Raw genomic sequence first — 50,247 nt, 5'->3', positions numbered from 1 at the left:
GTCCTCGGCCGCGTCGCGGACCCCGGCCTGGGGGGGGGGGGGGGGCCCCCCCCCCCCCCGCCCCCCCCCGCGGGGCGGGGGCCCCCCCCCCCCCCCCCCCCCCCCCCGCGGGTGATCAGTAGTGGCGTACGCAGTCGCGCAGGGCGAGCGCGGTCTCCATCGCCGCGGCGGCGGCCTCGTAGCCCTTGTCCTCGCTGGACCCTTCGAGCCCGGCTCGGTCGAGCGCCTGCTGCTCGTCGTCACAGGTCAGGAGGCCGAAACCGACCGGAACCACATGGTCGATGGCGACCCGGTTCAGGCCGTCGGTGGCGGCCGAGCAGACGTAGTCGAAGTGCGGGGTGCCGCCACGGATCACGACGCCCAGCGCGACGATGGCGTCGTAGCCCGACTTGGCGAGCGCGGCGGCCGCGACCGGGAGCTCGAAGGCACCCGGGACCCGGACGACCGTCAGACCACCGACGGCGGCATCCTTCAGCGCCCGCTCGGCGCCGTTCAGCAGACCGGTCATCACCTGGTCGTGCCAGCGTGCGGCCACCACGGCGACGCGCAGGTCGCTCGCGTCGACGACCTCGGGGGTAGGGGCTCCCTTGCCACTCATCGGTTCTCCTCAGACAGATCGGGCAGTGCGTGACCCATCCGGTCACGCTTGGTCAGCAGGTAGGCGAGATTGTGCTCGTTGGGCCGCGGGGTGAGCGGCACCCGCTCGGCGACCTCGACGCCGTACGCCTCCAGGTTGCTCACCTTCTCAGGATTGTTGGTCAGCAGCCGCACCGAGTCGATCTTGAGATCGCGCAGGATCTGCGAGGCGGAGCCGTAGTGGCGCGCGTCGGCCGGCAGGCCGAGGTCGAGGTTGGCGTCGACGGTGTCGCGGCCGCCGTCCTGCAGCTGGTAGGCCTGCAGCTTGGCGAGCAGCCCGATCCCACGGCCCTCGTGGCCGCGCAGGTAGACCACGACGCCGCAACCGGCCTCCACGATCCGCTCCAGCGCCTCGCGCAGCTGCGGCCCGCAGTCGCAGCGCTGCGACCCGAACACGTCCCCGGTCAGGCACTCCGAGTGCACCCGAGCCAGGACCGGATCGCATCCCGACACGTCGCCGTGGACGAGCGCGACGTGCTCGACGTCGTCATCGGTGGTGCGGTAGCCGTAGGCAGTGAACTCACCGTACTCGGTGGGCAGCCGGGTCACCGCGCGACGCTCGACCAGCACCTCCGTACGCCGCCGGTAGGTGACCAGGTCGGCGATCGAGATCATCGCGAGACCGTGCTCGTCGGCGAACTCCCGCAGCTGCGGGGCGCGCTGCATGGTGCCGTCGTCGTTGACCAGCTCGACCAGGGCACCGGCCGGCTCCAGACCGGCCAGCCGGGTCAGGTCGACCGCGGCCTCGGTGTGGCCGACCCGCACCAGCACTCCCCCGTCGCGGGCGCGCAGCGGGAAGACGTGACCCGGGCGGGTCAGGTCGCCGGCGACCGAGGACGGACCGGCGAGCAGCCGGGTCGTGAGCGCCCGGTCGGCCGCCGAGATGCCGGTCGAGACACCCTCGCGGGCGTCGACGGAGACGGCGTAGGCGGTCTGCTTGCGATCCTCGTTGACACGAGTCATCGGGGGTAGCTCGAGGGCGTCGAGCCGCTCCCCCGGCAGCGCCACGCAGATCACGCCGGAGGACCAGCGGATCGCGAACGCCATCACCTCCGGGGTCGCCAACTCGGCGGAGAAGATCAGGTCGCCCTCGTTCTCCCGGTCCTCGTCGTCGACGACCACGACCGGCTTGCCGGCCGCGAGGTCGGCGATCGCGTTCTCGACCGGATCGAGCCGGACCCCGGCGTACTGGTCGGTGCTGTTCTCCATACTGCTGTGCTCGATCTTCACGGCCGAACCCCTCCCAGAAGCTTCTCGACATGCTTGGCGATGATGTCGGTCTCGAGGTTGACCTCGTCGCCGACGGCCCGGAACCCCAGCGACGTACGCGCCAGGGTCTCGGGGATGAGGCTGACCGTGAACGCGTCGTCGGTCACGGAGACGACGGTGAGGCTGATCCCGTCGACCGCGATCGAGCCCTTCTCGACGACGTAGCGCACCAGTTCCTCGGGCAGTGAGATCGTGACGACCTCCCAGTGCTCGCTGGGCTCGCGGGAGACGACCCGGCCGACGCCGTCGACGTGCCCCTGGACGATGTGACCGCCCAGCCGGGTGGTCGGCGTCACCGCGCGCTCCAGGTTGACCTGGTCGCCGACCGAGATCGCGTGCAGGCTGGTCCGCTTGAGCGTCTCCAGCATCACGTCCGCGGTCCACTCGCTCTCCCCCAGCGTCGCGACGGTCAGGCAGCAGCCGTTGACCGCGATCGACGCGCCCAGCTCGGCGTCCGACAGCACCGTGTCGGCGGAGATGGTCAGGCGTACCGCGTCGCCCTGGTCCTCGATCCCGGCGACGGTGCCGAGCTCCTCAACAATCCCGGTGAACATCACTGCTCCCCTTTCTGTGGTTCCAAGATGAGTCGTACGTTCGGCTCCTCGCCCTCGGCTGCGGGAGCGAGAACGTCGATGGAGCGCACCCGTGGCCGGAAGGCATCGGCGATGGTGGTGATCCCGAGGTCGGCGACGGCCGAGCGGCCGGCGCCGAGCAGGAACGGGGCGACGTAGACGACGATCTCGTCCACGAGGCCCGCCTCCAGGAAGGCCGCGGCCAGCGTCGGCCCGCCCTCGAGAAAGACATGGCGCCGCTCGCGCGCCCACAGCTCGGCCAGCGCCGCGTGCGGGTCGCGGGTGCGCAGGTGCAGCGAAGGCGCCTGCGCGTCGAAGATCCGGCGGTCCTCGGGGAGGTCGCGCTCCCCCATGACGACCCGCAGCGGCTGTACGCCCACCAGCCGGTCCTCCAGGTCGCGGACCGTCAGCGCGGGGTCGTCGACCTCGACCGTGTTGGTCCCGACCAGCATCGTGTCCGAGAGCGCGCGCAGCTTGTGGGTGTCGAGCCGCGCGGCACGCGAGGAGACCCAGCGCGAGGTGCCGTCGGCGGCGGCGCTGCGACCGTCGAGCGTGGTGGCGAACTTCCAGGTGACGTAGGGGCGCTGGAGCTCGGCCGCACGCGTCCAGACCCGGTTGAGCTCACGGGACTCGGCGGCGTAGAGGCCCTGCTCGACCTCGATCCCCGCCTCCTTCAGCCGCTCCGCTCCCCCGGCGGCGACCGGGTTCGGGTCGGCCTGGGCGAAGACGACGCGAGCGACGCCGGCCTCGATCAGCGCCTGCGAGCAGGGTCCGGTGCGGCCGGTGTGGTTGCACGGCTCGAGGGTGACCACGGCGGTCGCTCCGCGGGCGTCTTCTCCGGCTTTGGCCAGCGCGTCGACCTCGGCGTGCGGGGTGCCGGGCCCGCGGTGGAATCCCTCGGCGATCATCGACCCGTCGGGTCCCAGGAGTACGCAGCCCACCCGCGGGTTCGGGTAGGTGGCAGGTCCCGGGGCGCCGATCGCAGCGGCCAGGTCCAGGGCGCGACGCATCGCCCCCGGCTCCGGGTCACGCTGGTCCAAGCACTTCATCTGATCCCCTCTGGTCCGTCTCACGGACTCCGGGGTCAGGCCGAGACATCGCGCCGCGCCCTGGTCTCAGGGCGGTCACGACGAATCGGGCTGCGTGCGTCTTCCCATCCGGACTTTAACCGTCGGTGCAGGACTGAGAAGTTTCCTTCTGGCACCTGCTCAACCGATGACTGGCTGTCATCGGGTCGCGGACTTCTGGACCTGGATCCAGTCACCGCCGGCTCGGAATTTCACCGACCCCAGAGCACGCGAGCACAAGCTCGTCTGACAACCAGTGTGCCACACCGGTGGCACCGGGCCCGATCAGGCGTCAGAGGCTGAGACGGCCTTGTCGCGCAGCGCGTTGACCATCGCGTCCGGGTCCTCGGCCGAGTAGACCGCCGAGCCGGCGACGAAGACGTCGGCCCCGGCCTCGGCGCAGCGCTCGATCGTCTCCAGGGACACCCCGCCGTCGACCTGCAGCCAGGTCTCGACACCGGCCTTGTCCATCATCGCCCGCGCCCGGCGGATCTTGGGCAGCACCAGGTCGAGGAACTTCTGCCCGCCGAAGCCGGGCTCGACCGTCATCAGCAGCACCATGTCGAGCTCGGCGAGCATGTCCTCGTAGGGCTCGATCGGGGTCGCCGGCTTGAGCGCCATCGAGGCGCGAGCGCCCTTAGCCCGGATCTCCCGGGCCAGCCGCACCGGGGCCTTGGTGGCCTCGACGTGGAACGTCACCGACCCGCAGCCGGCCTCGACGTAGGCCAGCGCTTCCCGGTCGGTGTTCTCGATCATCAGGTGGGCGTCGAGCGGCGTGTCCGTCGACCGCGCCAGAGCCTCGACCATCGTCGGCCCGAAGGTCAGGTTGGGCACGAAGTGGTTGTCCATCACATCGACATGGATCCAGTCGGCGCTGGGGATCCTGGCCACCTCCGCCCCCAGGGCGGCGAAGTCGGCGTTGAGGATGGACGGAGTGATCTGGATGTGACCCACGAGAGGCACCCTAGATGACCCCGAGGGCTCAGAGGGCAGCCAGGTCGGCGTACGTCATGCCCTCGAGCGTGTCGCGGAATACCCGGCGCTCGCCGGGGGCGACGGGGACGTGGTTCTCGACGACCAGGACGGTGCAGCCGGCGGCCTCGGCGGAGCGGGCTCCGGTGTTGGAGTCCTCGACCGCGATGGTGTCCTCGGCCGCGACACCGAGGGCGGCGGCCGCGGTCAGGTAGGGCTCGGGGTGGGGCTTGCCGTTGCGCACCATGTCACCGGTGACGATCACCTTGAAGGTGCCCTCGGGCAGCTCCTGGAGGATCGGGCCGACGAAGCGGGCGTACGACATCGTCACCAGGGCGCACGGCACGCCCTGCTCGAAGAGGTCTGTGAGCAGCTCGCGGGCTCCGGGGCGCCACGGGACCTCGCGCTCGACCTGCTCGACCACGCCGTCCAGGAGCATCTCGACGATCTCCTCGGGCTCGTGGGGAAGGCCCATGCCCACCTTGACCAGCCGGGCCGACTCGATCAGCGCGTTGCCGACCAGCTCCATCGCCTGCTCCTCGGACCAGGTCGCCCCGAAGCGCTCGGCGATCGCGTACTCCGCGGCGATCCAGTAGGGCTCGGTGTCGACCAGGGTGCCGTCCATGTCCATCAGGATCGCTGCCGGGAAGTGCCTGGACGGACTGCCAGGTGCCTGGTTGGTGTTCAGCGGAGCCTCCGGTGGAACGAGATCGGGTCGCGAGTGCGGGACCAACCTTAGGGCCTGTCGGCGCGGGGATCAGAGAAGGTCGGCGACCAGAGCGGCGGCACGGCGGGCGCCGTCGGTCTCGACCGGTCGGGTGCGGGGCTCGCGGCCGATCTCGTCGGCGATCGCTCGTGCGAGCGTCTCCGGGGTGAGGTCGTCGTACTCGAGACAGCGGCCGGCGCCGTACTGCTCGAGCCGGTGCCGGACGTGGATGTTCTGCTCGAAGTGGTGGCGCAGCGGCACGTAGACGAAGGGCGTGCCGGCGGCGGTCAGCTCCATCGTCGTGGTCAGCCCGCCCTGGACCACGGCGAGGTCGCAGGCGCCGAGGAGCCGGTAGAGGTCGGGGACGAAGCCGAGCACCTCGAGGCCGGGCCGCGCCCGGACGACGCCGGTGTCCAGGCGCGGGCCCGTCACGACGATCATCCGAACGTCGGGCACGGCCGCGCGGGCGGCGTCGTAGGCGTCGTCCGCCCGGCGCAGCAGGTGGCTGCCGACCCCGGACCCGCCGACGGTGACCACGCAGACCCGCTCGTCCGGCCGCCAGCCGAGCTCCTGCCGCAGCCGTGCCCTGTCGGCGACGGAGCCCGGGTCGATGCCGGTGACGTAGCCGCTGAAGTCGTAGTGCTGCCGCGTCCAGGCCGAGATCTCGGGCAGGCCGTCGCCGAAGCGCCCGGGCACGACGTCCGCGGGGTTTCCGACGAAGATCGCCCGGTCACGAAGGCGCGGGTTGCGCTCGACGTGCTCGAGCATCTCGGCGTTGTGATCGGCGGTGACGAACCGTGCCCGCTCGTCGTCGTCGGGCATCGGGAGGAAGCCGACGAAGTCGGTCAGCCACACGTAGCCGAAGCGCTTCAGCTCGGGGTTCTCGTGCAGGAAGTGGTCGACGTCCCAGGCCTCGTCGCCGACGACGAGGTCGTAGTGCTCGTCGCGGACGACGTCGTCGAAGACCATGAAGTTGTTGACGAGCACCTCGTCCATGCGCCGGATCGCGTCGAAGACGTGCAGGTCGTGCTCGCCCGACTCCTCCTCGATGTGGCGCGACTCGTTGGCTAGCCACCCGCTGGCGGGATGGACCCGTTCGCCGGCCGCGTCGAGGACGCTCGTCACCGGATGCTGGGCGAGCCAGTCGACCCGTACGTCCTCGTGGCGTTCCCGGAGCGCCCGCGCGACGGCCAGGTCGCGGCGGGCGTGGCCGAGGCCGATGGGCGAGGAGAGATAGAGGACCTTCTTCGGCCGGCGCGACGCCCGTGGCCGGACGTGGTTCACCGGCGCCGGCGGCCGGACCGCGTGCGCGAAGTCCTTGATCAGGTGGTTGATCTTCACCGGGTCGCGGCCGACCACGCCGTGCCCGCTGCCCTCGAGCAGCACGAGCGATCCTCCGGTGAGCTCGACGAGGCGCTCGCTGATCGCGACCGGCCGGATCCGGTCCTCGGTCCCGTGGATCGCGAGGACTGGGCACCGGACCCGGGCGCAGATCTCCTCCGTCGAGGCGCAGACCACCCCGTCGTGCCCGAGCCGCGCCGCGGTGGCATCGGCGACGACCTGGGGCGTCGTCTCGTGCGCCCAGGCGATGCAGTCCTCGATCTGCTTGGTCGAGTGCGGCTCGGGAAACATCGCGGTGAAGAAGAACTCCACGAAGTCGTCGTAGCCGCCCTCGAGCCAGTGGTTCCGGTTGTACTTCGCCCAGCCCTCGGTGGTGTCGAGTCGGGCGCCCCAGACCGCGGCGTCGCGCTGCTGGATGCTCGGGAAGCCGCAAGCCGCACCGATCGCGACCAGTCCGGCCACCCGGTCCGGGTGATCGGCAGCCAGGTGCAGGCTCCAGGTCACTCCGGACGACATCCCCACGACGACCGCACGGTCGGTGCCGGTGGCATCGAGGACGGCGAGCGCGTCCGCGGCGTAGGCCTCGCTCGTGTAGGCCGCCGCACCCTCCGGTCGGTCGGACCGGCCGTTGCCGCGACCGTCGAAGGTCACGACTCTGAAGTGCCGCGCCAGGTAGCCGATCTGCGCCTTCCAGAACCGGGAGTGGATGATCGTCCAGGTCGGCATCAGCAGGATGGTGCGGTCGCTCGGCCCGGCAGTCTCCGCGCCGTAGACCTCGTAATGGACCTTGACGCCGTCGGTCTCCACGTAGCCGTCGGCGTCGGGCTCGCGTGCCCTCATGGCCCCAGTGTGACTCGGCCGGGCCCGGACGCGCCGGGCTTCGACCGAGCGACGAGCCGCGGGAGCCTCCCCCTCACGGCCGGACCTCGTAGACACGGTTGAACGGCGTCTCGGACACGCCCTCGAACCGGGTGAACCCGGCCGCGATGGTCACGTCGCGGATCCGGGCCGGACCGGCCTGGGTCCCCAGCGCGAGCCCGACGTCCTGGGCGAGCGAGCTGGGCGTGCAGAGCAGGGTGGAGAAGCCGTAGTAGGCGCGACCCACCGCGTGCAGGTTGTCCTCGACGTGGTCCCCGGCGATCGGCTCGACGACCATCCAGGTGCCGTCGTCGGCGAGGGACTCCCGGACGTGCCGCGCCGCACCGACCGGGTCGCCCATGTCGTGCAGGCAGTCGAACATGGTGACCAGGTCGTAGTCGCTGCCGCCGAAGGCGGCTGCCGGGGCGACCTCGAACCTGACCCGGTCCGCGACGCCCGCGGCCGCGGCACGCTCGCGCGCGGTCGCGATCGACGCCTCGTGATAGTCCCACCCGACGAAGCGGGAGTCGGGGAACGCCTGCGCCATCAGGATCGTCGAGGCGCCGTGGCCGCAGCCCACGTCGGCGACCGTCGCTCCGCGCCGGAGCTTCTCCACGACGCCGTCGAGGGCGGGCAGCCACTCGGGGATCAGGTGGGCGTTGTAGCTCGGGCGGAAGAACCGCTCGCAGCCGACGTGGACGTCGGCGTCGTGCTCGTGCCATCCGTAGCCGCCGCCGTTGCGGGCGGCCTCGAGGATGTGCGAGGCGTCGTGGACGGTGCCGAGCGCGATCTGGAACATGCCGGGCAGGAAGGCCGGGCTGTCCTCGACGGTCAACGCCACCGCGTGCTCCGGCGGCAGCGTGAACCGGCCGGTCGCCGGGTCGTAGGTGACGTACGAGCCGGCGGCCTGGGCGTTGAGCCACTCGCGGGCGTACGGCTCGCCGGTGGCGGTCCGCGCGGCGAGCTCGGCCGGGTTGCTCGGCCCGTTGGCCGCGAGGTCGCGGTAGTAGCCGAGCTTGTCGCCCATCACCACCAGAGCGGCGTTGAGCGTCGCGCCGACCTCGTCCACCGCGCGGAAGACGAAGGCCATCAGCTTGTCCATGTCGATCTCGACCTCGTTCGTGCCCGAGGTCAGGGCGTCATCAGTGGTAGTCATGACCGGAACGCTAGGAACGCTCGCCCTGTCACCGCGTCAGGTGCCCCACCTGGTCCTGAGGTACCCAGGACCAGGTAGGACGCTGTTCGACCGCGGAGCCGGCACCGGAGCCGGCTCCTAGACTCACCACGTGCTCATCGGACGAGAGGCCGAGCAGCGGATCGTGGACCGGCTGTTCGCCGGCGCGAGGATCGGCCGCGGTGGCGCTCTCGCGGTCACCGGCGAGCCGGGGGTCGGCAAGACGGCACTGCTCGAGGATGCGCTCGGGCGTCTGGAGGGCGTCCACGTCCTGCGCGCGACCGGCACGGAGGCGGAGGAGGACCTTGCGTTCGCCGGGCTCCACCTGCTGCTGCGCCCGGCGCTCCACCTCCTCGATGCGCTGCCCGATCCGCAGGCAGCAGCGCTGGGCAGCGCGCTCGCTCTGCAGACCGCGACCCCCGGTGACCGGTTCGCCATCGGCGCTGCCACCCTGGCGCTGTTGTGCCGGTACGCCGAGCAGGCGCCGATCGCCGTCGTCGTCGACGACCTGCAGTGGCTCGACCGGCCATCAGCCGAGGCCCTCGCCTTCGCCGCCCGCCGGATCGACGCGGACCCGGCCGCCGTCCTGCTCGCCGGCCGATCCGGGGTGTGCGACGGACTCGTCGACGGCCTCGATGTGCTCGAGCTGTCCGGTCTCGACGCGGCGGCGTCCGGTGACCTCGTGCGTGCGTTGGAGATCGCGCCACCGACCGAGGACCAGGTGGCCCGGCTGTTCGCCGCGACCGGCGGCAACCCGCTCGCCCTCCTCGAGCTGGGTCGCCACCTCGAGCTTCTCGACGACCGGGCCCCGGGGCTCCCGCCGGCGCTGCCCGCCGCCCTCGCGGCCGCGTTCTCCCGGCGGCTGGCGGAGCTCGACCCGGCATCCCGGACCACCCTGCTCGCTGCCGTGGTCGCCAACGGCGACCTCCAGCACACGGGCGAGGTCTGCAGGCGGCTCGGCCTCGACGTCTCCGGCCTCGGTGCCGCCGAGCGGGCCGGGCTGGTCGTCGTGACGAGCAGCCGCATCGACGTACGACACCCGCTCGTGCGCGCGGCCGTCTACGCCGAGGCCGACGAGGCTCTCCGCCGGGCCGTCCATCTCGCCGTGGCCGACCTGCTGCCGGACGACGCGGAGCGTCGGGCGTGGCACCTGGCGGAGGCGACCTGGGGTCCCGACCCGGAGGTGTCGCGGCTGCTCGAAGCCGCCGCCGACAGCGCGAACGCCCGTACGGCGTACACCGTCGCGAGCACCGGCTACGAGCGCGCGGCGCGGCTGAGCACGGACACCGACCGGTGGCACCTCCTGCTGTGCGAGGCGGCCGAGGCAGCGTGGACCGGAGGGCGTCACGACCGGGCGGTCGCCCTGCTCGACGAGATCGAGACCCGGCCCGTCCCGAACCACATCCGCTCGCGCACCCTCCGGATCCGGGCGCAGATCGCGGCGCGGAGCGGGTCGGTCGCCGACGCCGTGCGCATCCTCGAGCGTGCGGCTCCCGACGCGCCCGCTCCCGATGACACCGTGCTGCTCCTCGCCGAGGCGCTGCACGCTGCCTTCTACCTGGCCGACGCGGCGGTGTCGACGCGCCTGGCCACGTCGCTGCTGGACGCGGTCGCAGCCGCCGAGTCGCCCCGCGCTCGCGCCATCGGGCTCGCCGCGGCGGGGATGGCGAAGGTGCTCAGCGGCGAGGGCGGGCTGGCGCAGATCGAGGCGTCGGTCCCGCTGCTGGCTGCGCACGCCGATCCGGTCGAGCATCCCGAGACGCTGCCGTGGCTGCTGACGACGCCGTTGTTCCTCCGCGACGCGGAGACCGGTGCCGACCTGCGCCGGATCGTCGACGACGTACGGTCCCGGATGGGCGTCGGCCTGCTGCCCAACGTGCTGTTCCACGTCGCCCGGGACCAGGCGACGTCCACCGCGTGGTCCCGGGCCGCAGCCAACTACGAGGAGGCGATCCGGCTCGCCCGGGAGACGGGCCAGGGCACGGACCTCGCCATGTCCCTCGCCGGGCTCGCGTGGCTCGAGTCCCGGCAGGGTCGGGGTGACGCCTGTCGCGAGCACGCGACCGAGGCCGTCCGGCTGTGCACCCGCCGGGGAATCCGGATGGGCGAGGCCTGGTGCCTCTACGCCGTCGGAGACCTCGAGCTCGCCGAGGGCGATCCCCGGGCCGCCACGCAGTCGTTCCTCGACCTCTCGCGGCGGCTGGAGGAGTGGGGCATCGCCGACCCCGACCCCTCCCCCGGCGCGGAGCTGGTGGATGCCCTGCTCCGCCTCGGCCGCCCCGCCGAGGCGGAGACCGAGGCCCGGCGGTACGCGGCCGTGGCGGGTGCGAAGGGTCGACCCTGGTCGGTCGCGCGGGCCCACCGGGCGTTGGGAACCGTGGCCGACCATCGTTCCTTCGACGCGCACTTCGAGGCGGCCATCGAACATCACGCGGACACCCGTGACCTCTTCGAGGCGGCACGGACCCACCTCGCCTACGGTGGTCGGCTCCGGCGGGCGGGACGCCGCGTCGATGCCCGCGCACACCTGCGCGCCGGCCTCGAGTCCTTCGACGACCTCGGTGCCGAGCCGTGGGCCCGGACCACCGCGGCCGAGCTGGAGGCGACGGGCGAGAAGGTGGCGCGACGGGAGGCGTCGGGAACGGCGTCCCTGACCCCGCAGGAGCTGCAGGTCTCGCTGCTCCTCGCCGAGGGCCGCACCACACGTGAGACGGCGGCGGCGCTCTTCCTCAGCCCGAAGACCGTCGAGTACCACCTGCGGAAGGTCTACACGAAGCTGGACATCCACTCCCGCGCCGAGCTCGCCGAGCAGCTCCTCGGTTCGTGAAGGTCACATCGTGCCCTTCGGGGCCTCACGTCCACCTCACAGCCTGTCCGCGTCGAGGACCGCGCGGGCGAAGTCGGCCGGCGCCTCCTGGGGAACGTTGTGCCCGATCCCCGAGAAGGTGCGGTGCTCGTACGGTCCGGTGAAGTGGTCGCGGTAGCCCGCTCCGTCGCCGGGCGGCGTGAAGGGATCGGCCGCCGGGTCGATGGTGATCGTCGGCACCGCGATCGGCGGGGCCGACGCGAGCTTGCGCTCGAGGGCGTCGTAGCGGCGCGCGCCGTCGGCCAGGCCGAGGCGCCAGCGGTAGTTGTGGAGCACGACGTCCACGTAGTCGGGGTTCTCGAACGCCGCGGTCGTGCGCGCGAAGGTGGGTTCGTCGAACGCCCAGGTCGGGGAGTTGAACCGCCACACCAGTCTCGCCAGGTCGGTGCCGATCCTCGGGTCGGCGAGGCCCTTGGCTCCGCGCTCGGTGGAGAAGTAGTACTGGTACCACCAGGCCCACTCCGAGGCCGCGGCGATCGGGGCGCGCTGAGCCTCGCGGTTGGTGATCAGGTAGCCGGTCACCGACACCAGCGCTTTCACGCGGCGGGGCCAGATCGCGGCGATGATGTCGCCGGTCCGCGAACCCCAGTCGTAGCCCGCGATCACGGCCCTGTCGATCCCCAGGGCGTCCATGAAGTCCGTGATGTCGAGGGCGATCCTGGACTGCTGCGCGTTGCGGAAGGTGTCGGGTGAGCGGAAGGTCGTCGTACCGAAGCCGCGGAAGTACGGCACCAGGGCTCGATAGCCCTGGCCGGCCAGGATCGGCGCGACCTCGGCATAGCTGTGGATGTCGTAGGGCCAGCCGTGCAGCAGGATCACCGGCTGGCCGTCGCGCGGCCCGAGGTCGACGTACCCGACGTCGAGCTCGCCGGCGTCGACCTGGAGGACGTCGGCGAACGACGTGCTCGCTCGTCCGGGGTGTACCGGTCGGGCAGCAGTCCCTTCCCCTGTCGCCGCCAGCCCGGCGGTCGTCGTCGCGGCCAGGCCGACCGCCTTGGCAAAGGTCCTGCGGTTCATCATCGTCATCTCGCCTTTCGCTCGGGGTCCGGGGGCGACCCCGGAAACGGGTTCGGGCCGTCGAAGAAGCCCAGAGCTGCGTACGCATCGCGGAGGAGTGCCTGGGCGGCCCGAGCGAGCGCGTCGCTCGGCTCGGGCCGCCGCTCGGCCTCAGGCGACACGGGCGAAGAAGTCCACGTCGACATTGCCGGTGATCGCCTTCGAGTACGGGCAGATCTGGTGGGCGCGCTTGGCCAGCGTGCCGATGGTCTCCTCGTCGAGCCCGCCGACGACGATCTCGAGCTCGGCGCTGAGGAAGAACTCCTCGGTCGGGTCGGTCGTCTCGGCGTGGTTGAGGGTGACGTTCGCGGTCACCTCGATGCTGTCGAAACGGATCCGCTCCTCGGCGGCCGCACGGCGGAACGCACCCATGAAGCACGCCGACCAGCCCGCGGCGAAGAGCTGCTCGGGGTTGGTGGCGCCGCCGGCGCCGCCGAGCTCCTCGGGGATGGCCAGGCCCAGGTCGATGAGGCCGTCCGGCGACGCGAGGTGGCCGCCGTTGCGGCCCTCGCCGGTCGCGGTCACGGTGCCGGTGTAGTTCGCCATGTCACTTCTCCTTGTGGTTCCGGGTGGGTGTTGCTCGGTGATGTGACGACCTTCGCCGGGGACCCACGGGCGCGGCGCCAGGGATACCCACTGGTCGACCCCCTGGGGGACCCGGGAGAATGAAGAGGCTTACTGGTGATGACCGACTCGAGGTGTCGATTGAAGATGGGGATGCCCGCTCTCACGGGGCGGCAGGCCGAGCAGGAGGCGTTGGATCGGCTGATCCGCGACGTACGGGCCGGCGAGAGCCGAGTGCTCGTCCTGCGTGGTGAGGCCGGCAGCGGCAAGACGGCGCTGCTCGACCATCTCGCCGACCGCACCGACCGCACCGGCGGCCGGGTGATCCGGGCCGCGGGCGTCGAGCCCGAGTCGGAGATCGCCTACGCAGGCCTCCAGCAGGTCTGCGCTCCCCTGCTGGACCACCTCGACCGGCTCGCCGAGCCGCAGCGTCAGGCGCTCTCCACCGCCTTCGGGCTCAGCGCGGGCGATGCCCCCGAGGCGCTCGTGGTCGGGCTCGCGGTGCTCGGGCTGCTGGCGGAGGCCGCGACCGATCAGCCGCTGGTCTGCGTCGTGGACGATGTGCAGTGGCTGGACCGGATGTCGGAGGTGATCCTCACCTTCGTCGCCCGTAGGCTCGATGCGGAGTCAGTCGCGCTCGTCTTCGGTGTCCGCAGCCCTGACGACGAACAGCTGCTGCCGGACCTTCCGGAGCTGCGGATCGAGGGTCTGGCGGACGCCGATGCCCGGTTCCTGCTCGAATCGGTGCTGCCCGGACCGGTCGATGCCCGGGTCCGTGACCAGATCGTCTCGGAGACCCGCGGCAACCCGCTCGCGCTGCTCGAGCTGCCCCGTGGGCTCACCTCCGCGGAGCTGGCGTTCGGCTTCGACGGCCAGAGCGCCAAGCCGTTGGCCAGCCGCGTCGAGCAGGGCTTCCAGCGGCGGATCGCCGCCCTCCCCGACCAGACCCGTACGCTGCTGCTCGCCGCGGCTGTCGAGCCGGTCGGCGACGTGACCCTGCTGTGGCGCGCGGCCGAGCGACTCGGTCTCGACCTGGACGCCGCTGCGCCGGCCGAGGCCGCCGACCTGATCTCGATCGGGAGCCGGGTCCGGTTCCGTCATCCACTGGTCCGTTCGGCCGTCCGGCGCTCGGCCGGGCCCGCCGCCATCCGAGCGGTGCACCACGCGCTCGCGGCGGTGACCGATCCGGCGCAGGACCCCGACCGCCGGGCCTGGCACCGCGCGCACGCGGCGATCGGCCCGGACGAGGCCGTCGCCGCCGAGCTGGAGGAATCCGCGGACCGGGCGTTGGCGCGCGGCGGACGCGCCGCCGCGGCGGCCTTCCTCGAGCGGGCGGTCGAGCTCACCACCGACCCGGCGACACGAGCCGGGCGCGCCCTGGCCGCGGCCGAGGCGCGATTCGCCGCCGGCGCGATCGCGGAGGCCGCGCAGCTGCTCGACACCACCGAGATCGGGCCGCTCGACCCTGCCCAGCTCGCCCAGGTGCAGCGTCTGCGCGCCCGGCTGGCGTTCGCGCTCAACTCCGGGCGGTCCGTGGTGACACCGCTACTCGAGGCGGCCGGTCGGCTCGAGCAGCTCGACGAAGGACTCTCCCGCGAGACGTACCTGGCCGCGATCGCCGCCGGGATCAACACCGGGCGGCTGGGCGGCGACGACCTGCGCCGGGCCGCGCTGGCCGGCCGTGACGCCCCTCGTGGCGAGGATGTGACCGGTCGTCTGCTGACCGGAGTGAGCACCTGGGTGCTCGACGGTCACGCCACCTCGGTGTCGTTGCTCGCCGACGTCGTCGAGGACATCGGGATCGAGGACGACCTCGAACTGGCGTGGCTCTCCAGCGCGGTGACCCATGAGGTCTGGGACGCCGGGGCCTACTTCGAGCGGTCCGCGGACCTGCTGGGTCACGCCCGCGCCAGCGGTCGGCTGTCGTTGCTGGGGGCCGCGTTGAGCTTCCGTGCCACGGCCCTCACCCACGCCGGGCGCTTCGAGGAGGCCGCAGCGATCCTCGACGAGGCCGAGGCCCTCGGCGCCATGGTCGGCGCGCCGCCCCATCCTGCGAGCGCGGTGATCCTGGCCGCCTACCGCGGACGTGAGGAGGAGGCGACCGCGGTCATCGGCGGCTGCGTCAGCTACGCGCGAGCGTCCGGGGTCGGCTGGAACCTGGGCGTGGCGGCCTACAGCCGGGCGGTGCTGGGCAACGGTCTCGGTCGCTACGACGACGCCCTCGCGGCGGCGCAGGAGGCCATCGAGTTCGAGGACCTCGCGGTGATGCAGTGGGCTCTGGCGGAGGTCGTCGAGGCGGCGGCCCGTAGCGGAGCGGGCGAGGTCGCATCGGCCGCCCGCGACCGGCTCGTCGCACGCACCTCTGTCGTCGACTCGCCGTGGGCACGCGGCATGGCGGCCTATGCCGACGCGCTGACCGACACCTCCGGGGAGGCCGAGAAGCACTTCCGTACGGCGATCGACGAGCTCGCCTCGGCCGGCATGAGGCTTCACGCGGCTCGGGCGCAGCTCCTCATGGGCGAGTGGCTGCGACGGGAGAACCGTCGCGCCGAGGGACGTCAGCAGCTCCAGGCGGCCCACGAGCTGTTCGCGAGCATCGGCGCGGAGGCGTTCGCCACCCGTGCGGCCCGGGAGCTCGCGGCCACGGGCGGCGTCGCCCGGACACGTACGCGTGGAGCCGAGGTCGACCTCACCGCACAGGAGGCCCAGATCGCGCGGCTCGCCGCCGCCGGAAGGACCAACCCCGAGATCGGTGCCGTGCTGTTCCTCAGCCCACGGACGGTCGAGTGGCACCTGCGCAAGATCTTCACCAAGCTCGACATCTCCTCGAGGCGGGAGCTGGCCGCGGCCCTGCGCGACCAGTGACCCGGGCACCGGCCAGGGTGCACCCCAGGGCGTCACCCTGGCGCCGGTCGGGCACCTGTTCCGGGAGTCTCCTCGTGTGCCCGAACCGAGCGGGCCCCGAGACGAGGAGAGACGATGAAGAGACTGCTGCTGGTCGCCGCCGGACTGCCGCTGGCCGCCGCGCTGACGGCGGTGCACCCCGGCGCCGCCGCTGCCGAGAGGCCCCCGGCCGCGGCCGACAGCGCGACGCCCCGGAGCGCCGACGGCTGCGAGGCCCCCGACCTCGTGGCGCCGCCGGGTGCGCGGATCGTGTCGGTCAGCGCCGCCCCGAAGCCGGGCGGCACCTTGACCTATCCACCCCAGCCCGGAGCGTCCGAGCCGCCCCCACCGGTCACCGGCGTACCGGCCTACTGTCAGGTGGATGTGACCCTCACCCACGGGTCTGCCGGTGACCGGGAGCTGATCCAGGTCTGGCTGCCCGAGACCGGCTGGAACGGCCGCTTCCAGGCCCTCGGCGGCAGCGGCTACCTCGGCGGTGACTTCGGTCCGAGCCTGCCTACCGCGGTCAAGGCCGGATACGCCGTCGGCACGACCGACGCCGGTGCGACCCCGACCACCGGCTTCACTGCCGACTGGGCCCTCACCGCCGACGGCCACGTCAACAAGACGGTGCTGAAGAACTTCGCCGAGCGCGGGCCGCACGAGCTCGCCGTGCTCGGCAAGGCGATCACGAAGGACTTCTACGGCCGCACGGCACACCACGCGTACTGGAACGGCTGCTCGACCGGAGGGCGCCAGGGCTATCTGGAGGCCCAGCGGCACCCGGGCGACTTCGACGGGATCCTCGCCGCCGCCCCGGCGATCTCCTGGGACCGCTTCGCCGTCGGCGACCTGTGGCCGTACGTCGTGATGAACGAGGAGGACAACCACCTCGCACCCTGCGAGCTCAACGCCTTCACCGCCGCTGCCAGGACGGCCTGCGACGGTGACGACGGAGCCGTCGACGGAATCGTCGGCAACGCCATCGCCTGCGACTTCGACGCGGCGTCCCTGGTCGGTGAGAAAGTGCTGTGCGACGGCCAGGAGCTGACCATCACCGCTCGGGACGCGGCCGTGGTGGAGAAGATCTGGGACGGCCCTCGGGCTGCCGACGGGAAGCGGCTCTGGTTCGGCCTGACCCCCAGCGCCGACCTCGGTTACCTAGCCGGCCCGGCACCGTTCCCGGTGGCGTCGTCGTGGGTGCAGAACCTGCTCGTGAAGGACCCGTCCTTCGACGTCTCCACGATCACCTACGCCGACTACGAGCGGCTGTTCGCGCAGTCGGTCGACGAGTACCACCAGGTCATCGGCAGCGACGACACCGATCTGTCCGGCCTGCGTAGCGCCGGCACCAAGCTGCTGACCTGGCACGGCGGCGACGACCAGCTCGTCCCGCTGGCGGGCACGCTGAGCTACCGCAACAAGGTCGCGCGGCGCTTCGGTGACATCGACGACTTCTACCGCGTCTTCGTCGCACCCGGCGCCTCGCACTGCCAGGCCGGGGTCGGCCCTGCGCCGACGGACCCGCTGGGTGCCCTCGTCGAGTGGGTCGAGGACGGGCGCGCCCCGCGCACCCTGGCCGCGACCTCGGTGGCCGCCGACGGGACGAGGATCGAGCGTGACATCTGCCTCTACCCGAGGACGAGCCATCTCCGTGGAGACTCGTTTACCTGCCGCTGAACCCGAACCCGCCTGCGGACGGAGCGTTCTGCTCCGTCCGCAGGCGGTTGTCGTAGGACTGTCAGCGGACGTACTCGTCGAAGGTGCGCTGGCCGAGGAACGGGGCGACGTGCTGGGCGAGGATCCCGACGGGGACGGTCTCGCGCTTGAGCACGCCGTACTCCTCGGGCCAGCTGCCGTCGCGGGGCAGCTTGAAGGAGCCCATCAGCATGTCGATCACCGGCAGGTGGATGGCGTAGTTGCGGTCCCAGTAGTCGAGGTGCCGGGCGTGGTGCCAGTGGTGGTAGCGGGGCAGGACGATCAGGTACTCGAGGAAGCCGAACCGGACGCCGATGTTGGCGTGGGCCACGACCGCCTGGATGCCGACCAGCACCGCGTACGCGTTGACGACCGAGGTCGAGAAGCCGAGGAACAGCAGCGGCAGCAGCACGATGCTGCGGGTCAGCACGGTCTCGACGAAGTGCACCCGGGAGCCGGCCAGCCAGTCGAGCTCGGGGCTGGAGTGGTGCACGGCGTGGAAGCGCCACAGCACCATGATCCGGTGGTAGCAGCGGTGCAGCACCGCCTGGGCGAGGTCGGCGAGGAAGACGGCGAGCAGGAAGGCCACCACGAAAGGCAGCTCCTGGATCCACGCCTGCACGCCCGGCACCTTCACCGTCGCGACCACCAGCGAGGTCGAGGTGGTCACCAGGATCAGGATCAGCTGGACGAGCACGTGGCTCATGAAGAAGTAGCAGGCGTCGGTGCGCCAGCCCGGCCGGAAGACCGGCACCGGGCGGCGGGCGAAGGCATGCTCGAGGGGGATGAAGACCAGCGCGGAGAAGAACAGGGCGAGCACGAACCAGTCGAGGCCCAGCGAGAACGGCGTGTCCTTCACCGGGCCGTCGAACGGGACCTCGGTGCCGCCGAGCAGCACGGCGGCGGTGGCCGTGCCGACACCGACGAACGCCATCCGCCTGTGCTGGTCGCGCAGCACCGCGATCGTGCCCGCGAAGAAGGCGGCCGCCAGGCCGACGAGCAGCAGCGTACGCGCGAAGTCCTCGGTGTAGATCGCCCGGAACTCGCGGCTGGTCAGCAGCTCCGGGAAGTGGAAGCAGAGCACCGTGGCCAGGCTCAGGACACCCAGGAAGCAGGAGGCGGCCGGAGCGAGCAGGTGGTGGCGCAGCAGGGTCGTGGACATGACAGAGATTCTGGGCGCCGGCACTCCCTCGCCGCCTGAGTCCACGTACTCAACTCACCCGAGCAGCTCATTCCAGCAGGCGACGCTTGACCATCTTCCCGGTGGGTGTCCGCGGCAGCGAGTCCCGGAAGTGGATCTCGCGCGGGACCTTGTAGCGGGCGATCCGGTCACGGGCGTACGCGCTCAGCTCCTCGGCGAGCCCGGGGCCGGTCTCGACGCCGGGAGCCGGCTGGACGAAGGCGGCGACCCGCTCCCCCATCTCCTCGTCCGGCACCCCGATGACGGCGATGTCGGCGACGGCCGGATGGAGGCTGAAGAGGTCCTCGATCTCCTGCGGGTAGATGTTCACGCCACCGCTGATGATGGTGAACGCCACCCGGTCGGTGAGATAGAGGAAACCGTCCTCGTCGAGGTATCCGACGTCGCCGACCGTCGTCCAGGAGTCGTGATCGGGGTGCCTGGCGGCGGCGGTCTTGGTGGTGTCGCCGAGGTAGGCGAAGCTGCGATCGTTGCGCTCGAAGTAGATCGCCCCGACCTCTCCGGGACCGACCTCGCGCCCGTCCTCACCCACGATGTGCGGCACGCCGATGATCGGGCGCCCGACGGAGCCGGGGTGCTCGAGCCAGGTCACGGAGTCGATGGCGGTCGCGCCCATGCCCTCGGTGGAGGCGTAGTACTCCTCGATGATCGGGCCGAACCACTCGATCATCCGTCGCTTGACCTCGACCGGGCACGGCGCCGCCGCGTGCACGACGCACTGCAGCGAGGCGACGTCGTAGGAGCGGCGTACGTCCTCGGGCAGCTTGAGCATCCGCACGAACATCGTCGGCACCATCTGGGTGTGGGTCACGCCGTAGCGCTCGATCGTCGCCAGCGCCTGCTCGGCCTCGAAGCGCTCCATCATCACCAGCGTGCCGCCGTAGGCGTGCACGACACCGCCGAACCGCAGCGGCGCCGCGTGGTAGACCGGCGCCGGGGAGAGATAGACCGAGGAGTCGTCGAAGCCGTACGTCGTCCCGAAGACGAGCGGGTAGACGTAGCCCGGCTCGCCGACCGTGATCTCCGGCAACGGTGCCTTGATCCCCTTCGGGCGCCCGGTGGTGCCCGAGGAGTAGAGCAGGTCGTCGCCGTGGGACTCGGTGAAGGGTCCCTCGCCCGCGTCCGCCAGCGCGGCCTCGTAGGAGGCATGGCCGTCGACCTCGCCGCCGTAGGCCAGCCGGTGCGCCACCTCGACCTCCAGGGTCGCCACGGAGGGGACGTCCGCCGAGACCACCAGCGCCTTCGCGCCGCAGTCGGTCACGATGTAGGCGACCTCCTCGGCGGAGAGGTGGCTGTTGACCGCGGTGACGTAGAGCCCCGAGCGCAGCGCCGCCCAGTAGACCTCATAGGCCTCGGGCCGGTTGTCGCTCAGCAGCGCGACCACGTCGCCGCGGCGCAGCCCGCCGGCATGCAGGTGTCGCGCGAGCCGGAGGCTGCGCTCCTCCAGCTCCTGGTAGGTGAGCACCCGACCCGAGCCCGCCATCACGATGGCGGGCTTCTCGGGGGTGCGTGCGGCCCAGACCCCGGGGAACACGGCCTGCCTCAGCCCTGGGTGCGCAGCTCGGTCTTGCGCACCTTCCCGCCGGCGTTGCGCGGCAGCACCTCGAGCACGACCAGGTCCTTGGGGAGCTTGAACCGGGCCAGCCGGGTGGTCAGGAAATCGTTGAGGCCCTCGAGGTCGACCGACTCTCCCGGTTTCGGCACGACGTACGCCACCGGGACCTCGCCCCAGCGCTCGTCGCTGCGGCCGACGACGGCCGCCTCGAGCACCGCCGGGTGAGCGTGGATGGCGTTCTCGACCTCGGCGCTGTAGATGTTCTCGCCGCCGCTGATGATCATGTCCTTGGCGCGGTCCACGACCCAGACGAAGCCCTCCTCGTCCTGGCGGACCAGGTCTCCGGAGTGGAACCAGCCGCCGGCGTACGCCTTCTCGGTGGCCTCGATGTTGTTCCAGTAGCCCTGGGTGACCGAGGGGCCGCGGTAGACGATCTCGCCGACCTCGCCGACGGGCACGTCGTTCATCTCGCCGTCGACGATCCGGTACTGGATGGTCGGGATCGGTCGGCCGACCGAGCCGAGCTTGCGCAACGACTCCTCGCCGCGCAGGACGCAGGTGATGGGTGAGGTCTCGGTCTGCCCGAAGACCGCGACGTTGAGCGCCTTCGGGAAGGTGTCGGCCATCGCCTTGAGCAGAGTCTCGGAGGCCGGGGCGGCGCCCCAGGAGATGATCCGCAGCTTCAGGTCGCGCTCCTTGATGCCCGGCAGCGCGCAGATGGCCTGCCACTGCTGGGGCACGTTGAAGACGACGGTGGCGCCCTCCCGCTCCCAGGCGTCGACGACCTCGCCGGCGTCGAACGCACCCAGCGGGTGGATCACGCTCGGGATGCCGAGCAGGAAGTTGGCGGCCAGCGAGCCCAGGCCGGCGATGTGGAAGAACGGCGCGGTCATGAACGCGACGTCGGACTCGTCGCCGACGTCGTTGGCGCGGATGCAGGTCAGCGCCTGCATCTGCATGTTGTGATGCGTCAACATCGCGCCCTTGGGCTTCCCGGTGGTGCCCGAGGTGTACATGATCAGTGCGACCGAGTCCTCGGCGATGTCGCCGAGCTCGATCGGGTCGCCGGCCTCGACCAGGCTCTCGTATGCCTCCATCCCCTCCGCCTCGCCGATGACGACCTGGGTCTTCAGCCCGGGCGCGAGACCCGCGGTGGCCGCGGCCAGCGGGGCGAGGAGCTGCTCGGTCACGATGACGGTGGCACCGCTGTCCTCGACCAGGCCGGCGATCTCCGGCGGGGCCAGGCGGGCGTTGACCGGCACCGCGATCGCGCCGAGGCTGTTGATCCCGAAGACCGCCTCGACGAACTCGGGCCGGTTGAGCGTCAGCAGGATCACCCGGTCGCCCTGCCGGACACCGCGCTCGCGCAGCGCACCGGCGAAACGCAGCGAGCGCTCGTGGAGCTGTCTCCAGGTGGTGTCCACCCCGAGGAAGCGCAGCGCCGTCGCGTCCGGTCGCATCACCGCGTGCCCGGCGGTCTGGCTCATCCAGTGGCTGCGGAACGTCCAGGCCGGGGCCTGCGCAACGTGGTCGCTCATCGATCTCCCTCTCCCAGTCGGAACCATGTGGTTTCCGTCACAGCATTTTTTAATACAGATTCATATTCGAGCGCAAGGGCCATCTCGAACAAGGAGCTCGCGTCGAGTCGGCTCGTCTTGACGACACAGACCGCCGAGTCGGCTCGTCTTGACGACAAAGACCGCCGAGTCGGCTCGTCATGACGACAAAGACCGCCGAGTCGGCTCGTCATGACGAGCCGACTCGGCGCGAATTTCGGTCAGAACGAGCCGACTCGGCGCGAATTTCGGTCAGAACGAGCCGACTCGGCGCGAATTTCGGTCAGAACGGGCCGACTCGTCGGCTTCAGGCCGGGGCGGACTCCTCCGTCAACGCCGGTACGGTGACGCGGACGAGGCTGACCAGCGTGTCGCCGAGGAGCCGCTCCAGGTGCTCACGAGGAGCGGGCGCGCCGAGCAGCCAGCGACGGGTGACGGTGGTCGCGAACGCGGAGTAGCCGTGTAGGGCGGTCCGGACGGCAGGGTGCGCGCGGACGGCGTGCAGCCCGGCGAGCTCGCAGATCTGGTCGACCATCCGCTCGATGTAGTCCTCCAGGATCGCCGAGATCTCCTCGTCGCGAGACTCACCGAGGAAGCCGGAGACGGCCAGCCAGGCGTCCTTGCGAGCGACGACCATGTCGACCCACTCGGCCACGCTGCGGCCGATGCGGTCCTCGACGGTCGCGCCCTCGACGTACGCCGGCATCGGGAGGCGCGGCACATCGACCAGGCGGCCGATGACGGCGAGATAGAGGTCGCGCTTGGTCGGGAAGTAGTGGCTCAGCAGGCCGCGGCTCACCCCGCAGGCCCGGGCGAGCTCCGTGGTCGAGACGTCGTCGTAGCGCCGCTCGGCGAAGACGTGTGCCGCCGCCACGACAATCAGGTCCCGCCGGCGATCGGCCTGCATGCGTACTCGCGGAGTTGCCATGGCCCCATCCTTCCTCACCCGACCGGCTCGCGCAGGCCCTGAACACACTTTATCGGCAATCTGCCAATTACTACTGGCAGATTGCCGATAGTGCCTCTACGCTATCAGGGCCGAAGTGACGCGGATCACTTCGAGGACTCGATGATGAGGAGTGGTGACAGTGGCAGACCTCAGCAGACGAAAGCTCTTGATCGCGGGCGGAGCGGTAGGCGCCGCCGCCTTGACCACACCGCTGTGGTCCTGGCCGGCGTCGGCATCGATCGCCCGAGCCGGGGCAGGCGCGGACCCCGCGACGGTGTGGGACCAGGAGGCCGACCAGGTGGTCGCCGACCTGATCCAGCACGGTGACGTGGACGCCGTCAACGACGCTCTGCGGGGCTGGACGCGCAACGACCAGCCGACCCCGACCGCCCTGCCCAGCGACCTGTACGCCTTCATCGAACAGGCGCGTCAGCTGCCGTCATGGGCGAACGAGGCCAAGCTCGCCGACGCCTTCGAGTTCACCCAGCGCTGGGGCCTCTACCTCGGCGTCCTCTACGGGATGAACAGCGGCATGATGTCGACCGCGATCCCCCGCGAGGCCCGGGCGGTCTACTACTCCTACGGCGGCAGCGACATGCGCGACCGGATCAAGAAGACCGCCAAGCTCGGCTACGACATCGGCGTGAACGGCGCCTTCAGCCCCTCCGGCGAGATGATCGTGACCTGTGTGAAGACGCGCCTGATCCACGCCGCCGTACGCCACCTCCTCCCCCAGTCGCCGCACTGGGTGGCCGCCGCCGACGAGGAGATCCCGATCAGCCAGCGCGACATCATGGTGACCTGGCACAGCCTGGCCTCCTCGGTGTGGCAGAAGCTCGACGAGTGGGACGTCGAGCGGCCCGCCGATCTCAGCGAGGGCTACCTGCACGTATGGCAGGTGACCGCCCACATGCTCGGTGTCCGCGACGAGTACATCCCCGCGACCTGGGCCGACGCGCTCAGCCAGCGCGAGCAGGTGCTCGTGCCGCTGCTCGACCACACCGAGGAGGGTGTCGCGCTCGCCGACATCCTCCTCGACTTCGGCGCCGAGATCGACGGCACCCTCTTCACCCGGCCGGCCCTGGAGTCGATGAGCCGGTTCATGCTCGGCGACCAGGTCGCCAAGTGGCTCGAGCTGCCTCGCCACCCCGCTCTCGATACGACCATCGAGGTCGGCTGGCCCGTGTTCGTCGCCTTCCGCGAGTCCGGCCAGCCCCTCTCGCTCGCGCCTCCCACCTACTGGATGTTCGACGAGTTCCTCCGCAAGGCCGTGCTGCTGTTCCTCGCCCGTGGGGAGCAGATCAGCATCGAGATACCCACCGGCAACAACCCCAACCACCCCAGCTGACCGAGGATCGACATGCACGAGCTCAGCAGACGTAAGTTCCTGATCGCCTCCAGCATCGCCGCCGGCACGGTCGCCTCTCTGGGCGGCCCGATGGCGGCGGCGCGGGCCGCCGTCCCCTGGACCTGGGACTCCGCCCTGTCCGTGGCCGGGAGCGGCACCGGCATCGACCCGCAGTGGCTGTGGGACGACGAGATCGACCACCTCATGGGAGCGGTCCTCGACCGCGGCGACGTGCCCGCCGTCAACGCCGCCATCCTCGACTGGAACCACAACGACCAGCCGCTCCCCCACGGGCTGCCCGGTGACGTACGTGACTGGATGGCGCGCGCTCTGCGTCTGCCCGAGTGGGCGGACATGGCCAAGCTGCGGACCGCGGCGGAGTTCAACACCGCCAACGGTCTGCTCCTCAACCTCTGCAACGGCCCCGGCGGCGGAATGCTCTCGACGGCCATCCCGCGCGAGGCCAGGGCCGTCTACTACTCCAAGGGCGGCGCGGACATGGAGGACCGGGTCGCCAAGACCAGCATGCTCGGCTTCGCGGTCGGCGACCCCAACGCCTACGAACCCGACGGCAAGGCACAGGCGCAGGCGGTCAAGACGCGGATGGTCCACGCGGCCGTACGCAACCTGCTGCCGGAGTCGCCGCACTGGGTCGAGACCAGCGGCGGCCAGCAGATCCCGATCGCCATCGGCGACATCCTGATCACCTGGCACAGCCTGGCGACCTGGACGATGCGCAAGCTCACCGAGTGGGACCTGGACATGACGACCGCGGAGAAGGAGGGCTACCTGCACAACTGGCAGGTCAACGCCTACATGCTCGGCGTGCCCGCCGAGTACATTCCGGCAACCTGGGCGGCCGCGAACCAGCAGTCCGACCAGCTGCTCGACCCGATCCTGGGCCCGACCGCGGAGGGCGTGGTCCTCACCGAAGTCCTGCTCGGTCAGCTCGCCGAGCAGACCAGCCCCGGCTCGTTCTCGCGGCCTGCCGTCGATGCGCTGGCCAGGTATCTGGTCGGTGACCAGGTGGCCGACTGGGACGGCATCACGCCACGTCCGTTCTGGGAGTCGGCGATCCGGGCCGCCTGGCCGTGGTTCATCAAGATCCGCCAGGGCGCGGTCAGCCTGCCGCTGGCACCGGCGCTGGCCTGGACCATCGACGAGGTCGCCCGGCAGTACCTGATGTTCTACCTGACCAAGGGCCGGGGCACCGCGATCACCATCCCCGACGGCAACCGCACCTTCTGACGTGGAACCGCTGCGCAGACGTACGTTCCTCGGCTACGTGCTCGCCGGGCCGACCCTGGTCGCGGCCGCCGAGCTCGGCCTCACCGATCCGGCGCGGGCGGCCGACGGCATCCCCTGGCCCGAGCCGACCGAGATCATCGACCTCAACGACATGATGACGGTCGCCGCGATCCCGACGGCGAGCCTGATCACCGTCGAGGTCGGGACCGACGGCACGGTGAGCTTCGCGCTCCCCCGTGCCGAGGTGGGCCAGGGGATCACGACCTCCTCGGCGATGCTGATCGCCGAGGAGCTCGGCGTGCCGCTCGACCGGGTCCACGTCACCCTGGCCGACGCCCGTCCCGAGCTGCTCTTCAACCAGCTCACCGGTGCGTCGAACACGACCATCGCCACCTACAACCCGATCCGGGTCGCCGCCGGGATCGCCCGTGCCCGGCTGCTGGCAGCCGCCGCGGCCGAGCTCGGCTCCCGCGTGGAGGCGCTGACCATCGCCGACGGCCTGGTCGTGGGCGGCGGCCGGCTGATCGCGATCGGCGACCTGGCGGCGCGGGCCGCGAGCGTACGCACCGAGCAGGTGAGCGTGACCCTGAAGCCGGACGCCGACTTCACCGTGATCGGCACCCCGCGCACCCGGGTCGACGCCCGCGCCGCCGTCACGGGGCGCAAGCAGTTCACGATGGATCTCCAGGTGACCGGCGCGCTGCCGACGATGGTCTGCCGCCCGCCGACCATCAACGGAAAGGTCCGTTCGGTGGCCAACGCCGAGGACGTACGCGGCATGCCGGGTGTCACCGACGTCGTCACGATCTCGACCGGGGTGGCGGTGCGGGCACGCACCTTCGGCCAGTGCATCGACGCGGTGCGTGCGCTGGAGGTGACCTGGGGCCCGGGCACCGCCGCGGGCAAGGACGACGAGGACGTGCTCGACGAGCTGCGGCGCGCCGAGGCGCCGCTGGGCCTGCCACCGCCGGTACCCACCGTCGAGGCGACCTTCACGTTCCGCTTCCGCAGCAACAGCGCCCTGGAGACCAACTGCGCCATCGCCGACGTACGCCGCGACCGGGCCGAGATCTGGTCGTCGCTGAAGTCGCCGATCGTCGCCCAGGAGACCATCGCGGCCCGGCTCGGGCTGCCGATCCCGGCGGTGACGGTGCACGTCACCGAGGGTGGCGGCTCCTTCGGCCGCCGGCTCTTCTTCGACGCCGCCCTGGAGGCGGCCGAGGTATCCCAGAAGCTGGGCAAGCCGGTGAAGCTGATGTGGCACCGCGCCGACGACTCCCGTCAGGGCCGCGCGCACCCGATGGCGAGGTCACGGGTCCGAGCGGCGTACGTCGGGGGCACCGTGCTCGGCTACCAGCAGTCGCACACCAGCGTCTCGACCGACCTCGGCCACGGTCTCGGCGAGATCATCACGGCGCTGGCCGCGCAGATCCCGGTCGGCGACAAGGCCTTCTCCCAGGTCTTCTTCCAGCTATCCCAGGCCATGCCCTACAACTTCGGGCCTGCCACGCGGGTGCTCAGGGAGACCGACAAGGGCTTCAACACCGGCTCGATGCGCAACGTCTACTCCCCCGACATGACCTGCGCGCGTGAGCTGATCGTGGACCGGCTGGCCGCGAAGACCGGCACGGACGCCTACCGGTTCCGCCGCGATCACCTGCGCAACGCCCGCGACCGCGCGGTCCTCGACCGGGTCGCCGAGGCCGGCGAGTGGGGACGTACGCTCCCGGCCGGGGTCGCCCAGGGCATCGCCTTCCACGGCGAGTACCACTCCGCCAGCGCCGTGCTGGTCGAGATCGACACGCGCCCGGAGACCGTCGGGCGCCAGGTCCGCGACGCCGTCACCGGACCCCGCGTGACCAGAGCGGTCCTGGCCGTCGACGTCGGCACGGTGGTCAACCCGCGCGGCCTGGAGGCGCAGATGATGGGCTGCCTCATGGACGGGATCGCCCAGACGCTCACCGCCGGCCTGCACCTGCGCGACGGGCACTTCCTGGAGGCGAGCTGGGACAACTACTTCTACACCCGGCAGTGGAACACCCCGCCGGACGTACGCGTCGTCATCGTGCCCGGCTCCGGTGAGCCCGGTGGCGCCGGGGAGCTCGGCGTGGCCGCCTCCATGGCCGCGGTCGCCTGTGCGTACGGCCGGGCGACCGGGACGATGCCGACCGACTTCCCGATCAACCACGGCACGCTCTCCTTCGAGCCCAAGCCGACCATTCCGCCGGTGCCGGCCTCGCCGACCGACGGCCTGACCTTCCTCCGTTGAAGGTCCCGACCAGCAAGGGAGCCCCGTGCCCACCCACACCTTCCGGGTCAACGGCGAGCAGATCAGTGTCGAGGCCGAGGATGACGTACGCCTGCTCTGGGTGCTCCGCGACCTGCTCGGCGTCACCGGCCCGAAGTACGGCTGCGGGATCAACGTCTGCAAGGCCTGCACGTCCCATCTCAACGGTCGTGCGTTCAACCCGTGCGCCGTCCCGGTCGCCGACCTGGGGCCGGACGACGAGGTCACCACGATCGAAGGGCTTCCCGCCACCGCCGGCGAGGGCCCGGACGGGCTGCACCCGATGCAGCAGGCGTGGCTCGGGCACGACGTCGCCCAGTGCGGCTACTGTCAGCCCGGCCAGATCATGGCCGCGGTCGACCTGGTGCGACGCGTCTCAGCGGAGGGACGCACCGTCACCGACGCCGACCTGGACACGATCCGCAACATCTGCCGCTGCGGTACCTACCCGCGGATCCGACAGGCGATCATCGACGGGGCGGCACGGATGCCGCAAAACTGAATCTGTATTAGAATTCAGCCGTGGCATCGAAGTCGGAGAAGACCCGCAGACGGATCCTGGACGCGGCGGCGACCGTGCTCTCGCAGAGAGGATACGCCGGGATGCGCCTGGGCGAGGTCGCGGAGGTGGCCGGGGTGCAGGCGCCGGCGATCTACTACTACTTCGCCTCCCGCGACGAGCTGGTCGAGGAGGTCATGTGGTCGGGGGCGCACGACGTGCGCGTCCACGTCGAGGAGGCCGTCGCGGCGCTTCCCGACGGCACCGGTCCCGTGGACCGGATCATGACCGCGGTCGACGCCCATCTCCGCTACGAGCTGGAGATCTCCGACTACGCGACCGCCTCGATCCGCAACGCCCGCCATGTGCCCGAGGCGCTGCGGGACCGGCCGGCCGCCGAGGAGTCGCTCTACAGCCACTTCTGGCGTGACCTCTTCGAGGCGGCGAAGAAGGAGGGCGCGATCCGGGACGACCTCGATGCCACCACCTTCCGGATGCTCCTGCTCGGTGCGATGAACTGGGTCGTGGAGTGGTGGCGGCCCGAGACCCGCCGTCTGGAGGAGGTGATCGCCGTCGCCCAGGACATGGTGCGACGGACGGTCACCGCCTCCTGACCAGCGGGGTCAGCCGAAACGCCCCACCGCCCGGGTCAGCACCTCGTCCGCCTCGGCGACGGTCCGGGTGACGATCTCGCCCGCGGGCGGGATGTCGCGGATGAGGCCCTGGCACAGGCCCGTCGACCAGATCCCGGCCTCCAGGTCGCCGTCCTCGAAGACCAGGCGCCCGCGGGCGCCGGCGACGAGGGACTGGACGTCGGGGAACGTCCCGCCCGCCTCGAGGATGCGTACGACCTCGTCGCTGACCGCGTTCTTCGCGACCCGCGCGGTGTTGCGCAGCGGCCGGAAGATCAGGTTGGTGTCGAGCTCGCTGTTGGCGACGATCTGCTGCTTGACCGACTCCGCGACCGGCGACTCCTCCGAGCACAGGAACCGCGTGCCCATGTTGACGCCGTCGGCGCCGAGCACCAGCGCCGCGGCCAGGCCACGACCGTCGGCGAAGCCACCCGAGGCGATGAACGGGATGGTCAGCGCGTCGGCGGCCGCCGGCACCAGCACCAGGCCGGGGACGTCGTCCTCGCCAGGGTGACCGGCGCACTCGAAGCCATCGATCGAGACCGCCGCGACGCCGACCTTCTCGGCCTTCACCGCGTGCCGGACGCTGGTGCACTTGTGGATCACGCTCACCCCGTGCTCGGCGAAGAACTCCATGTGCGGCTCGGGGCTGGACCCCGCCGTCTCCACGATGGTGACGCCGGAGTCGACGATCGCGCGCCGGTACTCGTCATAGGGCGGCGGGTCGATGGAGGGCAGGATGGTCAGGTTGACGCCGAACGGCTTGTCGGTGAGCTTGCGGGTGCGTTCGATCTCCTGGGCCAGGTCGGCCGGCGTGGGCTGGGTCAGCGCGGTGATGATCCCCAGCCCGCCGGCCTCGGAGACGGCCGCGGCCAGCTCGGCGCGACCGACCCACATCATCCCGCCCTGCACCACCGGGTGGTCGATGCCGACCAGCTCGGTGAACCGGGTGCGGAGGGGCCGGACCTCACTCATAGAGCTCTCCCCTCTCGGCCCGCTCGACCAGCGAGGCCGGCGGCAGGAACCGGTCGCCGTACGCCGCGGCCAGCTCGCGGCAGCGGGCGACGAAGCCGCTCAGGCCACCGTCGTACTGGTTGGCGTACTGCAGTACGCCACCGGTCCAGGCGGGGAAGCCGATGCCGAGGATCGAGCCCACGTTGGCGTCGGCGACGCTGGTCAGCACGCCGGCGTCGAGGCAGGCGATGGTGTCGAGGGTCTCGGCGAAGAGCATCCGCTCCTGCAGGTCCTTCAGCGGCAGCGAGGTGCGGCCGGAACCGTAGTGCTCGCGTACGCCCGGCCAGATGCCGGCGCGCTTGCCGTCGGCGTAGTCGTACCAGCCGACGCCGTCCTTGCGGCCGGTGCGGCCCTGCTCGACCATCCAGTCCGAGACGGCCTCGGCCGGATGCTCGACCCACACCCCGCCCTCGGCCTCGGTGGCGGCGCGGGTCTCGAGCCGGATCTTGCGCGGCAGGGTCAGGGTGAGCTCGTCGAGCAGCTGCAGCGCCCCGGCCGGGTAGCCGGCCTGGAGCGCGGCCTGCTCGACGCTGACCGGCTCGACGCCCTCGCCGACCGCGGCGACCGCCTCGTCGATGAACCGGCCGATCACCCGGGAGGTGAAGAAGCCGCGGGAGTCGTTGACCACGATCGGGGTCTTGCGGATCTGCAGGACGAAGTCGAAGACCTTGGCCAGGGTCGCATCCGAGGTCTGCTCGCCACGGACGATCTCCACCAGCGGCATCTTGTCGACGGGCGAGAAGAGGTGGATGCCGATGAAGTCCTCGGAGCGCTTGACGCCCTCCGCGATCACGGTGATCGGCAGCGTCGAGGTGTTGGAGCCGAGCACAGCATCGGGCTCGACGACCTCCTGGATCTCCTGGAAGACCCCCTGCTTCACCTCGACGGACTCGAAGACCGCCTCGACGACGAAGTCGACACCCTCGAAGTCGGCGGGGTCACCGGTGGCGATGATTCGGGCGAGCAGGGTGTCCGACTTCTCCCGGGTCGTACGTCCCTTGGCGAGCGCCTTGGCCTCCAGGGAGCGGGCGTAGTCCTTGCCCTTCTCGGCCGCCTCGGCGCTGACGTCCTTGAGCACCACGTCGATGCCCACCTTGGCGCAGACGTAGGCGATCGCGGCGCCCATCATCCCAGCGCCGATGACCCCGACCTTGGTCGCCTGGAAGCGCTCGTAGCCCTCCGGGCGGCTGGCCCCGTCGGTGATGTGCTGCTGGTCGAAGAAGAACGCCTTGATCATGTTCTTGGCGACCTGGCCGTTGGTCAGGCTGACCAGGTAGCGGGTCTCGATCTTCGAGGAGGTGTCGAAGTCGACGTACGCACCCTCGACAGCGGCCGCGAGAGCGGCCCGGGGCGCGGGCATGGGGGCGCCCTTGAGCTGCTTGCGCAGCAGCGCGGGCAGGGCCGGGAGCATGCCGGAGACGCCGGGGCTGCGTACGTCTCCCCCGGGCAGACGGAAGCCCTTGACGTCCCACGGCTTGACCGGAGCGGGGTTCTCGGCGATCCACTGACGCGCCCGGGTCTCCATCTGGGCGGCGTCTGCGACGACCTCGTCGATGATGCCGACCTCGAGGGCCTGGTGAACGGTGAACCTGGTCGCGGGCAGGATCACCTCCTGCAGGGCCTTGGCCAGGCCGAACATGCGGACCATGCGAGAGATGCCGCCGCCACCGGGCAGCAGCCCGAGGCTCACCTCCGGCACGCCGAACCGGCTGGAGCGGTCCTCGAGGGCGATGCGGTGGTGGGCGCACAGGGCGACCTCGAGCCCACCGCCCAGCGCGGTGCCGCCCAGCAGAGCGACGACCGGGCGACCGTTGGTCTCCAGGCGGCGCATCCAGTCCTTCATCCGGTCGATGTAGGCGGTCTCCTCGGCGGCGCGCGAGGCGTCGCCGGCGCGGAGCCGGTTGAGGTCGCCACCGGCGAAGAAGGACTTCTTGGCGCTGGTCAGCAGCACGCCGGTGACGTCGTCGTGCTCGGCCTCCAGGCGGGTGACGACCTCCTCGAGGCCGATCATGAACGCGTCGTTCATGGTGTTGACCGACGACTCGGGGTCGTCGAGGGTCAGGGTGACGATGCCGTCGGTGCCGCGCTCGTAGCGGATCCCGGACTTGGTCATGGGGGGTCTCTCCGTTCTCAGACGCGTTCGATGATGGTGGCGATGCCCATGCCGGCGCCGACGCACAGCGTGGCCAGGCCGCGGCGGCCGCCGGTGCGCTCGAGCTCGTCGAGCACGGTGCCGAGGATCATGGCGCCGGTGGCGCCCAGCGGGTGGCCCAGCGCGATGGCGCCACCGTTGACGTTGACGCGTTCGTCGGGGATCTTCAGGTCGCTCTGCCACTTCATGACCACCGCGGCGAAGGCCTCGTTGAGCTCGAACAGGTCGATGTCGTCGACGGTGAGGTTCGCCTTCGCGAGCGCCTTCTCGGTCGCCGGCGTCGGGCCGGTGAGCATGATGGTCGGGTCGGAGCCGGTCACGGCGGTGGCCACGATCCGCGCCCGCGGGGTGAGCCCGAGCCGCTCCCCCACCTCCTGGGTGCCGATCAGCACCAGCGCCGCGCCGTCGACGATGCCGGAGCTGTTGCCGGCGTGGTGGACGTGGTCGATCCGCTCGACCCAGTGGTACTTCTGCAGCGCCACCGCGTCGAACCCCGCCTGCTCGCCGGGGACCGCGAAGGAGGGCTTCAGGGAGCCGAGCGACTCGACCGTGGTGCCGGGCCGGCGGTGCTCGTCGGTGTCGAGCAAGGTGACCCCGTTGATGTCCGTGACCGGCACGATCGACTTCCCGAAGCGACCCTCCGCCCACGCAATCTCGGCACGCTCCTGGGAGCGGGCGGCATAGGCGTCGACGTCCTCACGGGAGAAGCCCTCGATCGTGGCGATCAGGTCGGCGCCGATGCCCTGCGGCACGAAGTAGGCGTCGTACGCCGTGGTCGGGTCCTGCGCGTAGGGGCCGCCGTCGGAGCCGATCGGCACCCGGGACATCGACTCGACGCCGCCGGCGAGGACGAGGGTCTCGAACCCGGAGGCGACCTTCTGGGCGGCCAGGTTGACGGCCTCCAGCCCGGAGGCGCAGAACCGGTTGACCTGCACACCGGCGACGGTCTCGGGCAGACCTGCGACCATGGCGGCGGTGCGGGCGATGTCACCGCCCTGCTCGCCGACCGGGGAGACGACACCGAGCACGATGTCGTCGACCACGCTCGGGTCGAGGCCGGGGTTGCGCTCCTGGATCGCGTCGATCAGGCCGACCACCAGGTCGACCGGCTTGGTGCCGTGCAGTGCGCCACCGCGGTTCTTGCCGCGTGGCGTACGGACGGCGTCGTAGATGTAGGCGTCGGACACGAGTGCCCCTTTCGGTGTTGTTCGGTGGGGAGGTCAGAGACCGAGGTCGCGGCCGACGATCTCTTTCATGATCTCGGTCGTGCCGCCGTAGATGGTGGTGATGCGGGAGTCGAGGTAGTCCTGCGCGATCCGGTACTCGAGCATGTAGCCGTAGCCGCCGTGCAGCTGGACGCAGCGGCCGACGACCTGGACGTACTGCTCGGTGGTCCAGAACTTCGCGGCAGCCGCGTCGACGGCGCTCAGCTCGCCGCGCGAGTGCCGGGCGAGGAGGTCGTCGATGTAGGAGCGGCTGACCCGCACCGCGGTGACCATGTCGGCCAGCTCGAACCTGGTGTTCTGGAAGGAGCCGATCGCCTTGCCGAAGGCCTGGCGCTCCTTGACGTAGGTCAGGGTGCGCTCGAGCACGCCCTCGGCCGCGGCGACCGCGTTGGCGGCGATCGAGATCCGCTCCTGGGGCAGGTTGCGCATCAGGCCGATGAAGCCGCTGCCCTCCTCGCCGAGCAGGTTGGCCGCCGGGACGCGTACATCCTCGAAGAAGAGCTCGCTGGTGTCCTGCGCGTGCAGGCCGACCTTCTCCAGGTTGCGGCCGCGCTTGAAGCCCGGGCGGTCGGCCTCGATCACCAGCAGGCTGATGCCCTGGTGCGGGTGCTCGCCGGTGCGCACCGCCGTGACGACCAGGTCGGCGTTCTGGCCGTTGGAGATGAAGACCTTGGACCCGTTGACGACGTAGTCGTCGCCGTCCCGGACCGCGCTGGTGCGGATGCCGGAGAGATCGGAGCCGGTGCCGGGCTCGGTCATCGCGACGGCCACGATCAGCTCGCCCGCGGCGATGCCGGGCAGCCAGCGCTGCTTCTGCTCGTCGTCGGTCAGGTCGGTGAAGTAGGGGATCACGATGTCGTTGGAGAGCCCGACACCGGCGAGTCCGTCGGAGACCGGGTGACGGGCGAGCTCCTCGCCGAAGATCGCGTTGAAGCGGAAGTCGCGGGTGCCTCCCCCGCCGAACTCCTCGGGGATGTTGAAGCCGAGCACCCCCGCCTTCGCGGCCTCGGTGAACAGCCAGCGGTCGACCTTGCCCTCCCTGCTCCAACGTTCGGCGTGGGGGGCCGCGTGCTTGTCCACGAACGCTCGGGCGGTCTCCCGGAACGCTTCGTGGTCCTCGTCGTACAGGTGGCGATCCGTGGGGATGGCACCGCTCATCAGCAACTCCGATCTTCGTTTTTTAAATCGTATTAGATTTTAAAACTCTGTCAAGAGGGGCCGCTGTCGCCGTCCACCGCCGACGCTGTCGGAGCCGACATGATCCGGCCGCCGGGCCTGTCGCCGCTCGCGATGACGCTCCGGCGGGACTAACGTCGATGACGAGGCGCGGCCTCCCGGCACGCCCGCGGTCACGACATGCAGAGGAGCGCGAGATGGTCGATCAGCACACCTCCGACCTGGACACCTCCGGCCAGGGGCCGGTCCCCGCAGGCGAGTGGAAGCAGCGCGACTACCACCATCCGGCGGCCGGCTGGGGCGCGGCGGCCTCGGTCATGAAGGTGCTCTCCCGCGAGCAGGCCATCGTCTCCGGGACCAGGGCGATGTTCAAGATGAACCACGAGAACGACGGGTTCGACTGCCCGGGCTGCGCATGGCCCGACGACATGAAGGGGCTCAAGCTCGACCTGTGCGAGAACGGCATGAAGCACGTCGTCTGGGAGATGACGAGCAAGCGGGTCGACCGCGACTTCTTCGCCGCCCACACGGTCAGCGAGCTGGAGACCTGGTCCGACTTCGAGCTCGAGGACCAGGGCCGGCTGACCGAGCCGATGGTCTACGACGAGGCGAGCGACCGCTACCTGCCGATCTCCTGGGCCGACGCCTTCGCGCTGGTCGGCGACTCGCTGCGCGGCCTGGACTCCCCCGACGAGGCCGCGTTCTACACCTCGGGGCGCCTCGGCAACGAGGCCACCTTCCTCTATCAGCTGTGGGCGCGCGAGTTCGGCACCAACAACCTGCCCGACTGCTCCAACATGTGCCACGAGGCCTCGGGGCGCGCCCTGACCGCCGCGATCGGGACCGGCAAGGGCACCGCGGACCTCAAGGACTGGGAGTGCGCCGAGGCGCTCTTCGTCCTGGGCGTCAACGCCGCCTCCAACGCGCCGCGGATGCTCACCGCGCTGACCGAGGCCTACGACCGTGGCGCCCAGATCGTGCACATCAACCCGCTGGTCGAGGCGGCCGCCCGCAAGGCGATCATCCCGCACGAGTTCGTCGACATGGCCCTCAACAAGGCCACCCGCACCAGCACCCTCAACCTGCAGGTCCGCCCCGGTGGCGACCTCGCGCTGATGCGCGGGATGGCCAAGGCGCTGCTCGAGGAGCACCGCACCGACCCGAAGGCGCTCGACGTCGAGTTCATCGAGCGCTACACCTCGGGATTCTCGGACTATCGGGACCTGGTCGAGTCGACCTCCTGGGACGACCTCACCCGCCAGGCCGGGCTCAGCGAGGCCGACATCCGCAAGGCCGCCGCGGTCTACTCCGCCTCCGACCGGACCCTGATCAGCTGGTGCCTCGGCGTCACCCAGCACGAGCACGGTGTCGACACGGTGCGCGAGATCGTCAACGTCCTCCTGCTGCGCGGCAACCTCGGCCGCGAAGGTGCCGGCCCCTCCCCCGTACGCGGCCACAGCAACGTCCAGGGCAACCGCACCTGCGGCATCGACCACAAGCCGACCGGCGCGTTCCTCGACCGGCTCGAAGAGGTCTGCGGCATCACCCCGCCGCGCGAGCGCGGCCTCGACACCGTCGGTGTCATCCGGGCCATGAACGAGGGCCGGGTCAAGGTGTTCGTCGGCATGGGCGGCAACTTCGTCATGGCCGCTCCCGACACCGTCTACACCACCAGCGGGCTGCGCAGCTGCGACCTCACCGTCCAGGTGAGCACCAAGCTCAACCGCAGCCACCTGGTCCACGGCCGCACGGCGCTGATCCTGCCCTGCCTGGGCCGCACCGAGAAGGACCACCAGGCCGGCGGCCTCCAGGAGACCTCCGTCGAGGACTCGATGAGCATGGTCCATCTCTCCCGCGGGATGAAGCGGCCCGCCTCACCCCACCTGCTCTCCGAGCCCGCGATCATCGCCGGGATGGCGCGGGCGACCCTGCCGGAGAGCGCGAGCCCGTGGGAGTCGTGGGTCGAGGACTACGACCGGATCCGCGACGTGATGGCCAAGGCCCTGATCGGCTTCGAGGACTTCAACCGACGGGTCCGGCTCCCGCTGGGCTTCCGGCTCAAGCAGCCGGCCCGCGAGCTGGTCTTCAACACGCCGACGGGCCGCGCGGAGTTCTCCACGACGCCCCTGCCCGACGTCATCCCGGCCGACGAGGACGTCCTCGTGCTCCAGACGATGCGCTCCCACGACCAGTGGAACACCACGATCTACTCCGACGACGACCGCTACCGGGGCATCGAGAACCTGCGTACGTTGATCCTGATGCACGAGGACGACATGCGCTCGCGCGGGATCAGCGAGGGTTCCCTGGTCGACATCGTCGCCACCGCCAAGGACGGCAGCGTCCGGTCCCTCCACGGCTACCGCGCGCTGCGCTACGACCTCCCACGTGGGAGCGCCGCGGGCTACATGCCGGAGATGAACGTGCTGATCGGGGCCAGCGACTACAGCCTGCAGAGCGACCAGCCGCTGATGAAGAACGTGAAGGTCCGGGTCACCCCGAGCCGCTGACCTGGCACCCGGCCCGCCGGTCGCCATCCGCTGGTCGAGCCGCCGGAGCCGCTGGGCGGAGGCGTGTCGAGACCAGCGCGTCAGCCGACGGGGACGGTCGCGATGCGGTCGGTGCCGGCGTAGATGTTCATCGAGGATCCGCGCAGGAAGCCGACCAGGGTGAGGCCGTTGTCGTCGGCCAGGTCGACGGCGAGCGAGGAGGGGGCCGAGACGGCGGCGAGCAGCGGGATGCCGGCCATCACGGCCTTCTGGACGAGCTCGAAGGAGGCCCGGCCGCTCACCATCAGCATGCTGTTGCGCAGCGGCACCAGCCCCTCGCGCAGCGCGTGCCCGATCACCTTGTCGACGGCGTTGTGGCGGCCGACGTCCTCGCGTACGCAGAGCAGGTTGCCCTCCGCGTCGAAGAGCCCGGCCGCGTGCAGCCCGCCGGTGCTGTCGAAGACACGCTGCGCCTCCCGCAGCCGCTCGGGCATCGTCGCCAGGAGCTCAGGGGTGACCTGCAGGGTGTCCTCGGCGACCGACCAGGCCGAGGACGTACGCACCGCCTCCAGGGACGCCTTCCCGCACAGCCCGCACGAGGAGGTCGTGTAGAAGCTGCGCTCCAGGGAGGCGTCGGGAGGCGGGACGTGCGCGGCCAGGCCGACGTCGACCACGTTGTAGGTGTTGCCGCCGTCGGCGGTGGCACCGGCGCAGTAGCGGACGCTCGCGACGTCGTCGGCGGCGTGCACGACGCCCTCGCTGACCAGGAAGCCGATGGCCAGGTCGAAGTCGCCCCCGGGCGTGCGCATCGTGACGGTCAGCGGTCGCCCGTTGACCCGGATCTCCATCGGCTCCTCGGCGGCCAGCGTGTCGGGCCGCCGCGAGACCACCCCGTCGCGTACGCGCAGCACGGGCCGTCCAACTGTCACTCGTCCCATGTCAGCTCCTGTGGTGTGGGGTCGGGTCGGGAGGGGTCCTGGTCGGCGTGCCTGGCCGCGTGCACGGCGGCGCCGATGAGCAGGATGAAGCCGATCAGGGCCAGGCCCCCGATCAGTTCAGGATACGAGGCCGACCTCGCCATGACCGCGAGCAGCAGCGGTGCGAGGAAGCCGCTGTGGGCCACGCCCTGGAACAGCGCCGACACCGTCGGCAGCGCGCCGGGCGGGGCCAGCCGGCCGATCTCGGCCAGTCCCGACTCCAGCGTCAGGCCGTAGCCGGCACCGAGGAAGACCGCCGCGGCCAGCACCAAGGGCGGTGAGACCTCTTCGATGGCGAGGGCGCCGAGCAGCAGCCCGACGACCACGGTGCCCATCGCGACGAGGGTCGCGCGGGCGCTCCCGGGCCGGTCGATCCGCGCCGCCAGCGGCTGCACCGCGAGGCCCACCAGCAACGTCACCGCCGCGACCAGCCCGCTGAACAGCGGCGCGTGGTCTCGCACGCGGTCGAGGACGAACGGCGGCAGGACCACATAGGAGACCGTCACCGCCGCGAAGATCGCCGGGCTGGCCGGCAGCACGATCCCGACGAAGCGGGGGTGGGTGATGGCCGACCAGCGGTCACCGGCCGGCGCCGGGGGCGGACGCCTGGTGATCGCGCACATCTCCGGGATGCGCGCGGTGAGCGCGAGCACCAGCAGCGCGAAGCCGCCGTGCACCAGGCACGGCACCACGGACGGCGCCGGGAGCCAGGCGGCCAGGGTCCCCGCGAGCAGCGGCCCGAGGGCGAAACCGGCTCCCGTCGCGTACACCGCGAAGCGGGCGCCGCGGTCGGGCCCCGGCGAGAGCGCCCGGAGCCAGGCGGCGCCGGCCGAGACGATCAGCCCGGCCGCGACCCCGGTCACCAGCCGGCTCACGACGACGGCCTCCACCGAGACCTCGGCCAGTGCCAGCAGGAGGCTGCCGGCGGCGGTGACGGCCAGGGCGAGGCGTACGACCCGGCGGTGGCCGAACCTGTCGGCGACCCGGCAGCCGAGGAGCAGCGCCGGGACCAGGCCGGCCAGGTAGACGGTGAACACCACCACGACCGACATGGTCGACCAGCCCGCCTCGAGCCGGTAGACCACCGAGAGTGGCGTGAACTGGTTCGCACCCCAGCCCGCCGCCACCAGGGCCGCCGCGACCAGGACGCGGTCGGTGCGTGCACCCGGCGACGCCGAGGTCGCCTCCGACGCTCCCCCGAGCGTGCTCACCGCGGCCACCACCTCCGTCCGCTCAGCCGACCGGCAGAGGAACGCTCGCCTCCGCCGTGTAGGCGAAGAACGTCAGCGACTCCTCGAGGTAGAGCTCGATGCCCTCGGCGTCGTGGGCGGTGTAGCCGATCGAGAGGTCCATCCCGAGATGGAGCTCGTGGTCGCCACCGCGGGTCGAGACCAGCAGCGCGCCCTGCAGCGCCGGCGCCCAGACGATCTCGCCGTCGAGGAGCCGCGAGAGGTGGTGCAGGATCGGGTAGCCGTGGTCGGTCGTCTCCGAGACCGCGGTGTAGGCCTCGGCGGACAGCAGCAGGTCGTACGGCCCATCCACGCCGGCCAGGCGCAGCGCGCTGACCGCCTTGGCGACCGCGTCGGGCACCTGCCGTGGGTCCGAGGGAAGCGGCACCGGCGTGTTGGAGCTGGCCGGAGCGATGCCGGAGATCCCGGCCGCTGCGGACCCGTGGAAGATCGCCGTGTCCTCGGCGGCGGCGATCGCGGTGGCGGCGTCCTTGACCGGCTGCCAGTCGGAGTCCTGGGCTCCGCGCTCGACGTCGTCGACGGCCTCGCGGGTGACCCGGAACGGGGCCCGCAGCTCCACGAGGAGCTGAGCCTGCCGCTGACGCGCGGTCACCCCGCGGGCCGGTGCCTCCAGAGGGGTGAGATGACCGGTGCCGACGGCCGCGAGCTCGCTGCCCGAGGGACCGACCACGTCCACCACGCGGCGGCCGGCGATCAGCTGCTTGAACGTACGCCGGGCCTCCTCCTCGATCTGCCCCCAGGCGGACTCGGAGATGGGGGCGAGCTCCCGATGAAGGTTCCTCATGCTTGATCACTCCTTCTGGCGCTGTGCGCCAAGCTTCCGATGCCGAGCGAGCCGTCGACGGTGGCGACCGGTCTCGGTCGCTCGCGAGGTGGGGTGCGGGCGAGGAACGGGTCGGGGTCCTCGAGGAAGGCCGCGGGCGGGACGAAGAACAGGCACCCGGTGACCGCGGTGGAGAAGTCGAGGATCCGGTCGTGCCGCCCCGGCGTACGGCCCAGGAACATGTTGCGCAGCATCTCCTCGGTCACGCCCGGGTCGGCGGCGTAGCCGATGAAGTAGGTCCCGAACTCCCCGGTGCCCACCGCACCGAAGGGCATGTTGTCGCGCACGATCACGCGCTCGGTGCCGTCGGGGTCGGTGATGGTGTTGAGCGCGACGTGGGAGTCCTCGGGCTTGACCGAGTCGGGCAGCTCGATGTCACTGAGCTTCTTGCGGCCGACGATCAGCTCCTGTTCCTCGACGGAGAGCTTGTCCCAGGTGTCCAGGTCGTGGAGGTACTTCTGGACGATGACGTAGCTGGACCCGACGTACGTCTCCTCGGGGTCGGTCTCGCCGTAGCCGACCAGCGCGGCCGGACCCGACTCGGCCGCCGCCGTCGGGCTCTCGGTGCCGTCGACGAAGCCCAGCAGGTCGCGCTCGTCCCAGTAGCGGAAGCCGTGGACCTCGTCGACGCAGTCGACGAGCCCGTCGAAGAGCACCATCAGCTGGCGGCCGAGCTCGAAGCACAGGTCGGCGCGTCCGGCACGGATATGGAACAGCAGGTCGCCGGGGGTGGAGACCGCGACGTGCTTCTCCCCCGCGAGCGGGCGGAACGGGTGGAGCCCGTCCGGGCGCGGGGCGGCGTAGAGCCGGTCCCAGGCCTCTGCCCCGATGCCGACCACGCAGCTGAGCGCCGCCTCCGGGATGCGGAAGCCGATCGCGCGAGTGACCCCGGCGACGTCCGCGAGCGCGTCGCGGGCCGCCTGCTCCTGGCCGTCCCTGACCGTCACGGTGAGGAAGATGGCCGCCTTCGCGGGTGGTGCCAGCACGTCCTGTGCCAGGTCCTGCGGCGTCACCTGGGTCTCCTGCCTTCTCGCAACTCCGTCGCGGCGTCACCGCCGACGATAACCAGCACGACGGCCGGTCGCTTACCTGTCCGGGCATTCCCTGTTCGCGTCCACAGGACTCGTTGTCGGCCCCTCCAGGGAACCGTCATCCGCTCCTGGCGAGACCGGGAAGGCGCCGTCGCCGACCGTCATGGCTCGGCCGGGCAACCTCGCCCGTCGCTCCGTTCCTGGGCCCTGGCCCAGACCCCTGCGTCGCAGCAGAAACCGCGACCGCTGCGCTTCAGGCACAGGAGCCCGACGCACCGACCGTCCTCGACCACGGCGAGCCGGCGGATGCCGGCGCCGGTCATCCAGGTCCAGGTCGTCCACAGGTCGGCCCGCGGCCCGACGGTCCGGCCCGACAGGGTCCCGAGCGCCGTCGCCGGCTCGTCGTCGTGTGCCTCGGTGAGGTCGTGGCGCTCGATGACGGCCAGCAGCCTGTCACCATCGGCCACCAGCCCGGCGTGGACGTGGTCGTCGCGGAAGAGCTCGCGTACGTCGCGACCCGTCGCCGTCGCCGGGAGCAGCTTCGGGCGGCGGACCATGGCGTCGGCCACGGTCGCCTCACCGGGCGCGGACGCCTGCCGCCCGCCGCCGAACTCGACCCCACCCTCGTTGCGGGTGGTCGACTGCTCGATGTGGGTGAGGGGCACCTGTCCTCTTCTCGTTCTCGCTGAGGTTCCTGGCGGACACCACGGTACGCCGCGACCGGGCTCCTCGTCGCCGGTCACCGCGGTCGCTGTCGGCGCGCACACCGACTGCTGTGGTGGCCGACCACTCGCCGGTGCGGGCGAGCACCGATCAACCCGGTGGCCGGGAGCGCAGCGGGCCGGCGCCCGGACGCTTCCGGGCGTGGGTCGCCCACAGCTCCGTCGCGGAGGCCACCCGCAGGGCGTAGGCGGCAGCCGCCAGCTCGGCGACGTCCAGCGGCTCGGCCAGGGACCGGCCGGTCAGCTCCTGGATCCGGCGCAGCCGGTTGCGCACCGTGTTGGGGTGACAGTAGAGAAGGGTGGCGGCGCGCTCGGCGGAGCCGGACTGCTCCAGGTACATGTCGAGGGTCTCGAGCAGCAGCTCCCGGTCCTCGGCGGGCTGGCGCAGCACCTCCCCCAGGACGCTCTCCGCGAGCCGGCGGCCCTCGGCCGGTTCGTAGACGACGAGCGCGGCCAGCGGGCTGTGGTCGAAGGTCCGCAGCCCCGCGCTGCCCGGCTCCAGCCCGGCCAGCGCCGCTCGGGCCAGGCGCAGCGCGCGCGGAGTCTCCGGGAGCGCCGCGTAGGGCGGGCTCACCCCGGTGCGGGCGTCCGCGAAGCCGCGCAACGTCTCCAGGACCTCCTCCTCCCGCTCCTCGGGGAAGGAGACGATGCCCAGCTGCTGTGCCGGGGTCAGCCGCCACCCGGAGACGAAGCCCTTCTCGGCGAGACGCTGCTCGACGTTGACCAGACTCTCCTTGGCGAGCCCGTTGGTCTCGGCCGCGACCACGATCAGCAGCGCATCGGTCGGGAAGCCGAGCAGCGCGGCCGCCTCCCAGGGCCCCGACTCGGGGCCGGGACGCCCGGTGAGCACCGCCTCGACGACCGCCGAGCGTCGCCGCTGCTCGGCCAGCATCAGCTCGGCCGTGGTCGCCCGGTAGGCCTCGGTCAGGACGACGGCGTGCTCGTCGGTGAAGCGCCAGATCACCCCGGCGGTCTCGATCAGGGCGTCGGTGGGCTGCCGGGTGACCTGCACCTCCTCGACCAGGGCCTCCCAGAGCGCGGCGAAGCAGATCCGGTAGGCCTGCAGCACCTCCGGGAGCGGCACCGCCTGCCTGGCCCGCCGCCTGCCGGTGCGGGCGGAGGCCTCCAGGTCGAGCTCGGCGTGCGGGTCGCCGATCGCGGCGACCACCGAGCGCAGGTTGTGGGCGAAGGACTGCCGCAGCTCGTCGAGGGAGACGGCCCCGCGCTCCCGGTCCCGGTAGTAGGTCGTGATCCGGTCGGCGACCCGCGCGCTCGCCTCCTCGGCGAGCCGGGCGATGTTCTGCTCCGCCCACGCCGCGAGCCGAGCTCGCTCGTCCTGTCGTGCCACTCGCCCTCCTTCGCCGGTCCCGGAACCATCCTGTCATCAGCCGGGTGCCACCAGATGAGCCGTCGACTCTGCACGGGATCGCCCGGCCACGTACGATCTGCCTACCGACGACTGGGGCCGGAGGTTCCGTGAACGAAATCCAGCTCAGCGACCTGAGCCTTGGACGCCATATCGCCCAGGGCTCGCAGGGTCGCATCATCGAGCTGGCCGATCATCCCGGGACGGTCGCGAAGCTGTACCGAACCCGCGAGCTCGGTCTCGTGGACGGCCGCGCCCTGGCGGAGCTGGTGCGGATCCGCGGGTTCGTCGAGAGCGAGGGCCTGCAGGTGGACCACTTCGCCGCCTGGCCGCACACGGTCGTGCTCGACGGGCTGCGCACCGCCGGCTTCCTGATGCAGCGGGTCCACGACCCGTTCCTGGCCGGATTCGGCCCCACCACCGCGCTGGCCGAGCTCGGCCTGCTCGTGGACAGCGGTGACGTACGCCGTCCGGGGGTCTACGAGCGGGTGCTGCTGATGCGGGCGCTGGCCGCGGTGATGGACGCGCTGCACCGGCAGGGCCTGGTCCTCGGCGACCTCTCGCCGCGCAACATCGCCTGGTCGGTCTCGCCGGTGCCTCGGGTGATGCTGCTGGACTGTGACGGGATCCGCCCCGCCGGCGAGGACGGCGTGCTGCCCCCCGCCGACACCCGCGGCTGGGAGGACCCCACCAACGTCGGCCTGCCGCCGACCGCCGACAGCGACCGCTTCAAGCTGGCCCTCACGATCGCCCGCGTGCTCACCGGCGACCGCAACGCCGCCCCCGCGCTCCGGCCCGACCTGACCTTCGCCGGGGAGGCCGGCATCCTGGTCGGTCCGCTGACCCGGCTGATGGACCAGGCCGCCGGTCCTCCCGGGATGCGCCCGACCGCGTCGCAGTGGGCCACCGTCCTGGACGTACGCAGCCCCTGGGCCGGGGCGGCCCCGCCGGTGCCGCCGGCGGCGATGCGCTCGCGCGGTCCGTCTCCCAGCGGGGAGATCCTGCGCCCCTTCCGCCGCCAGTCGCGCTGACCCGCGGCCTCAGGTCGCCGACCAGCCGGACCACCCGGTGACGTCGATGACGATCACCGGGCCGGTCGGCGGCCGCTCGCGGTAGTCGGCGTACTTCGCGACCAACGGGCCGAGGTCGTGGGTGGCGTGCACCCGGGCGACGCCGTCGGCTCGCGCCCACCACAGCTGCGACCAGTCGTCGTCGTAGGCGTCGGCCAGCAGGGACACCGCCGGGTTCGCCGCGATGTCCTCGAGGCGCCGCAGCCGCGTGGTCGACTTGGGCTTGTGGTCGACCGCGGTGAGGATCACGTCGCCCGCAAGGGCGAAGACGATCGGCACGATTCGCGGCGCACCGACGGCCGAGACCGTCGCCAGCCGAGCCACCCGCGCCTGCGTGAACCGCCCCCTGGCCCACTGCTCGTCATGTCGCACCGCTCGAGCCTATCCGCCTCGACGCGGGCGGGTCGGAGTCCGGCGGCTACGGTGTCCCGCATGCCCTCTGACCTCCCGCCCCGTGCTGCCGGCTGAGGCCGAGCGGCTGCTCACCACCGACCTGGTCGAGTGGCTCGCCGACCTGGTCGATCCGGCGCTGATCCGGCAGGAGTCGCCGACGGCGCGGCTGCAGGGACTGCGCAGCGCGGTCGTCCACCGGGTCGCGGTCAACGAGGCCTCCGCGCTGCTCCACTTCCGCGACGGGCTCGAGCACAACCCGCTGCCGCTGCGCGACCAGGACGGGCTGCGGCTGGTGCTCGTCACCAGCCGCGGGGAGGACCTGGCCGTCGACGACGTGGAGTTCACCGACTGGAGCCGCGACGACGACTGCCAGCGCTGCCGGACCGCGCTGGAGAGCTGGGTGCAGCCGGCCTTCGACCCCACCTCCCGGATCACCGCGGTCGGCGCTCTCCACATCGCCTACGACCACGCCGACCGCGCCGGCATGCCGCCCAAGGAGATCCTGACCCGGCTCCGGCCCGCGGTCGCCGAGGCCAATGCGGCCCTCGGGTCGTGGGACGCCTCGACCGTCGGGGCCTACTGGTACCCCGGCACCGACACCTGGGCCCACGTGATCCCGCTCGCCCTCGACCCGGACCGCGACCCGGTGGCGGGCGTGCTCACCCGCCACCCGGACGGCTATCACCTCGTCACGATCCTGACGCGGCGTACAGCCTTCTGGAACGTGGTCAGCGTGGGTCAGGTGCCGCCGTCGTGGCTGGACAACCCCGAGACTCAGTCCTCGGGGTCGTAGCCCAGGTTGGGCGAGAGCCAGCGCTCGGCCTCGGTCATCGTCCAGCCCTTGCGCCGGGCGTAGTCGGCGACCTGGTCCTGACCGAGCCGGCCGACGACGAAGTACTGCGAGTCGGGGTGGCCGTAGTAGAGGCCCGAGACCGACGCGCCGGGCCACATGGCCATCGACTCGGTGAGCTCGATGCCGGTGTTCGCCTCCACGTCGAGCAGCGACCAGATGGTCTGCTTCTCGGTGTGGTCGGGGCAGGCCGGATAGCCCGGAGCGGGGCGGATGCCGGCGTACTTCTCGGCGATCAGGTCCTCGTTGGGGAGCTTGCCGTCGCCGCCCTCGTCGGCGGCGTAGCCCCAGAACTCCGTGCGTACGCGCTGGTGCAGCCGCTCCGCGAACGCCTCGGCGAGGCGGTCGGCGAGCGCCTCCAGCAGGATCGCGGAGTAGTCGTCGAGGTCGTCCTTGAACGCCTTGACCCGGTCGGGCAGGCCGATCCCGGCGGTCACGGCGAAGGCACCGACGTGGTCGGCCCCGGCGCCCACCGGCGCGACGTAGTCGGCCAGCGACTTGTTGGCGACGCCGTCGCGGTGCTGGCCCTGCTGGCGCAACTGGAACAGCGTGGCGCGCTCCTCGGTGCGCGTGTCGTCGGTGTAGACGACCACGTCCTCACCGGTCGAGTTGGCCGGGAAGAGACCGTAGACGCCGCGCGCCTCGAGCCACTTCTCCTCGATGATCCTGTCGAGCATCTCCTGGGCGTCGTCGAAGAGCTTGCGCGCGGTCTCGCCGGTCGCCGGGTTGTTGAGGATGTCGGGGAAGCGTCCCTTCATCTCCCAGGCGTTGAAGAACGGCTGCCAGTCGATGTAGTCGCGCAGCTCGGCGATGGAGTAGTCGACGAGCGTGTGCACGCCGAGCTGCGCCGGGGCCGCGGGCAGCGTCGAGAAGTCGATCTCGGGCTTGTTGGCCTTCGCCTGGACGTACGTCAGCGACGCCCGCTCGCTCCGCTCGGCATGGCGCGCGCGCAGCGAGTCGTAGTCGACCTTGACCTCGGCCATCAGCTTCTCGCGCCGGCCGGTGTCGAGAAGGGCGGCCGCGGTCGGCACCGAGCGGGAGGCGTCCTTGACCCAGACGACCGGGCCGTCGTAGGCCTTGTCGATCTTGACCGCGGTGTGGGCCCGCGAGGTGGTGGCGCCGCCGATGAGGAGCGGCAGGTCGAGCCCGACCCGCTGCATCTCGGTGGCGAAGCCGACCATCTCGTCCAGCGACGGCGTGATCAGCCCGGAGAGGCCGATGATGTCGGCGTCGTGCTCCTTGGCGGCGTCGAGGATCTTCTGCGCCGGCACCATCACACCGAGGTCGATCACCTCGTAGTTGTTGCACTGCAGCACCACGCCGACGATGTTCTTGCCGATGTCGTGGACGTCGCCCTTGACCGTGGCCATCACGATGGTGCCGTTCTTGGTCTCGGCGTCGCCCGGCTTCTTCTCGGCCTCGATGAACGGGATCAGGTAGGCGACCGCCTTCTTCATCACCCGGGCGCTCTTGACCACCTGCGGCAGGAACATCTTGCCGGCGCCGAACAGGTCACCGACGACGTTCATGCCGTCCATCAGCGGCCCCTCGATGACCTCGATCGGACGGCCACCACGCGCCGAGATCTCGGCGCGGAGCTCTTCGGTGTCGGCCTCGACGTAGGCGTCCAGGCCCTTGACCAGCGCGTGGGTGATCCGCTCGCCGACCGGCAGCTCGCGCCAGGCCTCGGCCTTGGCCTCCGCCTCGGGTGAGTCCTTGTTGTACTTCGAGGCGATCTCCAGCAGCCGCTCGGCGGCGTCGGCGCGCCGGTTGAGCACGACGTCCTCGATCCGCTCCCGCAGCTCGGGGTCGACCTCGGAGTAGGGCACCAGGGCGCCGGCGTTGACGATGCCCATGTCCAGGCCCGCCTCGATGGCGTGGTAGAGGAAGACCGCGTGGATCGCCTCGCGCACGGGGTTGTTGCCGCGGAAGGAGAAGCTCACGTTGGAGATGCCGCCGGAGACCTTCGCCCCGGGGAGGTTCTGCTTGATCCAGCGCACCGCCTCGATGAAGTCCACGCCGTACGTCGCGTGCTCCTCGATCCCGGTCGCGACCGCGAACACGTTGGGGTCGAAGATGATGTCCTCGGGGTCGAAGCCCACCTCGTCCACCAGGATCCGGTAGGCCCGCTCGCACACCGCGATCCGGCGCTCGTAGGAGTCGGCCTGGCCGTCCTCGTCGAAGGCCATCACGACCGCCGCCGCGCCGTAGCGCTTGCACAGCTCGGCGTGCTCGACGAAGGACTCCACACCCTCCTTGAGCGAGATCGAGTTGACGATCGGCTTGCCCTGGACGAGCTTGAGGCCGGCCTCGATGACCTCCCACTTGGAGGAGTCGATCATGATCGGGACCCGGGAGATGTCGGGCTCGGAGGCGATCAGGGTCAGGAACCGGGTCATCGCGGCGACGCCGTCGATCATGCCCTCGTCCATGTTGACGTCGATGACCTGGGCGCCGTTCTCGACCTGCTGGGCAGCCACCGAGAGCGCGGTGTCGAAGTCGCCGGCCTTGATCAGGTTGCGGAACTTCGCCGACCCGGTGATGTTGGTCCGCTCCCCCACGTTGACGAAGAGGCTCTCCTCGGTCACGGTGAACGGCTCCAGGCCGGAGAGCCGGAGCGCGGGCTCGACCTCGGGCACGTCGCGCGGCGCGACGCCCTCGACCTGCTTGGCGATCTCGGCGATGTGGGCCGGCGTGGTGCCGCAGCAGCCGCCGACCAGGTTCACGAACCCGGCGGTGGCGAACTCGTGGACGTGGCCCGCGGTGTCGGAGGGGCCCTCGTCGTACTCGCCGAAGGCGTTCGGCAGCCCGGCGTTGGGGTAGCAGGAGACGAAGGAGTCGGCCACCCGGGCGAGCTCGGCGATGTAGGGGCGCATCTCCTGGGCACCGAGCGCACAGTTGAGGCCGACGAGGAGCGGCTCGGCGTGGCGTACGGAATCCCAGAACGCCTCGGTGACCTGCCCCGACAGGGTGCGGCCGCTGGCGTCGGTGATCGTCCCGGAGATGACCACCGGCCAGCGGCGGCCGTACTCCTCGAAGACCTGATCGACGCCGAAGATCGCCGCCTTGGCGTTGAGGGTGTCGAAGATGGTCTCGATGAAGATCAGGTCCGAGCCGCCCTCGAGGAGCGCACGGGTCGCCTCGGCGTAGGCGTCGCGGAGCTGCTCGTAGGTGACGTTGCGGGCACCGGGGTCGTTCACGTCCGGGCTGATCGAGGCCGTACGCGTCGTCGGGCCGAGCGCGCCGGCGACGTAGCGCGGCTTCTCGGGGGTCGAGTAGATGTCCGCGGCCGCGCGGGCGAGGCGGGCGGCCTCGAAGTTGATCTCGTAGGAGAGATCAGCCAGGTCGTAGTCGCTCAGCGAGACCGCGTTGGCGTTGAACGTGTTGGTCTCGATGATGTCGGCGCCGGCCTCGAGATACTCGCGGTGGATGCCCTCGATGATCTGCGGCTGGGTCAGGTTGAGCAGGTCGTTGTTGCCGATCAGGTCGACGTGCCAGTCCTTGAAGCGTTCGCCGCGATAGCCGGCCTCGTCGGGACGGTCCCGCTGGATCGCAGTGCCCATCGCACCGTCGAGCACCATGATCCGCTTCTTCAGGGTCGCGGTCAGGGTCTCGGTGACATCAGGGCGCAGACTCACTCTTGTTTCCTCTCCCGGGCGGGCACGGCTTTGCCTGAAACACGCTACGGCGTAGGTGCGCAGGCCATGCCATTTCATTCCGAATCCTGACACTGGCAGTCCACCAGGTGGGAATTGATGAGGTGTACGCAGGGTGAACGACACCGCTCCTCTGGTCCCGGTGACTAGGGTGGAGGGTGTGATCGAGATCGAAGAGACCCGCGACCTGGTCGATCCTGTGGTGATCGCCGCGTTCGAGGGCTGGAACGACGCGGCCGACGCCGCCTCCGGCACGGTGGACCATCTGATGGACGTCTGGCACGCGCGGGTGGTCGCCGAGATCGACCCCGAGGACTTCTACGACTACCAGGTCAACCGGCCGGTCACCAGCACCGACGAGAACGGCTTCCGTTCCATCACCTGGCCCACGACCCAGGTCGCCGTCTGCTCCCCGCCCGACCTGGACCGCGACATCATCCTGGTGCGCGGCATCGAGCCGAACATGCGCTGGAAGCAGTTCGTCGGCGAGATCCTGGAGTGCGTCGACGAGCTCGGCGGCCAGCTCGTGGTGACCCTCGGGGCGCTCCTCGCGGATGCTCCGCACACCCGGCCGATCCCGGTCTCCGGAACCGCCACCGAGCCCGACCTCGTCGACCGCCTCAAGCTCGACTCGCCGTCCTACGAGGGGCCGACCGGCATCGTCGGCGTGCTCCAGGAGGCCTGCGTCCAGTCCGACATCCCCGCGGTCTCCTACTGGGCCGCGGTCCCCCACTACGTCGCGGCCCCGCCGTGCCCCAAGGCCACCCTCGCGATCATCAACAAGCTCGAGGACCTCCTGCAGTGCTCGATCCCCCTCGGCGACCTCCCCGAGGACTCCCGAGCCTGGGAGCGCGGCGTCAACGACCTCGCCGAGGAGGACGAGGACGTCTCCGACTACGTACGCTCCCTGGAGGAGGCCCGCGACACCGCCGACCTCCCCGAGGCCAGCGGCGACGCGATCGCCCGGGAGTTCGAGCGCTACCTCAAGCGCCGCACCGACGACAACTGACCCGCTGGTCGAGCCCGCGAGCGCCAGCGAGCGGTGTCGAGACCAACACGGTCCCATCGAGCGCTGGCGTGGGCCGGGGGGGGGGCGGCCCCCCGCCCCCCCGCGG

38 protein-coding genes and 1 riboswitch are annotated in these 50,247 nt (G+C 71.2%); of the genes, 12 read left to right on the top strand and 26 right to left on the bottom strand.

What is annotated here, in order from left to right:
* Positions 1-115 precede the first annotated feature (115 nt).
* The 8 genes from ribH to ACZ6WN_RS18515 all read right to left on the bottom strand — a co-directional run bounded on the left by ribH (position 116) and on the right by ACZ6WN_RS18515 (position 8,577).
* A complete protein-coding gene (gene ribH, locus ACZ6WN_RS18550; RefSeq protein WP_465866596.1) occupies positions 116-598 on the bottom strand; it encodes a 6,7-dimethyl-8-ribityllumazine synthase in 483 nt (160 codons plus the stop codon).
* The gene (locus ACZ6WN_RS18545) at positions 595-1,845 is read right to left on the bottom strand and encodes a bifunctional 3,4-dihydroxy-2-butanone-4-phosphate synthase/GTP cyclohydrolase II (protein WP_465866614.1); all 1,251 of its coding nucleotides are present in this window, start codon (positions 1,843-1,845) and stop codon (positions 595-597) included. The genes ribH and ACZ6WN_RS18545 overlap by 4 nt, the downstream gene beginning before the upstream one ends.
* A gap of 17 nt (positions 1,846-1,862) precedes the next feature.
* Positions 1,863-2,459, bottom strand: coding sequence for a riboflavin synthase (locus ACZ6WN_RS18540; RefSeq protein WP_465866594.1), 597 nt, complete (start codon positions 2,457-2,459; stop codon positions 1,863-1,865).
* The gene (gene ribD / locus ACZ6WN_RS18535) at positions 2,459-3,526 is read right to left on the bottom strand and encodes a bifunctional diaminohydroxyphosphoribosylaminopyrimidine deaminase/5-amino-6-(5-phosphoribosylamino)uracil reductase RibD (RefSeq protein WP_465866593.1); all 1,068 of its coding nucleotides are present in this window, start codon (positions 3,524-3,526) and stop codon (positions 2,459-2,461) included. Before ribD ends, ACZ6WN_RS18540 begins: the two co-directional genes overlap by 1 nt.
* Positions 3,527-3,616: 90 nt before the next feature.
* A riboswitch (FMN riboswitch) is annotated at positions 3,617-3,778 on the bottom strand.
* A 51-nt stretch (positions 3,779-3,829) separates the two neighbouring features.
* The gene (gene rpe, locus ACZ6WN_RS18530) at positions 3,830-4,498 is read right to left on the bottom strand and encodes a ribulose-phosphate 3-epimerase (protein WP_465866591.1); all 669 of its coding nucleotides are present in this window, start codon (positions 4,496-4,498) and stop codon (positions 3,830-3,832) included.
* Between the two features lie 28 nt (positions 4,499-4,526).
* Positions 4,527-5,147 (bottom strand): HAD family hydrolase, encoded by a 621-nt coding sequence (locus ACZ6WN_RS18525; protein WP_465866589.1) that lies wholly within the window; start codon positions 5,145-5,147, stop codon positions 4,527-4,529.
* 126 nt (positions 5,148-5,273) lie between these two features.
* Complete coding sequence (locus ACZ6WN_RS18520) at positions 5,274-7,403, bottom strand: alpha/beta fold hydrolase (protein ID WP_465866588.1); 2,130 nt, start codon at positions 7,401-7,403, stop codon at positions 5,274-5,276.
* Positions 7,404-7,476: 73 nt separating this feature from the next.
* Positions 7,477-8,577 carry a class I SAM-dependent methyltransferase gene (locus ACZ6WN_RS18515; protein WP_465866587.1) on the bottom strand — a complete coding sequence of 367 codons (1,101 nt, stop codon included), beginning with the start codon at positions 8,575-8,577 and terminating at the stop codon, positions 7,477-7,479.
* 130 nt (positions 8,578-8,707) lie between these two features.
* Between ACZ6WN_RS18515 and ACZ6WN_RS18510 the strand changes: the two genes are divergently transcribed.
* The gene (locus tag ACZ6WN_RS18510) at positions 8,708-11,422 is read left to right on the top strand and encodes an AAA family ATPase (RefSeq protein WP_465866585.1); all 2,715 of its coding nucleotides are present in this window, start codon (positions 8,708-8,710) and stop codon (positions 11,420-11,422) included.
* Between the two features lie 36 nt (positions 11,423-11,458).
* Here ACZ6WN_RS18510 and ACZ6WN_RS18505 read toward each other — a convergent pair whose 3' ends face one another.
* Both ACZ6WN_RS18505 and ACZ6WN_RS18500 read right to left on the bottom strand, forming a co-directional pair.
* Entirely contained in the window at positions 11,459-12,478 is a 1,020-nt protein-coding gene (locus ACZ6WN_RS18505; RefSeq protein WP_465866584.1) for an alpha/beta fold hydrolase, read from the bottom strand.
* 150 nt (positions 12,479-12,628) lie between these two features.
* Positions 12,629-13,063: an Ohr family peroxiredoxin gene (locus tag ACZ6WN_RS18500; RefSeq protein ID WP_465866583.1), complete on the bottom strand. Its 435-nt coding sequence runs from the start codon at positions 13,061-13,063 to the stop codon at positions 12,629-12,631.
* A gap of 171 nt (positions 13,064-13,234) precedes the next feature.
* Between ACZ6WN_RS18500 and ACZ6WN_RS18495 the strand changes: the two genes are divergently transcribed.
* A complete protein-coding gene (locus tag ACZ6WN_RS18495) occupies positions 13,235-15,946 on the top strand; it encodes an ATP-binding protein (RefSeq protein WP_465866582.1) in 2,712 nt (903 codons plus the stop codon).
* A 114-nt stretch (positions 15,947-16,060) separates the two neighbouring features.
* Positions 16,061-17,644 carry a tannase/feruloyl esterase family alpha/beta hydrolase gene (locus ACZ6WN_RS18490; RefSeq protein WP_465866580.1) on the top strand — a complete coding sequence of 528 codons (1,584 nt, stop codon included), beginning with the start codon at positions 16,061-16,063 and terminating at the stop codon, positions 17,642-17,644.
* A gap of 61 nt (positions 17,645-17,705) precedes the next feature.
* Here ACZ6WN_RS18490 and ACZ6WN_RS18485 read toward each other — a convergent pair whose 3' ends face one another.
* The 4 genes from ACZ6WN_RS18485 to ACZ6WN_RS18470 form a co-directional block, all read right to left on the bottom strand.
* A complete protein-coding gene (locus tag ACZ6WN_RS18485; RefSeq protein WP_465866579.1) occupies positions 17,706-18,824 on the bottom strand; it encodes a sterol desaturase family protein in 1,119 nt (372 codons plus the stop codon).
* Between the two features lie 67 nt (positions 18,825-18,891).
* On the bottom strand, positions 18,892-20,397 hold the full coding sequence (locus ACZ6WN_RS18480) for an acyl-CoA synthetase (protein WP_465866578.1): 1,506 nt from the start codon (positions 20,395-20,397) through the stop codon (positions 18,892-18,894).
* 8 nt (positions 20,398-20,405) lie between these two features.
* Positions 20,406-21,956 (bottom strand): long-chain-fatty-acid--CoA ligase, encoded by a 1,551-nt coding sequence (locus ACZ6WN_RS18475; protein WP_465866576.1) that lies wholly within the window; start codon positions 21,954-21,956, stop codon positions 20,406-20,408.
* Positions 21,957-22,281: 325 nt separating this feature from the next.
* A complete protein-coding gene (locus ACZ6WN_RS18470) occupies positions 22,282-22,902 on the bottom strand; it encodes a TetR/AcrR family transcriptional regulator (protein ID WP_465866574.1) in 621 nt (206 codons plus the stop codon).
* 220 nt (positions 22,903-23,122) lie between these two features.
* On the opposite strand from ACZ6WN_RS18470, the gene ACZ6WN_RS18465 reads away from it, so the two are divergent.
* The 5 genes from ACZ6WN_RS18465 to ACZ6WN_RS18445 are packed head-to-tail and all read left to right on the top strand — an operon-like array spanning position 23,123 to position 28,919.
* Positions 23,123-24,271 (top strand): oxygenase MpaB family protein, encoded by a 1,149-nt coding sequence (locus tag ACZ6WN_RS18465; RefSeq protein ID WP_465866573.1) that lies wholly within the window; start codon positions 23,123-23,125, stop codon positions 24,269-24,271.
* A 12-nt stretch (positions 24,272-24,283) separates the two neighbouring features.
* Positions 24,284-25,519 carry an oxygenase MpaB family protein gene (locus tag ACZ6WN_RS18460; RefSeq protein WP_465866572.1) on the top strand — a complete coding sequence of 412 codons (1,236 nt, stop codon included), beginning with the start codon at positions 24,284-24,286 and terminating at the stop codon, positions 25,517-25,519.
* Between the two features lies 1 nt (position 25,520).
* Positions 25,521-27,788, top strand: coding sequence for a molybdopterin cofactor-binding domain-containing protein (locus ACZ6WN_RS18455; RefSeq protein WP_465866571.1), 2,268 nt, complete (start codon positions 25,521-25,523; stop codon positions 27,786-27,788).
* A 25-nt stretch (positions 27,789-27,813) separates the two neighbouring features.
* Complete coding sequence (locus ACZ6WN_RS18450) at positions 27,814-28,308, top strand: (2Fe-2S)-binding protein (protein ID WP_465866569.1); 495 nt, start codon at positions 27,814-27,816, stop codon at positions 28,306-28,308.
* A gap of 20 nt (positions 28,309-28,328) precedes the next feature.
* Positions 28,329-28,919, top strand: a complete 591-nt coding sequence (locus tag ACZ6WN_RS18445) for a TetR/AcrR family transcriptional regulator (RefSeq protein WP_465866568.1) — start codon at positions 28,329-28,331, stop codon at positions 28,917-28,919.
* Between the two features lie 9 nt (positions 28,920-28,928).
* Here the strand turns inward: ACZ6WN_RS18445 and ACZ6WN_RS18440 are convergent, their stop codons facing one another.
* Genes ACZ6WN_RS18440 through ACZ6WN_RS18425 form a run of 4 tightly spaced genes read right to left on the bottom strand, consistent with a single transcriptional unit; the run spans position 28,929 to position 34,487 of the window.
* On the bottom strand, positions 28,929-29,912 hold the full coding sequence (locus tag ACZ6WN_RS18440) for an NAD(P)H-dependent flavin oxidoreductase (protein WP_465866566.1): 984 nt from the start codon (positions 29,910-29,912) through the stop codon (positions 28,929-28,931).
* A complete protein-coding gene (locus ACZ6WN_RS18435) occupies positions 29,905-32,064 on the bottom strand; it encodes a 3-hydroxyacyl-CoA dehydrogenase NAD-binding domain-containing protein (protein ID WP_465866564.1) in 2,160 nt (719 codons plus the stop codon). The genes ACZ6WN_RS18440 and ACZ6WN_RS18435 overlap by 8 nt, the downstream gene beginning before the upstream one ends.
* 17 nt (positions 32,065-32,081) lie before the next feature.
* Positions 32,082-33,290, bottom strand: a complete 1,209-nt coding sequence (locus tag ACZ6WN_RS18430; RefSeq protein ID WP_465866562.1) for an acetyl-CoA C-acetyltransferase — start codon at positions 33,288-33,290, stop codon at positions 32,082-32,084.
* A 33-nt stretch (positions 33,291-33,323) separates the two neighbouring features.
* Complete coding sequence (locus tag ACZ6WN_RS18425; RefSeq protein ID WP_465866561.1) at positions 33,324-34,487, bottom strand: acyl-CoA dehydrogenase family protein; 1,164 nt, start codon at positions 34,485-34,487, stop codon at positions 33,324-33,326.
* Between the two features lie 215 nt (positions 34,488-34,702).
* On the opposite strand from ACZ6WN_RS18425, the gene ACZ6WN_RS18420 reads away from it, so the two are divergent.
* Positions 34,703-37,015: an FdhF/YdeP family oxidoreductase gene (locus tag ACZ6WN_RS18420; RefSeq protein WP_465866559.1), complete on the top strand. Its 2,313-nt coding sequence runs from the start codon at positions 34,703-34,705 to the stop codon at positions 37,013-37,015.
* An 80-nt stretch (positions 37,016-37,095) separates the two neighbouring features.
* On the opposite strand, the gene fdhD is transcribed toward ACZ6WN_RS18420, so the two are convergent.
* The 6 genes from fdhD to ACZ6WN_RS18390 all read right to left on the bottom strand — a co-directional run bounded on the left by fdhD (position 37,096) and on the right by ACZ6WN_RS18390 (position 43,145).
* Complete coding sequence (gene fdhD, locus ACZ6WN_RS18415) at positions 37,096-37,932, bottom strand: formate dehydrogenase accessory sulfurtransferase FdhD (RefSeq protein WP_465866558.1); 837 nt, start codon at positions 37,930-37,932, stop codon at positions 37,096-37,098.
* Positions 37,920-39,182, bottom strand: coding sequence for an MFS transporter (locus ACZ6WN_RS18410; RefSeq protein WP_465866556.1), 1,263 nt, complete (start codon positions 39,180-39,182; stop codon positions 37,920-37,922). Before ACZ6WN_RS18410 ends, fdhD begins: the two co-directional genes overlap by 13 nt.
* A gap of 22 nt (positions 39,183-39,204) precedes the next feature.
* Positions 39,205-40,005: a family 1 encapsulin nanocompartment shell protein gene (locus ACZ6WN_RS18405; protein WP_465866555.1), complete on the bottom strand. Its 801-nt coding sequence runs from the start codon at positions 40,003-40,005 to the stop codon at positions 39,205-39,207.
* Positions 40,002-41,057, bottom strand: a complete 1,056-nt coding sequence (locus ACZ6WN_RS18400) for a Dyp-type peroxidase (RefSeq protein WP_465866554.1) — start codon at positions 41,055-41,057, stop codon at positions 40,002-40,004. The genes ACZ6WN_RS18405 and ACZ6WN_RS18400 overlap by 4 nt, the downstream gene beginning before the upstream one ends.
* Positions 41,058-41,236: 179 nt before the next feature.
* Entirely contained in the window at positions 41,237-41,740 is a 504-nt protein-coding gene (locus ACZ6WN_RS18395; RefSeq protein WP_465866553.1) for a CBS domain-containing protein, read from the bottom strand.
* Between the two features lie 148 nt (positions 41,741-41,888).
* Positions 41,889-43,145, bottom strand: a complete 1,257-nt coding sequence (locus ACZ6WN_RS18390; protein WP_465866551.1) for a PucR family transcriptional regulator — start codon at positions 43,143-43,145, stop codon at positions 41,889-41,891.
* Positions 43,146-43,273: 128 nt separating this feature from the next.
* On the opposite strand from ACZ6WN_RS18390, the gene ACZ6WN_RS18385 reads away from it, so the two are divergent.
* A complete protein-coding gene (locus tag ACZ6WN_RS18385) occupies positions 43,274-44,194 on the top strand; it encodes a hypothetical protein (RefSeq protein ID WP_465866550.1) in 921 nt (306 codons plus the stop codon).
* Positions 44,195-44,203: 9 nt separating this feature from the next.
* Here the strand turns inward: ACZ6WN_RS18385 and ACZ6WN_RS18380 are convergent, their stop codons facing one another.
* The gene (locus tag ACZ6WN_RS18380) at positions 44,204-44,605 is read right to left on the bottom strand and encodes a TIGR03668 family PPOX class F420-dependent oxidoreductase (RefSeq protein WP_465866549.1); all 402 of its coding nucleotides are present in this window, start codon (positions 44,603-44,605) and stop codon (positions 44,204-44,206) included.
* A gap of 82 nt (positions 44,606-44,687) precedes the next feature.
* Between ACZ6WN_RS18380 and ACZ6WN_RS18375 the strand changes: the two genes are divergently transcribed.
* The gene (locus ACZ6WN_RS18375; protein WP_465866547.1) at positions 44,688-45,419 is read left to right on the top strand and encodes a hypothetical protein; all 732 of its coding nucleotides are present in this window, start codon (positions 44,688-44,690) and stop codon (positions 45,417-45,419) included.
* Here the strand turns inward: ACZ6WN_RS18375 and metH are convergent.
* Positions 45,401-49,114, bottom strand: coding sequence for a methionine synthase (gene metH / locus ACZ6WN_RS18370; RefSeq protein WP_465866546.1), 3,714 nt, complete (start codon positions 49,112-49,114; stop codon positions 45,401-45,403). The genes ACZ6WN_RS18375 and metH overlap by 19 nt on opposite strands.
* Positions 49,115-49,292: 178 nt before the next feature.
* Between metH and ACZ6WN_RS18365 the strand changes: the two genes are divergently transcribed.
* Entirely contained in the window at positions 49,293-50,141 is an 849-nt protein-coding gene (locus ACZ6WN_RS18365; RefSeq protein ID WP_465866545.1) for a PAC2 family protein, read from the top strand.
* Positions 50,142-50,247: the final 106 nt, after the last annotated feature.

The organism is Nocardioides sp. NPDC054178, assembly GCF_055585005.1.
This window is presented reverse-complemented; position numbering and strand designations above follow the sequence as displayed.

Excerpts from the sequence above, each read along its gene's own strand:
- ribH (WP_465866596.1), bottom strand. The coding sequence starts at position 598 with ATGAGTGGCAAGGGAGCCCCTACCCCCGAGGTCGTCGACGCGAGCGAC.
- ACZ6WN_RS18545 (WP_465866614.1), bottom strand. The coding sequence starts at position 1,845 with ATGGAGAACAGCACCGACCAGTACGCCGGGGTCCGGCTCGATCCGGTC.
- ACZ6WN_RS18540 (WP_465866594.1), bottom strand. The coding sequence starts at position 2,459 with ATGTTCACCGGGATTGTTGAGGAGCTCGGCACCGTCGCCGGGATCGAG.
- ribD (WP_465866593.1), bottom strand. The coding sequence starts at position 3,526 with ATGAAGTGCTTGGACCAGCGTGACCCGGAGCCGGGGGCGATGCGTCGC.
- ACZ6WN_RS18525 (WP_465866589.1), bottom strand. The coding sequence starts at position 5,147 with ATGGACATGGACGGCACCCTGGTCGACACCGAGCCCTACTGGATCGCC.
- ACZ6WN_RS18520 (WP_465866588.1), bottom strand. The coding sequence starts at position 7,403 with ATGAGGGCACGCGAGCCCGACGCCGACGGCTACGTGGAGACCGACGGC.
- ACZ6WN_RS18515 (WP_465866587.1), bottom strand. The coding sequence starts at position 8,577 with ATGACTACCACTGATGACGCCCTGACCTCGGGCACGAACGAGGTCGAG.
- ACZ6WN_RS18505 (WP_465866584.1), bottom strand. The coding sequence starts at position 12,478 with ATGAACCGCAGGACCTTTGCCAAGGCGGTCGGCCTGGCCGCGACGACG.
- ACZ6WN_RS18500 (WP_465866583.1), bottom strand. The coding sequence starts at position 13,063 with ATGGCGAACTACACCGGCACCGTGACCGCGACCGGCGAGGGCCGCAAC.
- ACZ6WN_RS18495 (WP_465866582.1), top strand. The coding sequence starts at position 13,235 with ATGCCCGCTCTCACGGGGCGGCAGGCCGAGCAGGAGGCGTTGGATCGG.
- ACZ6WN_RS18490 (WP_465866580.1), top strand. The coding sequence starts at position 16,061 with ATGAAGAGACTGCTGCTGGTCGCCGCCGGACTGCCGCTGGCCGCCGCG.
- ACZ6WN_RS18485 (WP_465866579.1), bottom strand. The coding sequence starts at position 18,824 with ATGTCCACGACCCTGCTGCGCCACCACCTGCTCGCTCCGGCCGCCTCC.
- ACZ6WN_RS18475 (WP_465866576.1), bottom strand. The coding sequence starts at position 21,956 with ATGAGCGACCACGTTGCGCAGGCCCCGGCCTGGACGTTCCGCAGCCAC.
- ACZ6WN_RS18470 (WP_465866574.1), bottom strand. The coding sequence starts at position 22,902 with ATGGCAACTCCGCGAGTACGCATGCAGGCCGATCGCCGGCGGGACCTG.
- ACZ6WN_RS18460 (WP_465866572.1), top strand. The coding sequence starts at position 24,284 with ATGCACGAGCTCAGCAGACGTAAGTTCCTGATCGCCTCCAGCATCGCC.
- ACZ6WN_RS18440 (WP_465866566.1), bottom strand. The coding sequence starts at position 29,912 with ATGAGTGAGGTCCGGCCCCTCCGCACCCGGTTCACCGAGCTGGTCGGC.
- ACZ6WN_RS18435 (WP_465866564.1), bottom strand. The coding sequence starts at position 32,064 with ATGACCAAGTCCGGGATCCGCTACGAGCGCGGCACCGACGGCATCGTC.
- ACZ6WN_RS18425 (WP_465866561.1), bottom strand. The coding sequence starts at position 34,487 with ATGAGCGGTGCCATCCCCACGGATCGCCACCTGTACGACGAGGACCAC.
- ACZ6WN_RS18420 (WP_465866559.1), top strand. The coding sequence starts at position 34,703 with ATGGTCGATCAGCACACCTCCGACCTGGACACCTCCGGCCAGGGGCCG.
- fdhD (WP_465866558.1), bottom strand. The coding sequence starts at position 37,932 with ATGGGACGAGTGACAGTTGGACGGCCCGTGCTGCGCGTACGCGACGGG.
- ACZ6WN_RS18405 (WP_465866555.1), bottom strand. The coding sequence starts at position 40,005 with ATGAGGAACCTTCATCGGGAGCTCGCCCCCATCTCCGAGTCCGCCTGG.